39 protein-coding genes are annotated in these 40948 nt (G+C 60.0%); 19 read left to right on the top strand and 20 right to left on the bottom strand.

All coding sequences use genetic code 11. From position 1 onward, the window contains the following. Window positions 1–83: 83 nt before the first annotated feature. The 3 genes from B4E36_RS22645 to ruvB are packed head-to-tail and all read left to right on the top strand — an operon-like array spanning window position 84 to window position 1776. Window positions 84–344 (top strand): AbrB/MazE/SpoVT family DNA-binding domain-containing protein, encoded by a 261-nt coding sequence (locus B4E36_RS22645; RefSeq protein ID WP_292055116.1) that lies wholly within the window; start codon window positions 84–86, stop codon window positions 342–344. Continuing rightward, a complete protein-coding gene (locus B4E36_RS22640) occupies window positions 341–739 on the top strand; it encodes a PIN domain-containing protein (RefSeq protein WP_292055117.1) in 399 nt (132 codons plus the stop codon). The genes B4E36_RS22645 and B4E36_RS22640 overlap by 4 nt, the downstream gene beginning before the upstream one ends. Beyond that, the gene (gene ruvB / locus B4E36_RS22635) at window positions 736–1776 is read left to right on the top strand and encodes a Holliday junction branch migration DNA helicase RuvB (RefSeq protein ID WP_292055118.1); all 1041 of its coding nucleotides are present in this window, start codon (window positions 736–738) and stop codon (window positions 1774–1776) included. The genes B4E36_RS22640 and ruvB overlap by 4 nt, the downstream gene beginning before the upstream one ends. 19 nt (window positions 1777–1795) lie before the next feature. Here ruvB and hdaA read toward each other — a convergent pair whose 3' ends face one another. Both hdaA and B4E36_RS22625 read right to left on the bottom strand, forming a co-directional pair. Next, entirely contained in the window at window positions 1796–2455 is a 660-nt protein-coding gene (gene hdaA, locus B4E36_RS22630; RefSeq protein ID WP_292055263.1) for a DnaA regulatory inactivator HdaA, read from the bottom strand. Window positions 2456–2481: 26 nt separating this feature from the next. Further along, a complete protein-coding gene (locus tag B4E36_RS22625) occupies window positions 2482–3609 on the bottom strand; it encodes an AI-2E family transporter (RefSeq protein WP_026173926.1) in 1128 nt (375 codons plus the stop codon). A 267-nt stretch (window positions 3610–3876) separates the two neighbouring features. Between B4E36_RS22625 and purM the strand changes: the two genes are divergently transcribed. The 3 genes from purM to B4E36_RS22610 all read left to right on the top strand — a co-directional run bounded on the left by purM (window position 3877) and on the right by B4E36_RS22610 (window position 6500). Further along, window positions 3877–4950 (top strand): phosphoribosylformylglycinamidine cyclo-ligase, encoded by a 1074-nt coding sequence (gene purM / locus B4E36_RS22620; protein ID WP_292055119.1) that lies wholly within the window; start codon window positions 3877–3879, stop codon window positions 4948–4950. Further along, window positions 4947–5600, top strand: coding sequence for a phosphoribosylglycinamide formyltransferase (purN, locus tag B4E36_RS22615; RefSeq protein WP_345900842.1), 654 nt, complete (start codon window positions 4947–4949; stop codon window positions 5598–5600). Before purM ends, purN begins: the two co-directional genes overlap by 4 nt. Before the next feature lie 66 nt (window positions 5601–5666). Continuing rightward, window positions 5667–6500: a glycosyltransferase family 25 protein gene (locus B4E36_RS22610; RefSeq protein WP_292055121.1), complete on the top strand. Its 834-nt coding sequence runs from the start codon at window positions 5667–5669 to the stop codon at window positions 6498–6500. A gap of 6 nt (window positions 6501–6506) precedes the next feature. On the opposite strand, the gene B4E36_RS22605 is transcribed toward B4E36_RS22610, so the two are convergent. Further along, window positions 6507–7154: an MBL fold metallo-hydrolase gene (locus B4E36_RS22605; protein WP_292055122.1), complete on the bottom strand. Its 648-nt coding sequence runs from the start codon at window positions 7152–7154 to the stop codon at window positions 6507–6509. 158 nt (window positions 7155–7312) lie between these two features. Here B4E36_RS22605 and B4E36_RS22600 point away from each other — a divergent pair, with 158 nt between their 5' ends. From B4E36_RS22600 to B4E36_RS22580, 5 genes are all read left to right on the top strand, one after another. Further along, window positions 7313–7798, top strand: a complete 486-nt coding sequence (locus B4E36_RS22600; protein WP_292055264.1) for a MarR family winged helix-turn-helix transcriptional regulator — start codon at window positions 7313–7315, stop codon at window positions 7796–7798. Further along, complete coding sequence (locus B4E36_RS22595) at window positions 7795–8496, top strand: response regulator (RefSeq protein ID WP_018067394.1); 702 nt, start codon at window positions 7795–7797, stop codon at window positions 8494–8496. The genes B4E36_RS22600 and B4E36_RS22595 overlap by 4 nt, the downstream gene beginning before the upstream one ends. 93 nt (window positions 8497–8589) lie before the next feature. Further along, the gene (locus B4E36_RS22590; protein WP_292055265.1) at window positions 8590–9945 is read left to right on the top strand and encodes an ATP-binding protein; all 1356 of its coding nucleotides are present in this window, start codon (window positions 8590–8592) and stop codon (window positions 9943–9945) included. 725 nt (window positions 9946–10670) lie between these two features. Then, window positions 10671–11324: a response regulator transcription factor gene (locus B4E36_RS22585; protein ID WP_345900841.1), complete on the top strand. Its 654-nt coding sequence runs from the start codon at window positions 10671–10673 to the stop codon at window positions 11322–11324. 11 nt (window positions 11325–11335) lie between these two features. Then, window positions 11336–13201 carry a sensor histidine kinase gene (locus tag B4E36_RS22580; RefSeq protein ID WP_292055124.1) on the top strand — a complete coding sequence of 622 codons (1866 nt, stop codon included), beginning with the start codon at window positions 11336–11338 and terminating at the stop codon, window positions 13199–13201. 26 nt (window positions 13202–13227) lie between these two features. Here the strand turns inward: B4E36_RS22580 and B4E36_RS22575 are convergent, their stop codons facing one another. From B4E36_RS22575 to B4E36_RS22545, 7 genes are all read right to left on the bottom strand, one after another. Further along, complete coding sequence (locus tag B4E36_RS22575; RefSeq protein WP_292055125.1) at window positions 13228–14007, bottom strand: SDR family oxidoreductase; 780 nt, start codon at window positions 14005–14007, stop codon at window positions 13228–13230. A 10-nt stretch (window positions 14008–14017) separates the two neighbouring features. After that, a complete protein-coding gene (gene dgoD, locus B4E36_RS22570) occupies window positions 14018–15166 on the bottom strand; it encodes a galactonate dehydratase (RefSeq protein ID WP_292055126.1) in 1149 nt (382 codons plus the stop codon). A 12-nt stretch (window positions 15167–15178) separates the two neighbouring features. Beyond that, window positions 15179–16798 (bottom strand): GMC family oxidoreductase, encoded by a 1620-nt coding sequence (locus tag B4E36_RS22565; RefSeq protein WP_292055127.1) that lies wholly within the window; start codon window positions 16796–16798, stop codon window positions 15179–15181. Then, window positions 16795–17682, bottom strand: coding sequence for an aldose 1-epimerase (locus B4E36_RS22560; RefSeq protein WP_292055128.1), 888 nt, complete (start codon window positions 17680–17682; stop codon window positions 16795–16797). The genes B4E36_RS22565 and B4E36_RS22560 overlap by 4 nt, the downstream gene beginning before the upstream one ends. 5 nt (window positions 17683–17687) lie before the next feature. Further along, window positions 17688–18686, bottom strand: a complete 999-nt coding sequence (locus B4E36_RS22555; protein ID WP_292055129.1) for an ABC transporter permease — start codon at window positions 18684–18686, stop codon at window positions 17688–17690. An 11-nt stretch (window positions 18687–18697) separates the two neighbouring features. Beyond that, complete coding sequence (locus B4E36_RS22550) at window positions 18698–20224, bottom strand: sugar ABC transporter ATP-binding protein (protein ID WP_345900840.1); 1527 nt, start codon at window positions 20222–20224, stop codon at window positions 18698–18700. 97 nt (window positions 20225–20321) lie between these two features. After that, entirely contained in the window at window positions 20322–21293 is a 972-nt protein-coding gene (locus B4E36_RS22545; RefSeq protein ID WP_292055131.1) for a substrate-binding domain-containing protein, read from the bottom strand. Between the two features lie 222 nt (window positions 21294–21515). On the opposite strand from B4E36_RS22545, the gene B4E36_RS22540 reads away from it, so the two are divergent. The 8 genes from B4E36_RS22540 (at window position 21516) to B4E36_RS22505 (ending at window position 29121) form a co-directional block, all read left to right on the top strand. Then, the gene (locus B4E36_RS22540; RefSeq protein ID WP_292055132.1) at window positions 21516–22289 is read left to right on the top strand and encodes a FadR/GntR family transcriptional regulator; all 774 of its coding nucleotides are present in this window, start codon (window positions 21516–21518) and stop codon (window positions 22287–22289) included. A gap of 160 nt (window positions 22290–22449) precedes the next feature. Next, window positions 22450–23391 carry a 2-dehydro-3-deoxygalactonokinase gene (locus tag B4E36_RS22535; protein ID WP_292055133.1) on the top strand — a complete coding sequence of 314 codons (942 nt, stop codon included), beginning with the start codon at window positions 22450–22452 and terminating at the stop codon, window positions 23389–23391. Next, on the top strand, window positions 23388–24017 hold the full coding sequence (locus B4E36_RS22530; RefSeq protein ID WP_414673814.1) for a 2-dehydro-3-deoxy-6-phosphogalactonate aldolase: 630 nt from the start codon (window positions 23388–23390) through the stop codon (window positions 24015–24017). Before B4E36_RS22535 ends, B4E36_RS22530 begins: the two co-directional genes overlap by 4 nt. Before the next feature lie 194 nt (window positions 24018–24211). Then, complete coding sequence (locus B4E36_RS22525; RefSeq protein ID WP_292055135.1) at window positions 24212–25225, top strand: asparaginase; 1014 nt, start codon at window positions 24212–24214, stop codon at window positions 25223–25225. A 126-nt stretch (window positions 25226–25351) separates the two neighbouring features. After that, window positions 25352–25705 carry a hypothetical protein gene (locus tag B4E36_RS22520; RefSeq protein WP_292055136.1) on the top strand — a complete coding sequence of 118 codons (354 nt, stop codon included), beginning with the start codon at window positions 25352–25354 and terminating at the stop codon, window positions 25703–25705. A gap of 258 nt (window positions 25706–25963) precedes the next feature. Beyond that, window positions 25964–27085, top strand: coding sequence for a GDP-mannose 4,6-dehydratase (gene gmd / locus B4E36_RS22515; protein WP_292055137.1), 1122 nt, complete (start codon window positions 25964–25966; stop codon window positions 27083–27085). A 105-nt stretch (window positions 27086–27190) separates the two neighbouring features. Beyond that, window positions 27191–28144, top strand: a complete 954-nt coding sequence (gene fcl / locus B4E36_RS22510) for a GDP-L-fucose synthase (protein WP_292055138.1) — start codon at window positions 27191–27193, stop codon at window positions 28142–28144. Between the two features lie 227 nt (window positions 28145–28371). Then, window positions 28372–29121: a glycosyltransferase family 2 protein gene (locus tag B4E36_RS22505; protein ID WP_292055139.1), complete on the top strand. Its 750-nt coding sequence runs from the start codon at window positions 28372–28374 to the stop codon at window positions 29119–29121. 100 nt (window positions 29122–29221) lie between these two features. Here B4E36_RS22505 and B4E36_RS22500 read toward each other — a convergent pair whose 3' ends face one another. The 10 genes from B4E36_RS22500 to B4E36_RS22455 all read right to left on the bottom strand — a co-directional run bounded on the left by B4E36_RS22500 (window position 29222) and on the right by B4E36_RS22455 (window position 40487). Then, window positions 29222–30412, bottom strand: a complete 1191-nt coding sequence (locus tag B4E36_RS22500) for a glycosyltransferase family 4 protein (protein ID WP_345900839.1) — start codon at window positions 30410–30412, stop codon at window positions 29222–29224. A 174-nt stretch (window positions 30413–30586) separates the two neighbouring features. Beyond that, a complete protein-coding gene (locus tag B4E36_RS22495) occupies window positions 30587–31360 on the bottom strand; it encodes a glycosyltransferase (RefSeq protein ID WP_292055141.1) in 774 nt (257 codons plus the stop codon). Between the two features lie 280 nt (window positions 31361–31640). Further along, entirely contained in the window at window positions 31641–32834 is a 1194-nt protein-coding gene (locus tag B4E36_RS22490; protein WP_292055142.1) for a hypothetical protein, read from the bottom strand. Between the two features lie 143 nt (window positions 32835–32977). Then, entirely contained in the window at window positions 32978–34210 is a 1233-nt protein-coding gene (locus tag B4E36_RS22485; RefSeq protein WP_292055143.1) for a glycosyltransferase family 4 protein, read from the bottom strand. Window positions 34211–34214: 4 nt separating this feature from the next. Next, window positions 34215–35138 (bottom strand): glycosyltransferase family 2 protein, encoded by a 924-nt coding sequence (locus B4E36_RS22480; protein WP_292055144.1) that lies wholly within the window; start codon window positions 35136–35138, stop codon window positions 34215–34217. 1 nt (window position 35139) lies between these two features. Further along, on the bottom strand, window positions 35140–36294 hold the full coding sequence (locus B4E36_RS22475; RefSeq protein WP_292055145.1) for a polysaccharide pyruvyl transferase family protein: 1155 nt from the start codon (window positions 36292–36294) through the stop codon (window positions 35140–35142). After that, complete coding sequence (locus B4E36_RS22470) at window positions 36291–37751, bottom strand: alkaline phosphatase family protein (protein ID WP_292055146.1); 1461 nt, start codon at window positions 37749–37751, stop codon at window positions 36291–36293. Before B4E36_RS22470 ends, B4E36_RS22475 begins: the two co-directional genes overlap by 4 nt. Beyond that, window positions 37748–39193 carry a lipopolysaccharide biosynthesis protein gene (locus B4E36_RS22465; RefSeq protein ID WP_292055147.1) on the bottom strand — a complete coding sequence of 482 codons (1446 nt, stop codon included), beginning with the start codon at window positions 39191–39193 and terminating at the stop codon, window positions 37748–37750. The genes B4E36_RS22470 and B4E36_RS22465 overlap by 4 nt, the downstream gene beginning before the upstream one ends. Then, entirely contained in the window at window positions 39190–39876 is a 687-nt protein-coding gene (locus B4E36_RS22460; RefSeq protein WP_292055148.1) for a hypothetical protein, read from the bottom strand. The genes B4E36_RS22465 and B4E36_RS22460 overlap by 4 nt, the downstream gene beginning before the upstream one ends. 254 nt (window positions 39877–40130) lie before the next feature. Continuing rightward, the gene (locus tag B4E36_RS22455) at window positions 40131–40487 is read right to left on the bottom strand and encodes a MarR family EPS-associated transcriptional regulator (protein ID WP_292055149.1); all 357 of its coding nucleotides are present in this window, start codon (window positions 40485–40487) and stop codon (window positions 40131–40133) included. Window positions 40488–40948: the final 461 nt, after the last annotated feature.

The following is a 40948-nucleotide window of genomic DNA, read 5'->3' as shown; positions in this document are numbered from 1 at the left end:
CGGCTCGGCCTGAAGGAATTGTCGCAGTAATCCTTTCCTGATAGGATACTCCTTACAATTTCCGCGGAGTAAGGAAACTGAAGATGAGCGTGTATTACGGCACATTGACTTCGAAGGGGCAGACGACGATTCCCGCTGAAGTGCGCCAGATGCTGAATCTGAAGCCGGGCGACCGTATCCGCTACATCATCCGCGACGGCGAAATCATCGTGCGGGCGAAGAACAGGCAGGCGAGCGACCTCAAGGGCCGCTTCCACGATGCCGACAGGGAGCCGGTCACGCTGGAAGACATGAAAGACGCCGTCGGTGAGGCGGTTGCAGAACATGTCGCCGAGCGGTCATGATCGGCCTCGATACCAATATACTGCTTCGGCTGGTTCTGCAGGACGACGCCGAGCAATGCCGGCGGGTGGACCGGCTGATGGAAAGCTTGCCGGAGCGCGGGCCGGGCTATATCAACGCCATCACGCTGATGGAGTTTTCCTGGTTCCTGAGGAAGCGGCTGAGGGTGGGACGCGCCGAACTTGCAGCGGCGATCGCAGATCTTCTGGAAGCGCGCGATATCGAGGTCGAGGATGAATGGCAGGTTGAAGAGGCGCTGGATCTGATGAACCGTACGCCGGCCGAATTTCCCGATATCCTGATCGCGCTTCGAAACACAAAATCCGGCTGCCATGCCACGATGACGCTCGACCGCGCCGCAGCCGCCGCCATACCGGGAATGGAATTGTTGACATGAGTGAAGCCGACCGCCTGATTTCGCCGGACAAGCGCGGGGAAGACCTCGATGCGGCGCTGAGGCCGCAGACGCTGGACGATTTCACCGGCCAGGCGGAGGCGCGCGCCAATCTGAAGGTGTTCATCGAGGCCGCGAAACGGCGGAGCGAAGCGCTGGACCATGTGCTGTTCGTCGGCCCGCCGGGGCTGGGCAAGACCACGCTTGCCCAGATCATGGCCAAGGAACTCGGCGTCAATTTCCGCTCGACCTCGGGCCCGGTGATCGCCAAGGCCGGCGATCTGGCGGCCCTTCTGACCAATCTCGAAGAGCGCGACGTGCTGTTCATCGACGAAATCCACCGGCTCAATCCCGCGGTCGAGGAAATCCTCTATCCGGCGATGGAGGATTTCCAGCTCGACCTGATCATCGGCGAGGGCCCGGCGGCGCGTTCGGTGAAGATCGACCTGTCGAAATTCACGCTGGTTGCGGCCACCACGCGGCTCGGCCTGCTGACGACGCCGCTGCGCGACCGGTTCGGCATCCCCGTCCGGCTCAATTTCTACACCGTCGAGGAACTGGAGCTGATCATCCGCCGCGGAGCGCGGCTGATGGGGCTTGGCATGAGCGATGACGGCGCGCGCGAGATCGCCAGGCGCGCGCGCGGCACGCCGCGCATCGCCGGCCGGCTGCTGCGGCGGGTGCGCGATTTCGCCGAAGTGGCGGACGCGCCCGGCGTGAGCCGCGCGATCGCCGACGAGGCGCTGACGCGGCTTGAGGTCGACCATATGGGGCTCGACCAGCTCGACCGGCGCTATCTCAACATGATCTGCCAGCATTTCGGCGGCGGGCCTGTGGGGATCGAGACGATCGCGGCGGGGCTTTCCGAGCCGCGCGACGCAATCGAGGATATCATCGAGCCCTACATGATCCAGCAGGGCCTGATCCAGCGCACCCCCCGCGGGCGGGTGATGACGGCAACGGCGTGGAAACATCTCGGCCTCACGCCCCCGAAGGACGCCGATCTCACCCAGTTCCGCCTGTTCGACGAAGGCGAGTGACCACCGGTTCTGCAGTGCCTCAGATGGCTTCGCGCGCCGCCAGAACCTCGGCGGCCAGCGCCCGGGTGATGCGGCGGTTGCGCGACAGCGCCAGCTTGTCGATCTGATCGACGATCTGGCTTGCGGCATCGAGCGAGCGCTCCATGCGCGTGACGACATAGGCGACGAGCCGGTCGTCGACTTCGAGCTGGCGGTCGGCGAACAGTTTGAAGATCACCTGTTGCAGCAGCGCGTCATCCGGCGCGCCGATTTCCACCGTGGTGGCGGCGGCAAGCCGGGATTTCAGGTCGGGCAGCGAGAGCGACCAGAGTTGCGGCAGCGAGCGTGCGGTGATCAGCAGACTGCCGCCATGCTGACGCACGGTGTTGATCAGGTGAAACAGCCCGGTCTCATCAAAGGCCTCGCGGTCGGCATCCTCGAACAGGAACGCGCCGTGGCGGGCAGCGACCGGCCGCCCTTCCCTCAATTCCACCGTCACCGGGCGGGCCTGGCTTAGCCCCTTCCAGATGGTCGAAAGATGGGTCTTGCCCGATCCCGGCGGACCGACAAGCACGGTAACCGGCGTATGCCAGTGCGGCCAGCGGTCGATAAGGTCGATCGCCGGCATGATCGACCGCGAGATCAACAGGTGATCGCGGTCGGCCGCCGGGTCGTGGCCAAGCTCCAGCGGCAACTGCATCGCTTTTTCACGCAGCACGGTCAGGCTCACTTCCCCTCTTCAACAACCGGCGAAGGCTCTTCGGCATGGTGCTCGATGCCGTCCCAGTAGAGATCGCTGGTGAGATAGCGATCGATCGCGAAGCGCACCAGCACGCCGACGGCCGCCGACACCGGCACCGCGACCAAGAGGCCGACAAAGCCGAACAGCACGCCGAAGGCGAACAGGGCGAACATCAGCCAGACCGGATGCAGCCGGACGCTGGAGCCGACCAGCTTGGGCTGCAGCACATTGCCTTCCAGAAACTGGCCGAACAGATAGATCCCGAAGATCAGCGCGATCATCCAGAAATCCGGCCAGAACTGGAACAGCGCCACGCCCATGGACAGGATCAGGCCGGAGGTCGAGCCGAGATAGGGAATGAAGCTGACAAGACCGGCGAAAATCCCGATCAGGGCCCCGAAATTGAGCCCGGCGAGGCTGAGCGTGATCGCGTAGTAGATCGCGAGAATGAGGCAGAGCGACCCCTGCCCGCGCACGAAACCGGAAATCACCGCGTTGATCTCATGGGCGAGGTAGCGGACATCGTCCACCTGTCCGCGCGGTATCCACTGGTCGATCTTCTGGACCATCCGGTCCCAGTCGAGCAGGAGATAAAAGGCGATCACCGGCGCCAGCACGAAGAAGGAGACGAGATTGACCACCGCCATCGACGAGTTCCAGATGCTGCCGAACACCTGACCGGCGATCGAGGCGCCGCCCGACAGCATCTTGCCGATATTCTCGCTGAGCGAAGCAAGCTGGTCGTTGCCCCAGTCGATCAGTTTGGAAAACTCAGTCGTCTCCAGATACTGCTCCAGTTGGTGCATGTATTTCGGCACCTGCTGGGCGACATCATAGGCCTGCGACACCAGAAGCGGAATGAACAGCAAAAGCACGGCGATGACGATCACCAGGAAGGACAGCATGATCGTGGTCGTCGCCCACAGCCTGTTGAAACCGAGCTTCTCCAGCCGGTCGGCAACCGGATCGAGGAAATAGGCAAGCGCCATCCCGGCGACGAAGGGCAGCAAGATGCTGCGGAAAACATAGAGAAAGAGCGCGACAAAGGCGGCAAACAGCAGCCAGAAATAGACCTGCCTGCGCAATCCCGCGGCACTGATCCGACCCGCCATGAAAAAACTCCCGCTCCGCTTCGCGCTCAAGTGATGTGGCACCAGGGCCCGCAACATGGATGAAGGCCCATAGCGTTTGTTCAGCAAACCGCCGCCAGCGTCAAGCGACAAGGCCGATGCCACGCGCCCCTCCCCGATATCCACTGTGTCCAACGCGGTCGCGCGCGCGTTAATTGTCGATATCGGCCTCATGGTCCGGCAACACACTTGCATCGGGCAAAACTCCATGCAATGCCCGGCTTTGACTTTTGCATGAGGGACCGCCCCATGAGCGAGACGCGTAGAAACGGCCTGACCTACTCCGACGCAGGCGTCGACATCGATGCCGGCAACCTTCTGGTCCAGAAAATCAAGCCCGCGGTGAAATCGACCCGGCGGCCCGGTGCGGACGGTGAAATCGGCGGTTTCGGCGGCCTCTTCGACCTGAAGGCGGCGGGCTTCACCGATCCGGTTCTGGTCGCCGCCAATGACGGCGTCGGCACCAAGCTGAAGATCGCGATCGAGGCCGGCAAGCACGACACGGTCGGCATCGATCTGGTCGCCATGTGCGTCAACGATCTCGTGGTTCAGGGCGCGGAGCCGCTGTTCTTCCTCGACTATTTCGCCACCGGCGCGCTCGACCCCGATGAGGGCGCGGTGATCGTGGAAGGCATAGCCGAGGGCTGCCGGCAGGCAGGCTGCGCGCTGATCGGCGGCGAGACCGCAGAAATGCCGGGCATGTACGCCAAGGGCGACTACGATCTTGCCGGCTTTGCCGTGGGCGCTGCCGAGCGCGGCGCGCTGCTGCCGTCCGAAAGCCTTGAGGAAGGCGACGTGATCTTCGGCCTCGCCTCCTCCGGCGTTCACTCCAACGGGTTTTCGCTGGTGCGGCGCGTGGCCGAAATGAACGGTCTCGGCTGGCAGGCCCCTGCCCCCTTCGCGCCGGGCAAGAGCCTTGGCGAGGCGCTGCTGGAACCGACCCGCATCTATGTGAAGCCGCTGCTGGCCGCAATCCGCGAAACCGGCGCGATCAAGGCGTTGGCCCATATCACCGGCGGCGGCTTTCCGGAAAATATACCGCGCGTTCTGCCCGCGACGCTTTCCGCCGAGATCGATCTCGAGGCGATCACCGTGCCCGCCGTGTTCTCCTGGATCGCGCGCGCGGGCGGCGTAGCACCCGCTGAAATGATGCGCACCTTCAATTGCGGCGTCGGCATGATCGGCGTCTGCCGCGAAGACCGGCTCGATGCCGTGCTCGCAGCGCTTGCGGACCAGGGCGAAAACGCCTTCCGGCTCGGCCGCATCGTCGCCCGCAAGGACGGCATGGACGGCACGGTCTACAAGGGCATGATCGCGCTATGAGCGGACGCAAGCGGGTTGTCGTGTTCATTTCGGGCAGCGGCTCCAACATGGAGAAGCTGGCTGAAGCCTGCGAAGCGCCGGATTTCCCGGCAGAGATCGTGGCCGTCATCTCCGACAAGCCCGACGCCGGCGGACTGCTAAAGGCGAAGGCCCGCGGCATCGCCACCTACGCTCTTGCCCGCAAGGATTACGACAGCAAACAGGCGCACGAGGCCGCGATGCTCGGCCTGCTTGCCGATCTCGCGCCCGACTTCATCTGCCTTGCCGGGTTCATGCGGCTGCTCTCGGGCGATTTCATCCGCGCCTATGAGGGCCGGATCATCAATATTCACCCCTCGCTGCTGCCGCTGTTTCCGGGGCTCGACACCCATCAGCGCGCGCTCGATGCCGGCATGCGCATCGCCGGCTGCTCGGTGCATTTCGTCACCGAAGGCATGGATGAAGGGCCGATCATCGGCCAGGCCGCCGTCCCGATCATGCCGGGCGATACGACGGATGCGCTCGCAAAGCGGATACTGACGGTCGAGCACAGGCTCTATCCCGCCGCGCTCAGGCGGCTTGCCGAAGGCGAGGTGCGCATGGAGAACGGCCGCGCCGTCTTCACCAATCGTGGCATAGACGGGGCCGAACAGATTTTGATCGCGGGGTAAAGCGATCCCGGCGGGCGGCATGCCGAGGCCGGAAAAATCGATGCCGGAACAAGAGGCAAGACTGTCTTGGACATATTCCTCATCAATCTCGCCAGTAGCCAGGACCGCCTGTCGCGCATGCGCGATGTTTTCTCTGCGCAGGGCCTTTCCTTCGAGCGGATCGATGCCGTCGACGCGGCATCGCTGTCCGAGGACGTTATCAGGGACATCGTCCTCCCCGCGGTCAGCAAGCATGCGCGCAACCTGACCCCGACCGAAATCGGCTGCTATCTCAGCCACAAGAAGGCTTGGGAGACGGCGCTTTCGCGGGGCCTCAATTACGCGGCTATCTTCGAGGATGATATCCACCTCGCCCCCGATGCGGGAAAGCTTCTTTCCGCGGCCGCTGATTGGCTGCCGGAGGGGGCAGACCTGATCAAGCTCGAAACGCTTGCCATGCCGACCCATGTCTCCCGCGCGGGCAAGGTCCTGATGGCAACGCCGCATCGGCTGAAAAAACTCCTGAGCAGCCATTACGGCGCGGCGGGATATATGGTCAGCCGCCGGGCGATGGAGCGTCTTTGCGCGGCAAGCGATCCGCTGCCGCTGCCGGTGGACGATGTCATCTTCGGCGCGCATTACCGGGTCTTCGGCGGGCTGCGGGCCTATCAGATCGACCCGGCGATCTGCGTTCAGGATCAATATATCGAGAGCCCCGAAGCCGGGCGGCTCGGCATCGTTTCCACGATCCGCGACCGCCATGCCAGCCTGCCGGTGACCCATGCGGGCCGGAGCCTCATCAAACGCGGCCTCGATGGCCTTTCAACCAAGCTCATCCGTCGCCGGCGGAAAACCAGGATCGCCCTGCTGCAGGCGCTTGGCCGCGCGGAGCAAAAGACCATCCCGTTCGCGCGGGATTGAGGCCGTTCAAAGCCCCTTGAGAAAGGGGTTGTTGCGGCGCTCCTCGCCGATTCGCCCGCCCGGCCCGTGGCCGCAGATGAAGCCGACATCGTCGCCCAGTGGAAACAGCTTGTCGCGGATCGAGGCCAGCAGCGTATCGTGGTCGCCGCCCGGCAGATCGCTGCGCCCGACCGAGCCGTGAAACAGCACATCGCCGACATGGGCGAATTTCTGGGCGCGGTTGAAGAAGATCACATGGCCGGGCGCGTGGCCGGGGGTGTGATAGACCTCGAACACATGGTCGCCGAAGCCCACCGTTTCGCCCTCGGTCAGGAAGCGGTCGGGAAAGCAGTTGCGCACCATGCCCGCCATGCCGAAGCGTTCGGCGCTTGCCTCGATGTTCTCCAGAATGAAACGGTCATCCTCATGCGGGCCGATGATCTCCAGCCCCAGACGCTCCTTCAGCTCCATCGCGCCGCCGGCATGATCGAGATGGCCGTGGGTGAGCCAGATCGCCTTCAGCGTTATGCCGTTTTCCTCCACGGTCTGGATGATGACATCGGCATCCCCGCCGGGATCGACGACCACGCCCTCGCGCAACGCGGGATCGAACAGCACGGTGCAGTTCTGCTGGAGGGGGGTGACGGGAATGATCCCGGCCTGAAGCTGCGCCATTGAACTGATATCTCCCTTGCGGACGGCCGCCGCCAACGGCTTCCATTTCGCTTGCGTCCGTTTTAAACCTGATACGATATCTATGTCAGACTGGATTTGATTACAAAAGCCCGGCGGGCGAAAGGAAACAGGCTTTGGGAGTGAAACATCAGGCGATCATGCCCGAACACACGCCCGAAAGCGGCGTCGCGGACCTGGCGGTGGTCGAACTTCTGTTTTTCGCCTATCGCGATTTCATCTCCGATCCGGACGCGATCCTCGGCGAGATCGGCTTCGGCCGCGCCCATCACCGGGTCATCCATTTCGTCGGAAGCCGGCCGGGCATGAGCGTTGCCGACCTGCTCGACATCCTGCGGATCACCAAGCAGAGCCTTGCGCGGGTGCTGAAGCAATTGATCGACGGCGGCTATATCCGCCAGACGGCGGGGCCGGAGGACCGGCGTCAGCGTCGGCTGTTTCTGACCGCGGAAGGCGAGCGGCTGCGCGCGGAACTGCTTTCACCGCAATTGCGGCGTATTGACAGGGCGTTCGCGGCAATGCGGGAGGACGAGCGTCGGGCGGTCGGCGAATTTCTGACACGCATGTGCGATCACGATCCCCATGCCGGCGTCGAGGCCTTGCCGCAGAAAGGGGAGGAAGCATGAGCGAAGCCAGAGCGATCGATGATGACGCGGCCCACCTTCTGATTGTCGACGACGACACCCGTATCCGCACACTGCTCAAGCGCTATCTGGGCGAAAACGGCTACCGCGTCTCCACGGCCGCCGATGCCGCCGAGGCGCGGCGCAAGCTGGAAGGGCTCGATTTCGATCTTCTCGTGCTCGACGTGATGATGCCGGGCGAGGACGGTGTGTCGCTGACCCGGCACCTCAGGGACGTCCGCCCGGTCCCGGTACTGCTTCTGACCGCGAAGGCGGAAGCCGACGCCCGCATCGCCGGTCTTGAGGCCGGCGCCGACGATTATCTGGTCAAGCCCTTCGAGCCGCGCGAGCTCTTGCTTCGCATCAGCAATATCCTGCGCCGCGCCGATACGCCGAAGACGCCGGCGATCGAACAGGTCGTGTTCGGCCCCTATTCCTTCTCGCTCGCGCGGCGCGAGCTCAAGAGAGGCGCAACCCCGATCCGGCTCACCGAACGCGAACAGGACATTCTGGCCATGCTCGCCGAAAAGGCCGGCGAAACGGTCGCGCGCTACGACCTCGTCAGCAGCGCCAGCGAGATCAACGAGCGCACGATCGACGTCCAGATCAACCGGCTGCGCCGCAAGATCGAAAACGATCCGGCGAACCCGCTTTATCTCCAGACCGTGCGCGGTATCGGCTACCGCCTGAGCCGGGATTAGGACCCGACATTGAAACTCTGGCCCGCAAGCGTTCAAACGGCCTGTGAAAGAGCGGCACACGCCCTCAGACGGCGCACGCGCGAACTCGAGCGGCTGCCGGGCCTGCGCCATATCGCCGGCGCCTACAAGGTTATCGCCCGCTGGACCCATCATCGGCTTCCGCGCGGCCTGTTCGCGCGCTCGCTGCTGATCATCATCATCCCGATGCTGCTGCTGCAGGCGGTGGTCGCCACCGTGTTCATGGAGCGCCACTGGCAGATGGTGACCCGCCGCCTTGCCGATGCGGTCACCGGCGATATCGCGGCGATCATCGACCTGATCGACGCAACCGGCGACGAATATGAAAGCGAGATCATCTCGATTGCCGCGCGCGATATGGGTCTCAGGGTCGCCTTCGAGCCGGGCGCGAAGCTCCCGCCGCCGCTGCCGAAGCCGTTTTTCGGCCTGCTCGATCAGGTGCTGGCGGAGCTGATCTCGGCCAAGATCGGCCGGCCGTTCTGGATCGATACGCTCGGCGATTCCCGTTTCGTCGAAATCCGCATCAAGCTCGATGACGGCATTCTGCGCATTTTCGCGCGGCGTTCGATGACCTACGCCTCGAACACCCATATCTTCATTCTATGGATGGTCGGCACCTCGCTGGTGCTGATCGGGATCGCGACCCTGTTCCTGCGCGGCCAGATCCGGCCGATCCTGAAATTGACCCAGGCGGCGGAGGATTTCGGTAAGGGCCATCGCTCCGAGGTGCCCTATACGCCGCGCGGCGCGATCGAAATCCGGCGGGCGGGCCTCGCCTTCATCCTGATGCGCGAGCGCATCGAGCGCCAGATCGAACAGCGCACCACGATGCTGAACGGCGTCAGTCACGATCTGCGCACCATCCTCACCCGCTTCAAGCTGCAGCTTGCGTTGATCGGGGAGAGCCCGGAGGTGGAGGCCCTCAACGAGGATATCGAGGAAATGCAGAAAATGCTGCAGGGCTATATCGACTTTGCCCGCGGCGACGCCGAGGAAACCACCGGCACGGCCAGTCTCTCGACGCTGTTCCGCCGCCAGAAGGAGGATTTCGAACTCTCCGGCAAATCGCTGCATTATGTGGTGATCGGGCCGGACGAGGTCACGGTCAGGCCCAACGCCTTCGCCCGCCTGATCGCCAATCTCGCCTCCAATGCCAAACGCCATGCCGACAGTCTGGAAATCACCGCCGAGCACGGCGAGAAATGGCTGACCGTGACCTTCGATGATGACGGGCCGGGCATCGCGCCAGAGATGCGCGAGGAAGTGTTCAAGCCGTTCCTGAGGCTCGACAATGCCCGCAACCTCGATTCCTCCGGGACCGGTCTCGGCCTCGCCATCGCCCGCGATATCGCCCGCTCCCATGGCGGCAATGTCACCCTCGGCGACAGCCCGCTCGGCGGCCTGCGGGCAGTGATCAGCATCCCCTGCTAAACCGGCCCACGCGCAAGCCCACCAATGGAAAAATAAGTATTTGCTTACTTATATGAGCGTCTCCGGGACGGTAGAGGAAAAGAACCGCCTCCGTTTAAAACCATGTCCCGCATGCCAGGTTTGCTGAATCGGCGACCGCGCTTGCCGCGCCGCGAAACAGCGCAGCGCACAGACAAAAAAGGCCCCATCACGGATCATGGGCGCATGATCGGCGATGGGGCCCGAGCTTAATTTTATTCGTTTTAGAAAAAAATTTAATTAAATCACGAACCTATACCAATATTTAAAGCTTTAGTATAAAGATAGAGAGCGCTGAAGGTCATTACCACCACCCAAAATATTCCGAAGGATACTATGAGTATAAGATATGGCCAGCGGCGATTGTAAAAAGGCGTGATACGATAGCACTTGCCGCATGTGGAGGAGCCAAATCGCAAACGATGACCACAGCGACAGGTAAAAAAGCGCCTTGGCGATTTGCGCCTTCGCTCCGGCTCCATCCGTTGTCTTTCAGCCACAAAATGCATCTCAGCCCTCTCGAGTGCTCACGGTTCTAAAACCCCTCCCGAAGCGATGAACAAGTGATATACGTTCGAGCAAACTTACAAAATACCATATTCATGGTATTGCCGGCATCCGCGATACAAGAAACAAAATGGGATTGGCTGCGCAACGCGGTCACGGCGGTTCCGAAGCTCTTCGGATAGAGATGGGGACATACTTCTTTGGCACCCTTTCGAATTGTCCTATGCGAGGACGACGATGTCGTGCGCCAACGGCTGGCAAGTCTGATCAAGGGATGGGATGGCGGCCAGCTGGTCGCCGCTTGCGCAACCATTGCGGAGACGCGCGCGGTCCTTGAGAGGTCTGAAATCGACCTTCTGATCGCGGATCTGAATTTGCCGGATGGCAGCGGCCTCGAGGCGATCCGCGCTTTGCGCAAGACGCAGCCGAGGGCCGAAGCAATGGTCATTTCCGTTCTCGCGGACGACAGGTCGGTGCTCGAAGCGATCGGGGCCGGGGCTTCGGGTTACCTGCTGAAGGATGCTGACAGCCTGGATCTTATCGAGGCGGTCGAAAGCCTGATGGCGGGTCATTCGCCGATATCCTCCCGGATCGCCCGCGTTCTTGTGAGGCAACTCTCTGAACAGGCACCCGATACCCCTTCGCCGGAGCCGGCCGTCAACATGACCTCACGAGAGATGGATATATTATGGGGCATCGCAAAGGGGTTCACCTATGCGGAAATCGCCGAGCAATTGCATATTTCGCGACAGACTGTTCCGGTCCATATCCGTAATATCTATCGCAAACTTCAGGTGAAGAACCGGTCGGAGGCCGTTTTTGAGGCGACCCGCCAGGGACTGATGCAATTCTGACGGCAAATCCAATGGCCTTGGCGGCGAAAAAACTTCAGGCCTGGGCAGGCCACCCGACGCTCTCATCTTTCTTGCTCAAGCTGCTTTTTGTTGTTTCACTCGCCATCTGCTGTGCGATGCCGTTCGTACTGTCCCTGCCGACGCCGCGCGATGCGCTCGTTCTGCATTCGGCAATGCTTCAGGAAGGCGCTTCCCCGGCGCGTGAGATAACGCTTCCCTATACGCGAACGAACGTCTGGGAATCGTCACGCACCGAAGCGCTCTACAAGATCCATTTTCCCCGGGAGGCGGTTCCTGCCGATCATCCGGTTCTCTTCTTTCCGGCGGTACGCCAGGCCATAGACGTACGTCTGAATGCTATCCCCCTTGTGCGCCGGGAAATCTCACTTCTCACCTCGCCGCGCCTGGGCGATTACTATGCATTTGATGTCATGCCCCTGGCGCTTCGCGATGGCGTCAACGAACTTGAAATCCGCCATAGCCGTCTGGATGGCTGGATCTCGAGCTATCTCTCACCCGCTTACCTGATGTCGCAATCCGTATTCGCGCCTTATCGGCAACTCTATGATTTCGTCTTCGAACAGTGGCGATTCGCCTCGCTCCTGCTCAAGGCCATCATTACCATCAGCGTCGTGATGATAGCGTTGATGCGGCCGGCCGATGGCTTTTTTCGATGGTTCAGCCTGATCATGGTCTTCAGCCTCACCCTGACGGCGACGCAATACGGCTTCACGCTTGCCGGCGCCGGCGTGCCGCGACTTTATTACGCAACGCTGCAATTGGGCACGCTCTTGCTTGCTGTTGCTCTTACGCTCGAAATGGCAGGCCGGAAATTCGTCCGGAAATCGCTCTATCTAGCTCTGGGCCTCCCACTTACGCTGCTCACAGCCTATTGGGCCGGTCTGGGTTCGAGATCGCAGATTGCAGTGCTCGGCAATGTCTTGAGCATTGCCGCCATGATGGCGGCGTTGTGGATTGCAATCGCGCATTACTATAGGTCGCGGGATCCGATTGCGGCCATCATAGCCGCGCCGCTCGCTCTCTGCTTCCTGTTCGGGCTTCATGACGTCGGCCTGTTGTTCGGCCTCACGAACGGCGCCCACATGCTGACGCCCTATATCGAGATGGCGACCCTCCTGGCCGCCATGCTCATCATCACGATCAGGTTGATCCAGAGTCTGAACCAGCTTGATAGCGCCAACATCCGCCTGAAACGGCGGCTTGATGAGCAGCAGAAAGAGTTGAACCTGCTTCATGAAAAAGAACGCAGGAATTTGACCCGCATGGCCCTCGAACAGGAGCGCGATCGCCTGATGCGCGACCTGCATGACGGACTGAGCGGCCACCTAGTGTCGATCATGGCCCAGACCGAGAGAGAGAAGCTGGCGCCGGAGGCGATCCGCACCACCGCCCGGGATGCACTGGGCGATCTCCGGCTGGTGATCCAGTCGCTTGACCTGAGTGATACGGATCTGCGGGTCGCGCTGGCCGGCTTTCGCGAGCGGACCGGTCCTTACCTGCACCGCATGGGCATTCGGCTCGACTGGCAGACCGGGAACATGCCGGAAGTCACCGGGGTTACGCCTTCAACCGCCCTCGCCCTTTTAAGAATACTGCAGGAGGCCGTCACCAATGCGGTTAAACATGGACCAGCAACGCGCATCGCGATTTCCGCGTCCGCCAACGAGAATGGGGAGGCGGTCATCACCGTGGAGAACGATTTTAGCGGCAACGATATCCGCGGCAAAGGCCATGGCCTCGCCAATATGGCCACGCGCGCCCGGACCTTTGGCGGCGATATTGCCTTCACCCGTTCAAAAGATACGGCGCGTCTCATGATCACGCTGCCCACGGCCCTGCGCCCGCAGCCCGCCTGATTGACAAAGACGCAGACGCGAGCACGTCAGGCGGGATGCTGCTGGACGCTGAGGCCGCCATCGACGGTCAGGCAGGTTGCGTTCATGAACGGGCATTCGTCGGAGATCATGAACACGGCCGCCATCGCGATCTCTTCGGGCGTGGCGATCCGTCCGCCGGGGTGAAGCTTCAGCGTATCGGCTTTCGCGGCCTCCGGGTCGGGAAAGCCGTTCCAGTAATCGATGACCTTCTGCGTCGCCACATAGCCGGGCGCGAGCGCATTCACCCGGACGTTGTTCGCGGCATATTCAAGGCCCAGCGACTTGGTCATGCCGAGAAGCGCATGCTTTGCCAGCGGATAGGGGAAAGTATGCGGGATGATCGTGAAGGCGTGGGTCGAGGCAATGTTGAGGATCACGCCGCCGCCGGCCTCGATCATCCCCGGCAGCGCCGCCTTGCAGCAGTTCCACGCGCCCTTGAGGTTGATGTCGAAACACCGGTTCCAGTCTTCGTCACTCGTTTCGAGCGGGGTTAAAAACACATTGACGCCGGCATTGTTGACCAGCGCGTTGACCGGCCCGATCTCATCCGTCGCCTGACGCATGGCGGCGGCGATCGCCCCGGCATCTGTTATATCGGCGGCGGCCCAACCAAGGGACCCGTCAGGCGCAACGATGGTCGCGGCCTCGCGCTCCAGCAGCGCGCCGTCGCGGTCGACCATGAACAGCGCCGCGTCCTCCTTCACGAAGGCCCTGGCGATCGCAAGGCCGATGCCCTGGGCCGCGCCGGTGACGAATATGCGTTTGCCCGAAAGCCGTCCCGTCATTTTGCGCTCCTCACCACTCGGCGAAACTGCCGTCCGGATGACGCCAGATCGGGTTGCGCCAGCGATGGCCCTCTCTGGCGCGCTCGATCACATAGGCTTCGTCGATCTCGATGCCGAGCCCCGGCCCTTGCGGTATGCCGACAAAGCCATCGGCGTATTCGAACACGTCCTTGTTCGAAATGTAATCGAGAATGTCGTTGGCCTCGTTGTAGTGGATGCCCAGGCTCTGCTCTTGGATGAAGGCGTTGTAGGAGACGGCGTCCACCTGAAGGCAGGCGGCGAGCGCGATCGGCCCGAGCGGACAATGCGGCGCCAGCGCCACATCATAGGCCTCCGCCATGGCGGCGATCTTGCGGCATTCGGTGATGCCGCCGGCATGCGACAGATCCGGCTGGATGATATCGACATAGCCGCCCTCGAATATCGGCTTGTAGTCCCAGCGCGAATAGAGCCGCTCGCCAAGCGCGATCGGCGTGGAGGAATGGTTGGCGATCTCCTTCAGGGCTTCCCTGTTTTCCGAGAGCACCGGTTCCTCGATGAACATCAGCTTGTAGGGTTCGAGTTCCTTCGCCAGCACCTTGGCCATCGGCTTGTGGACGCGGCCGTGAAAATCGACGCCGATGCCGATATGGGGGCCGACGGCCTCGCGGATGATCGCGATCGTCTCCACCGCCTTTTCCACCTTCTCATTGGTGTCGACGATCTGCATTTCCTCGCAGCCGTTGAGCTTGATCGCCTTGAAGCCGCGCGCGACCACGTCCTGTGCGTTCCTCGCAACATCGGAGGGTCGGTCGCCGCCGATCCAGGAATAGACCTTGATGCGGTCCCTCAACTGGCCGCCGAGGAGCGCGTGGACCGGCTGCCCGAGCGCCTTGCCCTTGATATCCCACAGCGCCTGGTCGATGCCGGCCAGCGCCGACATGTGGATCGCGCCACCCCGGTAGAACCCGCCCCGGTAAAGCACTGTCCAGTGATCCTCGATCAGGAAAGGGTCCTTGCCGACGAGATAATCCGCCATCTCGTTGACTGCCGCCTGAACGGTCAACGCGCGCCCTTCCACAACCGGCTCGCCCCAGCCGACAATGCCCTCATCGGTCTCGATCTTCAGGAACAGCCAGCGCGGCGGGGCCAGATAGGTGGTGAGCTTGGTGATCTTCATGACTGGTTCCGATCAGGGAAGTATGAGGTCGGTCGCCTTGGCGGCGGCGGCAAGAACAGCGGCATTGGTGTTGCCGCTGACGATGGTCGGCATCAGCGAGGCGTCGATGACCCTGAGGCCCCTTGTGCCCCGGACCCGGAGGCGACTGTCGAGCACGGCGTCCGGATCGCCGTCACGCCCCATCCGGCAGGTGCCGACCGGGTGATAGCCGGTCTTGACGGTGCGCTTGCAATGCGCCGCGATCGCCTCGTCGCTCGTCACTTCGGCGCCCGGAAAGATTTCCCTGTCGATCAGTTCGCGCATCGGCGAAGCGGCAAGCACGGTGCGCGCATAGCGCAAACCCGCCATCGTTATCCTGAGATCGTCGGGATGGCTGAAAATCTGCGTGTCGACCACAGGATCGGCGAACGGATCGCTGGAGGAAAGCGTCACCGAGCCGCGCGATTTCGGCCTGAGAAGCAGCGAGTTGATGGTCACGCCATCGCCCGGATCGGTGCCCATCACATCGCGGTCGAGATAGACGGTCGGCACGCAGAACATCTGGATCGTCGGCCGATCGCTCTTGCCTTCCGGATCGTGGAGGGCGCAGGTCTCGACCCCTGTGGTGGAGGCCGGGCCGGACTTGAACAGCAGGTATTGCAGCCCCGCCTTGATCATCGGCCAGCCACGATCCTGGCCGTAATAGCCGAACGAGCCCTTGGTGGTGGCGACCACAGGGCACTCATAATGATCCTGAAGATTGCGCCCGACGCCGGGAAGCGCAAGCTTGACCGCAATGTCGTGGCGGGCGAGTTCATCCTCCGGTCCGATCCCGGACAGCATCAGCAGTTTTGGGGTCTGATAGGCGCCGGCCGCAAGGATCACTTCGCTGTCCGCGAAGACGGATTTCCGGCCGCCGCCCTGCACGTAATCAACGCCGACCGCCCGGTCGCCTTCCATGCGGATCGCGGTGACGGTCGCCCCGGTCACGATCGTCAGCAGCGGATCGTCCATGACCGGAGCCAGAAACGCATCAACAGCGCTGCAGCGCCGGCGCGTGCGCCAGTCGATTGTGTGCTGCATGAAGCCGACGCCGAACTGGCTTTCGCCGTTGAAATCCGGATTGTAGGGAATGCCCATGCCCTGCAGGGTTTTGACATAGGTTCGGGTCATCGGGCTGGTGTGGCCGAGATGGGAGACCTTCAGCGGACCGCCGACGCCATGATATTCGCCGGCAAGATGGTCGTTGTCCTCCTGCGCCTTGAAATAGGGCAGAAGATCGCGATAGCTCCAGGCATCGTCGCCTTCGGTCACCATTTCGTTCCAGTGGTCAAAATCGGCCGCCTGGCCGCGCATATAGACCATGGCATTGACCGTGCTGCCGCCGCCCAGCACCCTGCCCTGTGGCACGATCGGCCCGCGCCCGTCAAGCTGGGGCTGCGGCGCGGTCGCGTGCATCGCAAGATAGGTGTCCTTCGCCAGGAACTTCATGTAGCCGGCGGGGAAATGCATGATCGGGTTGGCCTTGGCCGGGCCGCGCTCCAGCACAAGCACGCTCGCGCCGCACTTCACCAGACCGGCGGCAACCACGCAGGCCGAACTGCCGCCGCCGACGAGGATATAGTCGTAACGTCCGTCGCTCGTCTTGCTCATAGGTCCTGCGCTCCCAGCCAGACGCTGCCCGACAGTTTTTCGCCGGGCTGAAGAATGCGAAGCCCGCCGAGATCGGGCATGTTGTGACCATCCGCCAGATGCGACATCGGCTCGAAACAGAAATAGTCCCGCTCAAAATCGGGATCGAACGCGGTATCAGAGACGAACAGGAAAGCGTGCCGGAACAGCGGTTCCGCCTTCACGGATAGTTTCGTCGCCCGTTCCGGCCAGGCGATCGTCGCTTCGCCGGACCAGTCCTCGAAGCCGTTATTGACCCAGCGGTGCGGCAGGGGCGAAGGCGTGCTGAAATCGAGATCGGCGGGAATGTCCGTGGCCTCGCCCGGCAGCCATCCCTCGACCTCGGTCCAGAATTTCCGGGCGGGCGACGTGAGCGTGGTTTGCGGCGTCATCGGAAAATAGGGATGCCAGCCGAGCCCGAAGGGCAGCGGCCCGTCTCCCCGGTTCTCGACGGTCAGCGTCATCTGCAATTCGCCATCGGCAAGCGAAAAACGCTGCCATGCCTCGTAGACATAGGGCGTGCCGCCGCCCGCATGCCGGAAACGCATCGCCAGCCGGTCGGCCTCGTGTTCTTCCAACGACCATTGCGAAAGCCAGCCCTCGCCGTGGAGGTAATGCGGGTCCCAGTCGGTATTCGCGGTCAGGGCGTACTGCTTGCCGTTGAAGCTGAACCGGTTATCCCGCACCCGGTTGCCGAACGGCACCAGCGGATAGCAGGCGGACGACAGCGCATCCGCTCCAGCCGGCGCTTCACGCAGGAGCGGCACCCGCCCCTCAGCGCCATCCCGCCAGAGACCGAGGATCAATCCGTCCTTTGTCGAGGCGCGCAGCGACAAGGCCCCGGAGCTGATATCAACGACCGCCATGCCCCTCACCCCTTGTTGCGGGCCAGGCTGCGCTTGATCGCCTGCATGTTGGCGAGCACCGCGATGACAATGATGAGGCCCCGGACAACCTGCTGGAAAAACGGATTGATGCCAAGCAGCACCAGACCGTTGCCGATCAGCGTGATCACCAGCACTCCGAGCAACGTGCCGAGCATCGAACCGCGACCGCCGGAAAGCGCCGTGCCGCCGACGACCACGGCCGCGATCACATCGAACTCCAGACCGCTTGCCGCCGTCGCATTGCCGGAGCCGAGACGCGACACCAGCAGGATGCCGGAGATCGCCGCCATCGCGCCGCCGATCGCGAAGATCGCAACCCGGATACGCGCCACGTTGATGCCGCTGAGATAAGCCGCATGGGCATTGCCGCCGATCGCAAACACCGAGCGTCCGAACGCGGTCTTGCGGCTGACGAAGGCGAACACGGCAAACAGCACGAGCATGATGATCGCCGCCGGCGGAATGCCAAGCACCGAGCGGTCCAGCGCGTCCAGCACGTCATTGCGACCGATCGAAACCGGCAGCGCATCGGTGAAGAACAGCGCCAACCCGCGCAACGCGCTCCACATGCCGAGGGTCGCAACGAAGGACGGCACGTCGAAATAGGCGCGCAGCACGCCGGAAATACCGCCAAGCCCGGCGCCGAGCGCCACCGCCAGCAGAAAGGCGATCGGCGTGGGAAAACCCCATTGCAGGAGGTAGGCCAGCGCGACGGAAACGAAGGCCACCATGGGACCGACGCTGACATCGATTTCGCCGGAGATGATGATGAACGTCATCGCCCAGGCCGCAATGCCGATCGTGGCCGCATCGCGCAGAATATTGACCTGGTTGTTGAACGACAGGAAGCCATAGGCGGTCGTGCCGAAAATCACATAGAGCAACGCGATCGCCAGGAACAGGCTGAGTTCGTTGATATGCTTCGAAACGCCGAAGCCGCTCTTCTTCGGGGCGGCCGTGTCGGCAGCGTTGTTGTGCGACATCATCGTCTCCGTCAGTGTCCTGAAATGCAGGCCGCCATCAAGGTGTCCTGATCGATGTTGGGGGAACGGAACTCTTCCCTGAGCGCGCCGTCTCTGAGGACGAGCACCCGGTCGCACACCAGCGGCAGTTCCTCGATCTCGCTGGAGACGAAAACGATGCTGCGGCCTTCGGCGGCGAGTTCGCGAATGATTGAATAGATCTGGGCCTTGGCCTCGATATCGACGCCGCGTGTGGGCTCGTCGAGCAGAAGGATGCGGCTGCCGGCATAGACCCAGCGGCCGATGACGACCTTTTGCTGGTTGCCGCCCGAAAGCGTGCCGATCGCCGTATCGGTGCGCGCCGTCTTGATATGCAGCCGATCGATGATCTTGCGCGTCGCCTCGGCCATGCGGCGGGCCGACAGCACGCCGTTGACGGTGACGCCCTCAAAGCGCGTCGACAGCGTGTTCTCGTCAACGCCAAGAAGCGGAACGATGCCCTCTTCCTTGCGGCTCTCGGGCGTGTAGCCAAAGCCGAGCCCGACCATCTCTTTGTAACCGAGCGATTTGACCGGCTTGCCGTTTGCGAAAATCTCGCCGGCCTCGCCGCGACGCACACCCATGATCGCCTGCAGCAGTTCGGTGCGGCCGGAGCCCAGCAGGCCGGCAATCCCCAGGACTTCGCCCTTCTTCAGCGAAAACGACACGGAGGAGAGCTTCGGCGCCACCGCCAGATCCCTGACCTCAAGCACGGTCTCGGGCTGGCTGGCGTCCTCGAGCACGGCCGCCTCGGCGCCTTCCGAACCGAGCATGAGGCGCACGATCTCGCGCGTGTCTGCATTTTGCACATCGACGGTGTCGATGATCCGCCCATCGCGCATGATCGTGGCGGAATGAGCGATCTGGCGGATTTCGTTCATCCGGTGGCTGACATAGATCACCGCGATGCCCTCAGCGGCGACGCGCGTCACCGCAGCCATCACCTTTTCGGCTTCGGCGGCCGCCAGCGAGCTTGTCGGCTCATCGAGGATCACCAGCTTGGGATTGCCGAGCAGCGCCCTTGCGATCTCCAGAAGCTGGCGCTCGGCCGGGCTGAGCGCCGAGACGAGGGTATCGGGCGAAAGATCGAGACCGAGACGGTGCATCGCCTCTTTCGCCTCGGCCATCATGGCGCGGTGGCGGATGACCCCGCCCTTGCGCGGCCAGCGCCCGAGAAACAGGTTCTCGGCAAGCGTCATGCCGGGAACGAGGCTGAGTTCCTGATAGACGACACGGACGCCGTGCGAAAACGCCTGCTGCGCGCGGGCGGAACCCACATGCGTCAGTTCCTCGCCGTCGATCAGGACAGTTCCGCTGTCGGGCACTTCGGCGCCGGTCAGCATGCGGATGAGGGTCGACTTGCCGGCGCCGTTCTTGCCGAGAAGCGCGCGTACTTCGCCCGGCGCGACCTCGAAATCGGCATTGTCGAGCGCCAGCACGCCGGGATAGCGCCGCGTGCAACCCGTCATGGAGACGAGCGCGGTTGCTTCCGGCCTTTTGATCTGAGATGCGGACGTCATTGCTCTTCCCGTTGATGGCGATGCCGCCGGGTTGCGGCGGCATCGGAATTTGCCTTCAGCGCGCTGCCTCAGCAGCGAGACAGCGCCGGGCTATCGATCACGGAATACCGTCGGCGTGTGCCTCGAGCCATCCCTTGCCGTCCTCGGACGACTTGTAGAGATCGATATCATAGGGAACCTCGATGCCTTCCGGCGGGGTGCCGTCGATGGACTTGATCGCCTGCGCCAGCGCCAGCTTGCCGAGGCCCTGGCCGGAGATGTCGACAACGCCCTTGATGACCGTGAAATCGGCAAGTTCCTGAGCGATCTCGGTGGTCATGTCGCCGCCGAAGACAACGACCTCGCCTTCCCTGCCCTGCGAGCGCACCGCGCGCGCAGCGCCCAGCGTCGCGCCGCCGGCCTCGCCGAAGAAGGCATCGATATCGGGATTGGAGGTCAGCATGGTGCTGGCGACCGAAACGGCCTTGTCGAGGATCGCGCCTTCTTGGTTGGCCACGATCTCGGCGTCCGGCACCTTTGCCATCAGCGCGTCCTCAAAGCCCTTTCGGCGGGTGACGCAGACTTCGACAAATTCGCAGTTCAGAACGGCGATCTTCGGCGCGTCATTGCCTTCCGCGATGAAGTAGTCGGCGGCGGCATCGCCGAGCTTGTGACCGAAATCATAGGGGTCTCCGACGGCATAGGCGGAGATATATTCCTTCATGTCCTGTTCGTTGAGGCAGGTATTGTAGCAGACAACCGGAATGCCGGCATCATGGGCGCGGCGGATCGCGCGATACGAACCGTCGGCAGACACCGGCGAGACGATGATGGCCTGGACATCGGCGGAAATCAGCGAGTCGATGAAGGAGGATTCCTTGCTGACATCGCCCTGGGCGTTGGTTTCGACGATGACGAGGTTGCGGCCGGCCTCTTCCGCGCCATCCTGGATGCCCTTGCGGACACCGGCATAGAAGCCCTGCGCGTCCATGTAGATCGCGCCGACCTTGAGGTCTTCCTGCGCCGATGCGGCGGTCACACTCGACAACGCGGCGGCGGCCAACAAGGCCGCCTTGATGATGAGCTTCATTGTGCTCCTCCCTGTGGACGTTTTCCCTGCCGGAGGCCATGCCGTCCCGGCGGCACGATAATTATAATAGGTCAGATCAATGTCAATTATAAATATGATTTATTTTTGAATTTGAATGAGAATGATATATCGATCATATTACCGACAATGAATGCGGAAGCGAATTCCGCCTACGACACGCGGCGGGAAAGCATTCGCAACGAAGGGGACCCGGACGAAGCGATGACTCAAATACTGACGGAACACGGCACGCCGATTGCCCAGCGCGGCAAGCGCAGCGTACGGGAAGCGTTGCTCCAATCCCTCATTGAGCTGATCGTTTCCGGCACATTTGCCGAGAGCGCCACACTTCCCAACGAGATGGAGCTGACGGAGAGGTTCGGGGTCAGCCGCACCAGCCTGCGCGAGGCGATGCAGTATCTTTCCGCCCTCGGCATGGTGCGCTCCCGCACCCGCGCCGGGACCATCGTATTGCCGCGGGAAAACTGGAACTATCTCGATCCGGTCGTGCTCGACGTCATGCTGGCGGTCGGCGCGGACGATTCGTTCTACTCATCGCTGATCGACGCCCGGCAATTGCTGGAGCCGGCCGCGGCGGCACAGGCGGCCGCCAACGCCAATGCGCGGCAACTCTACCAGATCGCCAAAGCCTTCGAGGATATGGTCGAGGCGAACGCCCGCGACAACGAGGAGTGGAGCCGGGCCGACCTCGAATTCCACACCGCGATCATCAACGCCAGCGGCAACTGGGTCTATCGCCAGTTCGCCAGCGCCATCCGCGCCGCTCTGCTGGCGAGCTTCCGCCTGACGAACCGCGCCAGCCAATCCCATGAGCAGGCGATCCTCGCCCATCAGGACGTACTCGAAGCCATCAGGATGCGGCGGCCGGATGCCGCGCGCCATGCCATGGAACAGCTCATAGGCGTTGCCAGAAGCGAGATGACCGATGCGCTGCGCCGGACCCGGCTCGCCTCCAAAACGCAACCCAATGACTAGAAATCGGATAAAAGATCATACATAAATAAAACAGTTTCGCGGCACGGACTTTTGCCGTCGCTGTCATATGAGACCACCCGTGACAATACCCCAGGACAAATGAATGCGGTGTTTTCCGTGAGACGCGGAACCGCCTTCCTTCGCAAATGAGACCGACAGCATGACCCAAACCGTCACCGCCATTCTCGACTGGGGCACCAGTTCGCTGCGTGCCACGCTGATCTCGGCCGATGGCCGTGTGCTCGACAGACGCGAAAGCCGGAACGGCGGCATTCAGTTCGTGGAGGGCGGCGCGTTCGAGGCGGCGCTGATGGCGGCGATCGGCGCGTGGTTTGAGGAACATGGCCCGTTCCCGGTCGCCGCCTGCGGCATGATCACCAGCCGCAGCGGCTGGGTCGAGGTCCCGTATGTCGACGCGCCGGCGGGTCTTGCGGAACTTGCCGCGGGCGCAAGGCACCTCACGCTGCAAAACGGCGCGACCATGACCTTCCTGCCGGGCCTGCGCGATCCGGCTGCAAAGCCGTTTCCCGATGTGATGCGCGGCGAGGAAACCCAGATCGTCGGTTACGGACTTGCGGAGGACCGCACGCTGGTGCTTCCCGGCACCCACAGCAAGTGGGCGCGCATTGCTCAAGGCCGGATCACCGCCTTCCATACCTATGCCACCGGCGAAATCTATGCCCTGCTCACCCGGCATTCCTTCATCGCACGCGCCGCCGAGCCCGCCCCCGGCACCGAGCCGACCTGGTCGGCCTTCGATCGCGCCGCGGAATTTGCCGCGAGCGACGAGCCCGCCGCCGATGCCCTGCTTTCGGCCGTCTTCAGCGCCCGCAGCGGCATTCTCTCGGGGGCGCTTCAGCCCGAAGAGGTCGGGGATTACGTCTCCGGCCTGCTGATCGCCTCGGAATTCCGGCAGGCGCGCGCCGCAGGCTGGCTTCACCCCGGAGAAGCGATCGGCATCATCGGCAACTCGGCGCTGAGCGAACGCTACGGGCGGGTCGCGCCGCTTTTCGACCTTACGATCAACCCCGGCCCCGAAGATGCCGCGACCCTCGGCGTCCAGCGGATCATCGGCAAACTGCAATCGACGGAACAGGAATGAACGACATGAATTTCACCGAAGCGCTTGAAGCCTGCAATCTGATCGCGATCCTGCGCGGCATCCGACCGGAGGAAGCGGAGCCGATCGGCGAAGCGCTGATCGAGGCCGGCTGGCGCATCATCGAAGTACCGCTGAACTCGCCCGAACCGCTTAAGAGCATCGAAAAGCTGCAGGCCCGTTTCGGCGATCGCGCGCTGATCGGCGCGGGAACCGTGCTCACGCCGGCTGAGGTTGCCGATGTCGCCGCGACCGGGGCGCGCGTCATCATCTCGCCCAACGCAAACCCGGCCGTGATCGAAGCGACCGCCGCACGGGGCATGATCAGCCTGCCGGGCGTCGCCACGCCGACGGAAGCCTTTGCCGCCATCGCAGCTGGCGCGACCGGCATCAAGGCCTTCCCCGCTGAGGCTATTCCCCCGATCGCCATCAAGGCATGGAAAGCCGTCCTGCCGAAAGACATCCCGGTCTTCGCCGTCGGCGGCGTGACGCCCGAGAACATGAAAGCCTATGTCGAGGCCGGCGCGTCCGGCTTCGGCATAGGCGGCGCGCTCTACAAGCCAGGGGCGAACGTGGCAGCGATTGCGCAGAAGGCAAGGCAGTTCATCGAGGCCATGCATCGGGCATGATGCGGTAGAAACGGGAAAGCCGTCTGGCTTGAGCGCCGTGGCGCAAAACGGGTGCCCCATGCCATCCGGTAATGACGAGGAAAAGCCCTCGCCCCTGCCATAAAGCCAGCCCTCGGGATCAAAACGGCTTGCCAATCCCTTCGAAGGGTCGTTTCACTGGCCCGGCGACAACACCGGAAAGAAAGGTATGCCCGATGGTCGAAACGGCTCGAAACACCAAGGCGAAGGTTACGCTGATCGTCCTCGGCGGTACGATCACCATGACAGCCGACGCCGGCGGCGGCATCACACCGAAGCTGAGTGCGCAGGCGCTGGTCGACGCGGTGCCCGGTCTGGCCGAGATTGCAGATGTGGAGCCGCTCTCACCATTCAAGTTACCGAGCGCATCGCTCACGCTCGAGCAGCTCGGCGAGGTGGCGCGGACTGCCAGGCGTGCGGTCGATGGCGGCGCTTCCGGCGTGGTCGTGGTGCAGGGAACCGACACGATCGAGGAAACCGCCTTCGCGCTCGATTGCATGTGGGCAGAGGACGCCCCGATCATCGTGACCGGCGCGATGCGCGGGCCGGAAGCGGCCGGCGCCGACGGTCCTGCCAATATCCTGGCCTCGGTCATCGCCGCGTCTTCCGATCAGGCCCGTTCGCGCGGCGCGCTGGTGGTGATGAATGACTCCATTCACACGGCCCGCGCCGTGGTGAAATCCCACACCGGACTTTGCTCGGCCTTCACATCGGGCGCGGACGGCCCCGCCGGCGAAATCATGGAGGGACGCCCCTTCTTCTTCGCGCCGCCTTCGCCGCGCCGGCTGCCGGCGATCGCGCCTCCCTCGGCGCCCGTGCCGCCGGTCGCGCTTTTGAAGCTTGGGCTGGGCGAAGACGCCAGGCTGGTCGAGGCCCTGCCCGGACTTGGCTACAAGGGCGCTGTCATCGAGGCGATGGGCGCGGGCCATGTGGCGGAACGATTGTCGGAGCCGCTCGGCGCGCTGGCCGCGACCATGCCGGTTGCGCTGGCCAGCCGTACCGGTAACGGGCCGGTTTTCAGCAACACCTACGGCTACAAGGGCGGAGAGATCGACCTGCTTTCGAAAGGCCTCATCAACGCCGGCAGGCTCAGCGGGCTCAAGGCACGGCTGCTGCTGCAGCTCCTTCTGGCAAGCGGCGCCGATCGCGAGGATTGTGCTTCTGCCCTGAAGGCGGCTTGGGACAGATAACATAATCTATTTCATGGGGGCTATTTCGTAGGGGCTATTTCATGGGGGCGCTTGCGCTCGTGCCGCGAGTATCGGATATTCGCGGCAATGACCCGCTCGCCGGCGGGCGCTTTCAGGAGGTGCCAGATGTCCGTCCCATTCCGTTTTGCCATTCCGCTCGCCGCTATGCTGGCTCTGGCCGGCTGCCAGACGGCCGCGCCGGAAAGCCCGGACCAGACGATGCTCGACCAGGCTGCCCGTGCCGAGCTCGGCGCCGCTGACTGCCAGTCCTATGGCGGCCTGCGCGCCACCCGCCGCCTCAACGACGCCGCGGATGCGACCTTCGCAAAGGCGCTCCAGTCGGGCGCGACCGAAGCCGACATCGAAGCAGCGCGTCTGCGCGCGCGCCAGCAGGCCGATCAGTACCAGACCCTTTACGGCAATCGCGGCGCCTGCGACCGGTTGCTGCAATTCCCCGACGGCTACACGCCGCCGAACTGACAGGCGCCGGAGCTTCACGCCATAGGCGGCGCGAGGCGGCCTCGGCCGACATCGCATTTACTGCTTCCTTTGCCGAAAACGGCCGGCTGACATGGCCAAATAGTGAGTGCAATAACGTCAGCGTAGTGTATGCTTCGGCGCATCTAGACTGGTCGGCTTCGGTGCCGATGGGGATCACGAAACATGGGTTACCACTGTCTCGCATCGTAAAATGAATACGGCTAATATTTTTGTAAAAATCAATTAAAGAGAGAAAAATTGACGAAAACGGCTTTGATCACCGGGATCACCGGTCAGGACGGCTCCTATCTTACGGAATTCCTTCTCGAAAAAGGCTATGAGGTTCACGGCATCAAGCGCCGCGCCTCGCTGTTCAACACCCAGCGCATCGATCATCTCTATGAGGATCCGCACGCTTCCAATGCCCGGCTGAAGCTGCATTACGGCGACCTGTCCGACACTTCCAACCTGACCCGCATCATCAGCGACATCCAGCCGGACGAGGTCTATAATCTCGGCGCGCAGAGCCATGTCGCGGTTTCCTTCGAGGCGCCGGAATATACCGCCGATGTCGATGCGATCGGCACGCTGCGCCTTCTGGAGGCGATCCGCTTTCTCGGGCTTGAGAAGAAGACGCGGTTCTATCAGGCGTCCACCTCCGAGCTTTACGGCCTCGTGCAGGAAACCCCGCAGCGCGAGACCACGCCATTCTATCCGCGCTCGCCCTATGCGGCCGCCAAGCTCTACGCCTACTGGATCACGGTCAATTACCGCGAGGCCTATGACATGTATGCCTGCAACGGCATCCTGTTCAACCATGAGAGCCCGCGCCGCGGCGAGACCTTCGTGACCCGCAAGATCACCCGCGGCCTTGCAAACATCGCGCTCGGCCTCGAGTCCTGCCTTTATATGGGCAATATCGATTCGCTGCGCGACTGGGGCCATGCGAAGGATTATGTCCGGATGCAGTGGATGATGCTGCAGCAGGAAAGCGCGGAAGACTTCGTGATTGCCACCGGCAAGCAGTATTCCGTGCGCGAATTCATCACCTGGGCGGCCTCCGATCTCGGCATAACGCTCAGCTTTTCCGGTAGCGGGATCAGCGAAGTCGGCACGGTGGAAGCCGTGATCGGCGACCTGGCGCCCAATGTGAAGCCGGGCGACGTGATCGTGCGGATCGATCCGCGCTATTTCCGCCCCGCCGAGGTCGATACCCTGCTCGGCGATCCCACCAAGGCCAAGGAAAAGCTTGGCTGGGTGCCGGAGATCACCGCCCGCGACATGTGCCGGGAAATGGTGGTCGAGGATCACAAGGCCGCGCGGCGTTATGCCCTGCTGAAGGCGCATGGGCTCGACCTGCCGGTCAGCCTCGAGGGCTGATTGCGGGCCCGGAACATCTTTTTATTTTGCGGCGCGTCGGGTTAACGAAAAGCCGGATTTCAGTTTTTCGTCCGACGCTCCGATTTAGAAACGGAAGAGAATTTCATGACCTTTGATATTGCGGGAAAAAGAATCTGGGTCGCTGGCCATCGCGGCATGGTTGGCGCTGCCGTCGTCCGCCGCCTGGCCGGGGAGAATTGCGAGGTGATCACCGCCGGACGCGATACGGTCGACCTGAAGCGACAGGCCGAGGTCGAGGCGTTCATGGCCGATGCGAAGCCCGACGCGGTGGTGATGGCTGCGGCAAAAGTCGGCGGAATCCTCGCCAACGACACCTATCCGGCGGATTTCCTTTACGACAACCTGATGATCGAGGCGAACATCTTCGAAGCCGCCCACAAGAGCGACGTCAACCGCTTCCTGTTCCTTGGTTCGTCCTGCATCTATCCGAAATTCGCCGAGCAGCCGATCCGCGAGGATTCCCTGCTGACGGGTCCGCTGGAGCCGACCAATGAATGGTATGCGATTGCCAAGATCGCGGGCATCAAGCTCGCCCAGGCCTATCGCCGGCAGCATGGCCGCGACTATATCTCGGCGATGCCGACCAATCTCTACGGTCCGGGCGACAATTACGACCTGAATTCGAGCCATGTGATGCCGGCGCTGATCCGCAAGGCGCATGAGGCCAAGGCCTCCGGCGCGAAGGAGATCGTGGTGTGGGGCACGGGCACCCCGCTGCGCGAGTTCCTCCATGCCGACGACTGCGCCGACGCGCTGATCTTCCTGCTGAAGACCTATTCCGGCGAGGAGCACGTCAATGTCGGCTCCGGCACGGATATCTCGATCCTCGACCTGACGAAGCTGGTCTGCAAGGTGGTCGGCTTTGAGGGCGACATCGTCCACGACCTTTCCAAGCCCGACGGCACGCCCCGCAAGCTGATGAGCGCCGACAAGCTGCGCGGCATGGGCTGGTCCCCCAAGATCAGCCTCGAAGACGGCATCCGCGACGCCTATGACGCTTTTCTCTCGGGGAATTTTTCCGCGCGCGCGCTCGGCTAGGAAACAGCGACGGGAGGATCGAACGACCGCGCCCTGCCAGCGCCAGAAGAGACGAATGCCCTTTAAGAGCGCGGGCACGGGCTTCGTGGACTCGCCGCTGCGTCTCCGGCTCGGCGATGCCACCGGTCAGGCTTTAAACAAGACCGCATTGTAGCGCGGCACGGGAGAAATACTCCCTGCAGATATTTATAAGTATATTATGTATTTGATATTATACAGGTGCCGTCTTGAAGATATCCATTATTACTGCCGCCTATAATTCGGAATCGACTGTCGGCGAGGCAATCGCCAGCGTGGCACGCCAGACGCATCCAGACCTCGAGCATCTGGTTATCGAAGGCAGGTCAAAGGATGACTCGCTCGCCGCCATCGAGCGTGCCGGCCATGCCCGCATGCGTTTGATCAGCGAACCGGACAGGGGAATTTATGATGCCCTGAACAAAGGGATCCGCCATGCGACCGGAGAAATCGTCGGTTTCGTTCATAGCGACGATTTTCTCGCGGATAATGCGGTTCTGGCCCGCATCGCCGCCGCATTCGGCGATCCCGCTGTCGAGGCTGTCTTCAGCGATTTGGACTACGTCTCGCAAAGTGACACAACGCGGGTTATCCGACATTGGGCTACAGGCCCCTACCAGTCCCGCCGCCTGAAATTTGGCTGGATGCCGGCCCACCCGACGCTCTATCTGCGACGCGAAGCGTATGAACGTGTCGGCTTGTATGACACCGATCTGAAAATTTCGGCGGACTACGAGTTTATATTGCGATACTTCTCCCAGGCATCCGGCCGCACGGTCTACCTCCCCGAGGTTTTGTACAAGATGCGCGTGGGCGGCGTCAGCAACCGCAACCTGGCAAAGATCCGGCAGAAGATGAAGGAAGACCTGCTGGCGATCCGCCGAAACCGCGTGGGTGGTGTTCACACCCTGGTGCTCAAGAACCTGTCGAAAATCAGCCAGTTCCGCATCCGCTCTTAATTTCTACAAAACTCTGGAGGCCGACCCGATCGGCTTTATGAATGCGATCGCAAGTCCAGAGAGCGATCGATCGAGCCGCTTCCGGCTGCTTCAAGAGACTTCATTTTGCATTCTCTTGATCACTATGCGCCAGCAGATTCTCCCAGTTCTCGCAATACGTCCGAGCGCTGAACAGCTCTGCAGCGCGATGATGCGCAGCCAAGGCCGCGGATATGCGCCTATCATGATCCGACAACAACTCACGCATGGCTTGGGTTACGGTTGTTACCGACGTATCGGAAAGGCACAAACCCGTGTCGTTTCCGACGGTAGATGGTATCTCGCCCTGGTCCGAGGTGATGAGCGCGCAACCGGCGGCCATGGCCTCAAGAAGTACAAGTGGCTGGGCTTCAACAGGATACCGGCTTGGAAAGGCAAACAGGTGAGCTGCATCAAACAGGGCCGCTTTCTCGGCTCCTTCGGCCCCCTCGATCCATCGGGCGGAGACACCTGGCGCCGCATTCAGCGCCGCGATCTCTTTGACAATCCAGTCGCGTTTGGTCTCCGGCGTCCTGAATTTGGTGCAATAAGCCGTGAATGCCATCGGACCGACCAGCAATATTTCGAGCGGTCGCTCAGAACCGTCTCTCGCCTCGACCAAGCTCCGGCAGGCTTCAAGAAACCGGACATATCCCTTGCTCTCGATCAACAGGCTCAGATGCATGAGTACGACCGGCGCAACGGGATCAACGGCAAGTGCTCTGTGCTTTTCAAGCACACGGCCTTCAGGCGAGATATCCAAGTCGGCTGTGTTTGGCAGAATCTTGAGACGTCTTGCCGGCACCCCCAACTCTATAAGCTTTTCCCGTTGCAATGCGCCGAGAACCGTAATCTCGTCAGATGCATCCAGCAAGCGAAGGAAAAAACGCGTTTTGCGGCTATCCCGCTGCCAGGTCATGAACACAGAGCCATGCAGGGACGTGATAATTTTTCTCCGCGGCAAAAGCCCGCGAAGGACGAGATGGGGTAAACCCATTCGTATGAAGCTCGCGACAGTCTGCCCGTGATTGAAGACAAGAACTGGCTGACCGCTGATGACACTGGCGGCCAACTTGGCCCATGATGCAACCAAGCTGAAGCCGTAGCGAATATACTGCCGAGCCGTCGGCCGCGTGCGGTCAAATGCAGGGAACTCGACCGTACGACATTGCCATCCTTTCGCAGATAGCTCGCGGACGGCGAGCTTGGTGGCTGCGGTCTGACCTGTATATGTCAAGGCCTGAGGGTAAGCGAAGACAGCGACTCGAGTCATGCTAATCCTAGTATCCAAATCTGCGCCAATTGAAAGTAAGCGAAAAACAAGAAAAATATCAAAAACATAAGCCCAACTTGGCTGCTTTACACATTGCGTAGCCGGTCAGGGCACACGGATCAACGCTCCGCCGAGATGCCGACCTTTGGAGATCTCTACCATTGTCCTGCGGAACTACCACAGCCTCAACTTCTTGAATGCATGGTACTGGACCATTTCCAGAAACCCCACGAATGAATCCGTTGAACCATACTCGCGCCGGCGAACGGCTCTGGTCTCTTCTAAACATAATTCTTGAAGCTTCGATGTCTTGGTATCGTCGTGCATACGCTGATACCCCATAACCGCCGACACGATCTTCACCTTCGGCCGTATCAGCTTAAAAAACCGTACGACGAAGTCGTAGTCGAGCGCGAACCCCATGGCTGGATCAAACTTTACGCGTTTTGCCACGGACGTCCGGTAAACCGTCGCCTGATTGGTGTAGTAGATATTGTAGCGTAGCTGCCGCCAAGAGACGGGTCTGGTGTGGCGGAAAGAAGATACAACTTTCCATCCGTTTGCTCCATCAGCCTCGATAACGTCCATATCAAACGCAACAACATCAAACCGATCGTATTGCTCCGCTTCATCCAGGAAGCGGTCGAGCGTCGCTATGTTGAACAGATCATCGCTGTTTTGAAAAATAAACCAGGTGCCGCGCGCGCGCTCAAGGCCTTTCTGTATCGCGTCGGACTGTCCCTCATCGGCTTCCGAAACAATTACGTCCGTATCCAGAAGAAGGCGTCGGGCAATTTCAACGGACTCATCTTGAGACCCGCCATCCATGAAGATTACCTCAAACTTGTCACGATTTCGAGTTCCTGCAAGGGAAGATAAAAGCTCTTCAAGAAAAGCACCGCCGTTGAAATTGGGAATGATGATCGACATTTCTTTGGAGGCTGGCATAGGCGTGTTTCACTAACTTTCCAATTGAAAGGGTACATATCGACCCTGAAATACTTGATTTTCCGCAGAACGATCCGGCAACATGGAGGGACAACATCAGGCACTGCAGAGGCTTTCGTGCAGATGATGCCACCCTGGACTGCCCCACAGGCCCTCTATGCGACTACCTTGGCGTCCACCCGAACACTCTACGATAAATGACATAGCAATTTCTCTCTTCGAAACCGATACATTCGCCGTGCATCGCTAGAACATTGAAAACTCGTGAAAAATAGAATTTCTATTCGCGTATTATGTATGTCTTACCGCGACGTCCGCCGAACACCAGACGTCCGGAAAAATGAATCAGGACAACAGGCATCAAAAAAGTCAAGGCCCAAGTGATCTGTTGAGCGAAATAGCCACGTGTTGGAATACTAATTCCGAATAATACCAAAGCGGCAACCATATATTGCAGGCTTTCGCTCCGCTTAAGCATAGAATTCAAGAAAAACCCGATTATATATCCAAATAAAAACGAACTAAAAGGGAGACCGCCGATCCCAAACATCAGCGTTGCCTGACCAACGTCGTGCATTGCAGTCCCTGTGCTCCTCAGGCCTTTCGTTACCCGATTATAGAATCCCAGATAGCTAGCCCTTGGCTTATCAGGGAAAATTGCCGAGGGGATGAACTGCGTAGCGACCAGCACTATCGGTTCAAAGCCGATCTTGGGCAAATAATCATTGTTTTCAATAATAGCAATCGTCGAGATTGAAACGGTTTGTTCGCCGCTTGCCAGAAGGGCCGTACGTATATCCAAATCCGTATTTAGAAGATCGACCACGGAAAAAGAGCCGTAGGAACGAATCTGCGCGAACGCCCCAAGGATGACAGCGAGTAAAATCGTTCCGGAAATGATTGCGATACGACTGAAGATTCTGGATCTGCCCAAGGCGAAGGGGATCACCTCGGCCAAGAACAATATCAGTATTCTGTACCGAAAGCCGCTGTAAATATAAAGCAACAAAAGGCAGATGAAAAATATCGCATTGAGCCACGCGGGACGCCGGTTGTGGCCGATCAGGTATAAGACAAGTGCCAGGTCGAACCCAATGATGGTAAACAGCAGGTCGCCCGAGGTGAATATATTTCGCGACGCGATAGAATATGCAATCATCCCCGCCGCAATAAATCCAAGGGCCACAGTGGCGACCCTGCTGCCAGCCCGTTTCAACTGCGGCTCGCGTGCCTTGACCTTCAAATAGAAGTTTCGCTCGAAAGCCAAAGGTGCAGATAGTCGTACGCCCAGCAGATAGAAAACCGAATAGAGTGTGACCGCAACCGGGAATTTCCAGGTCATATCCGCTCTGGCGCCGGTCACTTCATCGAAGCCGTTAAGAGCAAGAGGCATCGCGACGAGATAAAGGATCACCTGCGAAACAAAAAAAACCGGAAAGGAAAAGACTCCATACCGGGTCACAAAGAAAACCAACAATGCTCCGAAGGTAATCAGATACCAATCTATCATAGAATTTTGAACCCGTATTCCCTCGGTGCTTGTCGCCGGACTTCGCCATCGCGGAGCGGTTTTGCCAGGTTACCTTGACGAGGTACGCCTGCAAACACAAGTTTGCTTCAGACGATATCGCGAATGTCTGAACGAAACTCTGTCCATGTGCGGTCGCGAGCCACTTCCATGGCGTTTTTTCGAATGGATGGCCAACTTCCTTTTTGTTCGATTGCCCGGTCGCACGCGTGCTCTATATCTCGCGCCAAATGGCCTTTGGTAAGATAACCCGACACCCCATCCCGAATGATGTCCGGACCAACCGTATTAGGCGAGCAGATCACCGGCAAGCCATTGGCCATTGCCTCGGTAATGACCAGCCCAAACCCTTCGACGAGGCTTGGCAGGATAAGAAAGTCTCGTTGTTGAGCGTCGAGCCAAAGGGCCTTGTCGTCGAGAACTGTCTTGAACAGTATGTTTTTCGGAATCGATCCAAGCCAACGCTTGACGGTGTCTGACGCGAATCGCGCCTCGCGCGTGTAGATGGTGAGCTCAATTTCAGGGCGATCAGCGACCACTGTCAGTAGTTCGAATACACCTTTTCGCACGACGAACTGGCCGACAAACGCGAGCCTGAGACTATAAAGCGCGTTTGTCGCTATCTCCGTTGATGGTATGGTTTCGGAAGTCTCGGGAAATCCGTAGGGCACTTTGTATATTTTTTCGGAGTCGACGCCCGCGGAAATCAGCGTCTGCTTGGAAAAGGTACTCGTGCAAATCACCTTGTCAGATCGCAGCGCCTCTTCCAGCAATCCCTTGAAATAGCTTTCATTGTCGGTCATTTCCTCTTCCTGACGGAAAAGTGTCTCTGAAAGCTGCGGACGAAACTCTAGATAAGAGTCATAAATTTCCCGGATAGCATGTGGATGCGGATGCATCTGAAACAGCGTGATGCTGCATTTTCTCCGGATATGGCCCGGCAAAGAGTTGATGCCGCAATTGTAATAGAATATCGCCCGCTTTGCCCCGGTCCGCTCGATGGTTTTTGCTGCTTTTTTTCCCAGGAGATGGCTGCGCATCCGATTTACGATCTCGTTGCGCGGGAAAAATTTCTCCAGATAGTCGGTGACAATCAGACCAAATGAAGAATGAACGACGACGCTCATTTCAGGGTCGTATCGTTTCCGGACCATATTTCCGAAGGCCAGTTTTACGAGGAAGCTGAATGGGCTCTTCGGCTGATAGTAGAAGTCCGTAACAAGATGGACTTCAAAACCCTTTTCGCTAAAAGCTTTCGCAACCTGGTAGTTGTCGCGGCGGCCGTTGTGCACAACAATAATGCTATCGGTATCCGGGCGCACAGGTTCAGAACTCCGCTGTTTTGGTCAAAATTGATTGAAGCTGCACGGCGAGCCTCAAGAACCGGCCATGGGTCAGAATTTGATTCTGCCAACGCTTCCGAAGATGTTTTGCTGCAGCGGCCCGGGAACCCGGCGCCGGCCATTGCTCGGACTTTTCAGAAGTCTCAGCCATCCACATCTGCGCTTCGTCTTCCCCCAGAACGCCGGAAAGGTGCTTCCTGACGCTTTCCAGAGCATGTCTTTTCCACTTCGAGTGCTCTTCGGGCTCCGAGTGTGACAACGAGTTCGGCTGGTGAATATAAAGCGTGCCTATGGCGCGGCTGTGACGCCAGCCATGCGCCATCGCGGCAAGGCGCATCTTGAATTCCCAATCTTCATAAAGGGCCACGCCGTGGGTCATCCCGCCAGCCTTGATATAAAGTTCTTTCGATAGCAGCATGTCTCTGGGCAGCGGCCCGCTACGGGTAACGAAATTGGCAAATACTGCCTCCTTCTTCCCTTCGGCCGTCAGCCCCGGGTCGAGCACGCTGGAGCGCAGGAACATTCGGGTCGTTATCAGCGCTATGTACGAATAGGCTACAGCATCGGGGTCGCCGCCCAACGCCGACCATTCGGCCTCAATTTTCGTGGGCGCGAAGAGATCGTCGCCATCCAGGTGGGTCACAAATGGTTGGCTCGCCTGACGTATCGCCAGGTCGCGGTTGGCCGCGACGCCTATATTCTGCTCCCGCAGCACCGGCGTGATATTCGAGTAACGTCTGCCCAGATCAGCAATAAACTCGACGGAACCGTCCGTGGAAGCGTCATCGGCCACAATGATCTCGGCCACGCTTCGGCTCTGATCAAGAACGGAAGCGACCGCTCGCTTCAGCAAATCGCGACGATTGTAGCTGGTGATTATGCAGCTGATCGGCAGCGCGTCAGACACGTCAAGGACTCCCGACTTGCAAAACGCGATCAAGATAATTTTCGATTGTTTGCGCCAGTCGATCTACGACTTCAGTTTTCTGCGCCGCCTGGTCTCTTTGTCCCTGAATTTGCGTCCAGACTTTCTCTGGCGACAACCATCTGTGCCAGCGATGCCCGTGGCAAGCCTTGGTCAGGCCGAACTCTTTCATGATCAACCAGGTTTTGCTGCGCCGTACCGTCAGAGGCGACCCGTGATAAAGGTCAAGCGACACCACCGGCAGGCCGGCGGAGAGCGCGACGACCACGGGGTGAAAACGCACGCCGACATAACCAGACGATCGTGCCAGCAGCTTGAGCCAATCCATCGGCGCGATCGGCAGATCTGCGGTCGAAATTGCGCCGGCGTCTATCTGTCCTTCAGGCGTGGGAATGCTGAGCGTGCGATAACCTTCTGCCTCGGCAAGCCTTGAAAACCGCTCGATCCACGAGCGATCCATGATCTGCTGCGTATTGACGATGACATAGGGCGCCTCAGCCGGCTGTTCGCGTCGCGTTTCCCGGATGAGTTTCCGCAGCGAAAATACCGGATCCGGAATAATCTCCGTCCTGACATCGGGCGCGATGCGCCGGATCTGGCCCGAAGTCCATGAATCGCGCACGGAAAGCCCGTCCATACTTCGCAAGGCGCGGGCCATACCCTCTCGCGCCGTCGCGTCCATACGCGACAGATTCACCCCCATCGCGCTCGGGGCCAGCGCCACTTTCATCGGCTCCGCTCCCGGTCCGTCTGGAATACCCGTCAGCCAATACGGATTTGGAAAAACCAGATCGGCACGGCTGCTTGCCTGGTCGAGCCGAAAGACTGCATCCGAGCCGGTGACAAACAGGTCTGCCGCTGCGTCGCGCACCAGCCTTTCGAAACCGGCCTGATCCTCGACCAATGCGGTTTGCGGAAGATACTCATCCACGAAATCCGCATGCGCCTTCCGTTGCGCTTCTGGAATTGAACGATTGTATTTTTCCACCAGCGCGCGCGGTCGGAAATCGACGAACTTCACATCGTAGCCGCGCGCCTCAAGCAGGCGCCTGGTCCCCAAAGCCTGCAGGTTGGCGCCGAAATTCGGCACCCAGTGATGAGTCAGCACATAAGCTTTTTGTCGGCTCTCGGTCGTCACGCTACACCGTATAGTTTGGCGGTCAGTCGGTGAACCAACCGCAGGTCCGTGGGGTCCTCGTCACTTTTCAGTGCTGCAAGGGCGGGGTCTGTCATGAGGATTGGCTTGATGCCTTTCTGTCCGGTATGCATGCCGCCGATACCCGAAAGTGAGGTAACCGGTCCGAAATTGGGGTTCTTTCGATACCAATGGCTGCCCAGTACCGATGGAAAGGTATTCCCTGATTGCAGAATCGAGACATCCGGCAACGCATCCGCACAGGGCGCGCTGCTGAACTCCGAACGATATCGCACGGCTTTCATCGGTAGCTGTCGCTGCAGAGCTAGCCAGTTGAAACTGTCGACAATGCTGTCCGTTTCCGCAGCTACATCGCTGACCGGCACCGGACCACCAAATCTCTCATGATCATTTATGTAGATGCCGTGAACATAGGTGTTGGAGAATGCGCGGGGACGACCTTTAATCTTGCCGCCCACTGTAGCCAGCGCCGGCAAAATATCACGCAGCGGAATATCGGTAGCCTGTGTTCTGAACTTCGGCCTCAGGGCAAGCTTCGCGGAGGATTTCAGAAAAGTAGAGGTCTTGCTCCCAAATTGCGAATAACCAGCTTCGGCCAGAAACCCGTTAAAATCAACGTCATGCGTCCAGGGAACGATACTGTGGTCGGAGGTCACGATGTGATGCTCTGGCTGGAGCTCATTGAACAGCAAGGCCAGGGTGTCGTCGAGAACCTTCATGTGCTCGTTTATCATGGCGAGCCATGGGCCGGACCAGCTCTTGCGGTTTTGATGATCAGCCGGCATCCGCATGACCTGTGCGATTTCGGACATCGCTAAAAAAAACAGGACCGTCGTCGCCCGAAAAGCCACGAAACCGAAATCTATCTCGTGTTTTCTGGCCAAAGCAACAAAGCTCCGGGCCCGTGCAGACATCATCTGCGTAAGGTTTTCAGTCAAGGCGCTGAAACTCGGAAAAGTCTGCGCTCCCAACCTGGTATCAAAAATATAGCCATGGTCTTCGAGCAGTTTGGAAACGTCTTCCGGGTAACCAATGTTGGGAGGCATACCGCCCTGCATGATACCGCCACCGCCGCCACTGACATAAAATCCGTTGACCGATTGTGCCGGAGAGGTTGTCGGCACATTCATCATGCCGATTCTGGCCCCTGTATCCTCGGCCAATCGCCATATAGGCCTGAAATTAGGCGATCGCGAAAGATCTTTGTAGCTATAGGAAATGGTGAAATCGCCAGGCGAGTCGAACAGCGGACGCATATAGAGAGCGCCCGTCGTCTCAGCTCCCAGTCCGGACAGCATTTTAACCCAACCACGCTGATTGAGGTCTTCTGTCACGTCGAAAGTGACGTCGGACTTCCGCAAAGAATGCCAGAACGGCATGTCGAAAGCATCGAATACTTCCGCGGTCCCGCCGTCTATACCGATTATGAGTTGTTTCACAATTTGCTCCTTGAGCTTCTGAGCACACTGAGTTCCAGCACAAACTTTCGATCTGTCAGCATCAGAACCGCCATAAAGACCACAACCGCGACGGAGGCGGCCACGACAAGTAGAACAAGCGGGGGCCAGGCGGATAAAAGCATAACGAGCCCGCTCCCGACCGCCACCAGAGCCAATGTGGCCAGGAGGACGCCTTTCAGGCTCGAAAGGTAGTTGAGATAATTCGTACCCAGCTTGCGCAGGAGGTAGCCCAGTTGCAAGGGCTCGACGATAACGCCGCGCAAGAAAAATGCGGCGGCAACATACACGACGCCAAACGGTGCGGCCGCGGCCAGGAGAATGGTGCCAATGATTGCGCGCAGGCTCGAGAACCATAATCTTGCCGAAGGTCTCCCGATGGCCACGATCGTCGAGCCGTTGACGTAATTCAGAGAGGTCAACAATCCTGCTCCGCCAAGGAAAGCGATGATCGGCGCGACAGCGGACCATTGTTCACCCAGCATCACCTTGACCAGGCTGTCGCGCAGGACGACGGAAAGCAGGAAAATAGGCACCATCACCGCCCCGGCCAGCCGGACGAGGCGCAGGAAAATCTCCTTTACCCTTTCCGGAGAAGATCGGTGCACCTCGGCCAGGATCGGCAGCGTTACCCTGGAAAAGGCAACGCCAACCACCTGAAGGAGCAGGTTCATGACCCGCATGCCCATGGAGAAAATACCGAGAGCATCGACGCCCAGAAAGAAACCGACAAATAGCTTGGGGCTCTCCCGGTTGTAGTAGGTCAGCAGATCCGCTGCGGTCATCGAAGCGCCGAAGGTGAGCATCTGGCGCGCCGCCGAAGCGTCGAAGGTCATGCGCACAGTCCGGCCCAGCACGAAATAGGTCAGTACAAGCGTCAATACCGCTCCGCCGATCAACTGGATGAACAGCGCCTGATAGCCGAAACCGAGAAATACGAACGGCGCTGCGATTGCGCCTGAAAGCAGATTGGAAATCAGCGTTCGCTTCGCGAGCGACTTCATTTTCAGATCGCGCCGAAGCATGCCGGTCAGCGTCGCGGTGAGCGCGGATGCTATCGTGGCGACGACGAGCACCGGCATCAGATCAACGATCCCCGGTTCATCGAACGCCGCCGCTAGCGGCTTGGCGACCAACATAAGACCCAGGCCGAGGACCGCCGAGAAGAACACCGTCGTCCAGACGGCAGTGCTGAATTCCCGATCATCAAGTTGCGGCTTCTGAACGACAACCGAGTCGAGACCAAAGACACATAACTTCGTCGCAAACCCGACCAGCAGCGCTCCAGAAGTAAAAATACCAAAATCTTCCGGCGTAAGCACGCGCGCGAACACAAGCAGAAATATAGTGCTGACGCCCTGCCCGCCCACTTGCTCGACGGCCGACCAGATCGTAGCTCCAAGTGCCCGTTGCTTCGAGATCATTTGAGTATCTGAAATCTTGGCAATGATGCAATCCGCTCGTCCAGCGCGGCATAGGTGCGCTCAAACTGGGCCTGGGTGGGAAGATCAATCTTGCTCACACCAACCCGGGATTTGCGCTGCGGCAGCTTCAGCGGGATGCCGCAGAACGCAGACAACTCATCTTCATACTCCCACAGAGCGTCATAGTGAATAATTGCCCGCGCTACGCCGGTCAGGTTGAGCCACCCCTCGATTTGTTCCTCGAAACGCAGCACATCCTTGTGACCCAGGTCCTCGAAACGCCCAGAAGAATGAAGATGCTCGAAATGTTCCTCGATCCAGGCCTCACCATAGCGATCACGGCATGACACGACTGACAGCGCCGCATCGGAAGCAGGGCCGAAAACGAAGATCACCTTGGCGCGGGTATTTTGCGGCATTGCACTGGCAACGTCATGGGTTTTGTACACCACCCCGTTGGCAAATGTCGCTTCATCAAGGTTCCATGCATAATCGGAAACAAGCCTCGTCCCGAACTCATGAAACCGCCCGAACCGCTGCCTCGCCATGCTTTCACGCAAGCCGTCCCAGATCAGCGTTGAGCCTGACCGCCCCATGCTGGCAACGACCAGGGGCGGAAACCGGGTGGGAAGGAAATGCTGCAGGAAATGTTTGGTTCGCGTTCGCAATGATGGTCGCTTCATAAAATATTCCGTATTACTGGAAATGTTTCGCGCTAAAATTCTTTCTAAATCTCTAAAAATGAAATTCCAGAAAATTAACAAAAATTAAAATCAAAAAAATCAAATATTATTAAATTAAAAATACGCAACAATTCATATTTATGAAAATCATTACATTAAATTTTTCGATATTGTTTGAAAATAGATAAAACCCAGACCCTAAAAGTGAATATATTTACACAGAAACCGACCGAGGCACCCAGCAGCAGAAACCATTACGAATTGGCATCCCGGGAGCCCGCCAATTCCTTGCTTAACTCCTCGATCTCAGCTTTCAGCGCCTCGTATTCCGCCATTTTCCGGGAAAGAAAACGTCTGGTAATCGCCGTCTTTTGGGCTATGCCCTTCGGCGTGAGAATATAGGCATAACGGCGCTTGTCTTTTGCGGCAGTGAAATTCCCCAGTTTCAAAAGACCTTTTTCAATCAAAGCGTTGAGCACGTAATGTATTCCGCCAACGCTTATTCCAACGGCCCGGGCCAACTCACGCTGAGTCATTTCCGGATTGTCCTGCAACAGGCGAAGTACCCGGAACTGCGTGTCCTCGCGAATCTGACTGTGCTTGCTGGTCATCTGTCAATATTCAACGGAAACCACACACTGCCTGCATGGCAGTTTGGATCGTGGATGTCGATGGAAACGCGGCTACCCTGCTCAATTTTGAGCAATATCAGATGCTACCCGACCATACAAGCCGCAAAGTGGGGACGATAGGCCCAAGACCCCTAGCTGCCCTCTTTCTTCGTAAATCCGCAACCAAGCATGAAATGGAGCAGGTTGGATGGATACAAGGCAATTATCGTCGCGCTTGTCATGTCGGATTGCGACGGAGCGGAAGTGTTTGAGGAAGGTGACAGATCGAACAGTCGTTTTCCAGATCGCCATGCAACACGTCTGCATCGCAGCCATAAACGCCCAAAAGCTCAAGCCAAGTGACCGAAAAGGTCAAAGCCCGCAAAAAAGGTCAATCCATGTGACACTTTACATTACAAAGGGAAAATTTGGTGGAGCTAAGCGGGATCGAACCGCTGACC

Source organism: Martelella sp. UBA3392, assembly GCF_002358775.1.
Classification (GTDB): Bacteria; Pseudomonadota; Alphaproteobacteria; order Rhizobiales; family Rhizobiaceae; genus Martelella; species Martelella mediterranea.
The sequence above is the reverse complement of the archived record's forward strand: the minus strand, read 5'-3'. Positions and strand labels throughout refer to the sequence as shown.

Coding starts and splice junctions, on each gene's coding strand:
- B4E36_RS22525 (WP_292055135.1), top strand. CDS start 24,212: ATGGTCGAAACGGCTCGAAACACCAAGGCGAAGGTTACGCTGATCGTC.
- ruvB (WP_292055118.1), top strand. CDS start 736: ATGAGTGAAGCCGACCGCCTGATTTCGCCGGACAAGCGCGGGGAAGAC.
- B4E36_RS22545 (WP_292055131.1), bottom strand. CDS start 21,293: ATGAAGCTCATCATCAAGGCGGCCTTGTTGGCCGCCGCCGCGTTGTCG.
- B4E36_RS22460 (WP_292055148.1), bottom strand. CDS start 39,876: ATGAAGCGACCATCATTGCGAACGCGAACCAAACATTTCCTGCAGCAT.
- B4E36_RS22595 (WP_018067394.1), top strand. CDS start 7,795: ATGAGCGAAGCCAGAGCGATCGATGATGACGCGGCCCACCTTCTGATT.
- B4E36_RS22540 (WP_292055132.1), top strand. CDS start 21,516: ATGACTCAAATACTGACGGAACACGGCACGCCGATTGCCCAGCGCGGC.
- B4E36_RS22560 (WP_292055128.1), bottom strand. CDS start 17,682: ATGGCGGTCGTTGATATCAGCTCCGGGGCCTTGTCGCTGCGCGCCTCG.
- B4E36_RS22495 (WP_292055141.1), bottom strand. CDS start 31,360: ATGCCAGCCTCCAAAGAAATGTCGATCATCATTCCCAATTTCAACGGC.
- B4E36_RS22605 (WP_292055122.1), bottom strand. CDS start 7,154: ATGGCGCAGCTTCAGGCCGGGATCATTCCCGTCACCCCCCTCCAGCAG.
- B4E36_RS22600 (WP_292055264.1), top strand. CDS start 7,313: ATGCCCGAACACACGCCCGAAAGCGGCGTCGCGGACCTGGCGGTGGTC.
- dgoD (WP_292055126.1), bottom strand. CDS start 15,166: ATGAAGATCACCAAGCTCACCACCTATCTGGCCCCGCCGCGCTGGCTG.
- B4E36_RS22520 (WP_292055136.1), top strand. CDS start 25,352: ATGTCCGTCCCATTCCGTTTTGCCATTCCGCTCGCCGCTATGCTGGCT.
- B4E36_RS22455 (WP_292055149.1), bottom strand. CDS start 40,487: ATGACCAGCAAGCACAGTCAGATTCGCGAGGACACGCAGTTCCGGGTA.
- purN (WP_345900842.1), top strand. CDS start 4,947: ATGAGCGGACGCAAGCGGGTTGTCGTGTTCATTTCGGGCAGCGGCTCC.
- B4E36_RS22645 (WP_292055116.1), top strand. CDS start 84: ATGAGCGTGTATTACGGCACATTGACTTCGAAGGGGCAGACGACGATT.
- B4E36_RS22530 (WP_414673814.1), top strand. CDS start 23,388: ATGAACGACATGAATTTCACCGAAGCGCTTGAAGCCTGCAATCTGATC.
- B4E36_RS22580 (WP_292055124.1), top strand. CDS start 11,336: ATGGCCTTGGCGGCGAAAAAACTTCAGGCCTGGGCAGGCCACCCGACG.
- B4E36_RS22565 (WP_292055127.1), bottom strand. CDS start 16,798: ATGAGCAAGACGAGCGACGGACGTTACGACTATATCCTCGTCGGCGGC.
- B4E36_RS22625 (WP_026173926.1), bottom strand. CDS start 3,609: ATGGCGGGTCGGATCAGTGCCGCGGGATTGCGCAGGCAGGTCTATTTC.
- B4E36_RS22555 (WP_292055129.1), bottom strand. CDS start 18,686: ATGTCGCACAACAACGCTGCCGACACGGCCGCCCCGAAGAAGAGCGGC.
- B4E36_RS22535 (WP_292055133.1), top strand. CDS start 22,450: ATGACCCAAACCGTCACCGCCATTCTCGACTGGGGCACCAGTTCGCTG.
- purM (WP_292055119.1), top strand. CDS start 3,877: ATGAGCGAGACGCGTAGAAACGGCCTGACCTACTCCGACGCAGGCGTC.
- B4E36_RS22575 (WP_292055125.1), bottom strand. CDS start 14,007: ATGACGGGACGGCTTTCGGGCAAACGCATATTCGTCACCGGCGCGGCC.
- B4E36_RS22465 (WP_292055147.1), bottom strand. CDS start 39,193: ATGATCTCGAAGCAACGGGCACTTGGAGCTACGATCTGGTCGGCCGTC.
- fcl (WP_292055138.1), top strand. CDS start 27,191: ATGACCTTTGATATTGCGGGAAAAAGAATCTGGGTCGCTGGCCATCGC.
- B4E36_RS22640 (WP_292055117.1), top strand. CDS start 341: ATGATCGGCCTCGATACCAATATACTGCTTCGGCTGGTTCTGCAGGAC.
- B4E36_RS22500 (WP_345900839.1), bottom strand. CDS start 30,412: ATGACTCGAGTCGCTGTCTTCGCTTACCCTCAGGCCTTGACATATACA.
- B4E36_RS22550 (WP_345900840.1), bottom strand. CDS start 20,224: ATGACGTCCGCATCTCAGATCAAAAGGCCGGAAGCAACCGCGCTCGTC.
- hdaA (WP_292055263.1), bottom strand. CDS start 2,455: ATGCAGTTGCCGCTGGAGCTTGGCCACGACCCGGCGGCCGACCGCGAT.